Genomic DNA, 57,348 nt, shown 5'->3' with positions numbered 1-57,348 from the left:
GCGCAGCGGCTGCTGGAGCGCGGCGAGGTCGTCGGGGTGATGCCGGAGGGGTTCAAGGGGATCGGGAAGCCCTTCGCGGACCGCTACAAGCTCCAGCGCTTCGGTCGCGGCGGCTTCGTCTCCACGGCGCTGCGGGCCGGGGTGCCGATCGTGCCGTGCTCGATCGTGGGCGCGGAGGAGATCTACCCGATGATCGGGAACGCGAAGACCCTGGCGCGGGTGCTGGGCTTCCCGTACTTCCCGATCACGCCGACGTTCCCCTGGCTGGGGCCGCTGGGGGCGGTGCCGCTGCCGACCAAGTGGACGATCCAGTTCGGCGAGCCGATCCCGACGGACGGGTATCCGCCGGAGGCGGCGGACGACCCGATGCTGATGTTCAACCTGACGGACCAGGTGCGCGAAACGATTCAGCACACGCTGTACACCCTGCTGGTGCAGCGCCGGTCGGTCTTCTTCTGACGCGCCCTCGGGAACGGCCGGGTACGCCGACGGGCCGGAGGCACCTCGCCTCCGGCCCGTTTCCAACGTCCCGATCAGCTGTCTCCAACGTCCCGATCAACCGTCTCGGACGTCCCGATCAGCCGTCCGTGCTCAGGGCTTCTTCTGGCCGTCGATGCCCAGATTCGGCAGCAGCTCCGGGAACAGCGGCGGGAGCGTCACATCGGGCTGGGGCAGGGTCGGCTCGTCGCCGCCCTTGCCGTCGTCCGAGCCGGCCGGGGTGCTGTGCTCGGTCGGGGGATCGAGCAGCCCGCCCGTGCCGCCGCCGAGTAGCCCATCGTCCTGGGACGGCGACGAGCCGGACGGCCGCGGCCGGTGCGCGTCGCGGGCCGGGCCGTGGGAGGCGGGTGTGCTGCCGGCCGGGTGCGGGCGCGTCGAGCGGTCCGCCGCGCCGCGCGGTGTCGCGGCGTGTCCCGCGCCGTGGCTCGTGGCACCCTCCGGGTGCTCGGGCAGCAGGGGACGCAGCGGGTCGACCTCTTCGTCCATCGCGTCCATGACCGAGCTGACGTCGTCGCGCACGTCCGTGAGCTGCTCCGGGAGGCGGTCGCGCAGGCGCGTCCAGCTGCCGCGGTGGGACCGGGTGAAGGAGTTCAGCGCCTGGATGGGGCCGAGCGAGCCGTCCCGCTCGTACTCGTTGTGCAGCAGGCGGTGGCCCTCGGAGGCGTCCTGCTTGACGCCGGAGAGCGCCCGGCGGACCTCGGCCAGCGATTCGTGGTCGAGGTCGCCGGCGCGGGTGCGCTCCATGAGGCGGTTCGCCTCCTGGAGGCGCGTGGAGGCCTGGTCGAGCAGGAGACGGCCGCGGGCGGAGTCGTCGTCGGCCAGGTTGAGCTTGAGGTCCTCCATGCCGCGCTTGAGCCCGTACAGCGAGTCGCCGGGGAGGGCGTCCGAGCTGGCGGCGGCCACTCCGCCGAAGGCGCCGGCCGCCACGCCGACCGTCAGCCCGCCCGCGGCGAGCCCCTTGGTCAGGCGGGACCTGGGGCGGAGCCGACCGAGCGTCCGGGCGGCGCGGTGCGCGCCGCGGGCCGCGCGCTGCTGGGGGACGCGGGCGCCGCCGTCGGGGGCGCCGCCCTCGGCGAAGGCGGCCTCCATCGCGGCGAGGAGCTGAGCCCGCTGGACGGTCTTGACCTCGATGTCCAGCTCGGGCCTCGGGAGCTGTGCGAGGCCGTCGGCGACCGCCAGCATCCTCGCCCCCGCGGGCGCTTCCGCCGGTGTGCCGTCCTGGGCCTCGGCCACTTCGCCGTGGGCGTCCTGGTCCTCCAGAGCCTGGGCGAAGGCGGTGGCCCTCCGGTGCACCGATACGTTCGCGATCACGGTCGGCACCATCCTCTCGTCATCCCTCGTGACTCCCGGGACTGGCTTGACTATCCAGATGGGTCGGAAGGTTGCACGCCTCGTTCGTATCCACTCGAAGGAGTGAGATCGTGCGAGCGGGGCGTGACCACAGGGAGCCTGCATCCCGCTCAACGAGTGGCGCGGCACTTGGGTTACGCGCTCACCATGAGCACACCGGACGGCCGGTCACGGTCATGTTCGATCGTGTTCGGTCAGCGGGCATCGTCCGGGAGCAGCCGGGCCAGGGTGCGCACCGCACGATACTGGAGGGTTTTGATCGCGCCCTCGTTCTTCCCCATGACGCGCGCTGTCTCGGCGACCGACAGCCCCTGGAGGAACCGCAGCGTGACGCACTCCTGCTGTTGGGGGTTGAGCTTGCGTACCGCCTCCAGCAGCGCGGCGTTCGAGAGCGATTCCAGGACGGAGTCCTCGGGGCTGCGCTCGACCTCATTGGCGTCGAGCATCTCGCCGGTGGTGACTTCCAGGCGGAAACGGGAGGACTTGAAGTGGTCGGCGACCAGATTGCGGGCGATGGTGACGAGCCAGGCGCCGAAGTCCCGGCCCTGCCAGGTGAAGGTGCCGATGCGGCGCAGGGCACGGAGGAAGGTCTCGCTGGTGAGGTCCTCGGCCGTGGCCCGGCCGCCGACGCGGTAGTAGATGTAGCGGTAGACCGTGTCGGCGTACTGGTCGTAGAGGCGGCCGAAGGCTTCGGCCTCGCCCGACTGGGCGCGTTCGACGAGGTCCATCATGCGACGGCTGTCGCTGTCGGCGGGGCGCCGGGCGGCGGGCGCGCCGGCGCGCCGCGTTCTGCCGCCGGTCTTGCTGCCCACCGCGGCGCTCCCGTCGGCCAGGGCGTAGCAGGGGCCGGCGGGGACGGCCGCGGCGAATGCGGGGGCGGCGTGCGCCGCGGGGACAAAACCGCGCAGGTGGGCGACGAGTGCCGTACGCAGCGTAGCCAGGCCCGAGGCGTCAACCCCGACGTGTGGGTACACGGGACTCCCAGAGGCAGAGCTTTCATCACGTGCAGTGCGGGACCCATTCACTCGTCGTAGGGACGTGTGGGTACCGGTTTGCGTCTGAGGAGAATAACGCTTCGTATAGGCAGCGCTACACCCAGTTGCTCAAATCGTCGATTACTTCCGGTTAGGTATGGATTGATGTCCGATCAAGTATCGGATGGAGTGCAGGTTTTGATCGGAAAGCAGGGCGATTTGCCAGGTTGCGGGGCGTGTTGTGGCGTACTGAAAGCAACGCGACTGGCGGGGGCGAATGCGGGGTAGCCGACCGTGATCGGGCGTGGTCGTCCCAGGGGTGAACGGCCGCCGCGGCGGTGACGGAAAGTCAGCGGAGCGTTCGGCGCCGGTGGTGGGGGTGGCGGACCGCGCGCCTGTGCGTCGACGCGGTGCCGGGCGCCGGGTCGCGCGCGCGGCACGGAGGCCGGCCGCGCCGAGGCGGGCGGACGGCCGGCGGGGGTTTCGCCAGGGCGGGTGCCGCGGGCGGGCCGGACCCGATCGTGCGGGCGGGTCCGGCCGCGCGTGTCGGCGGCCCCGGTGGGCTCTGGGGCGCCCGGTTCAGCGGCGGCGGCGCTGGACGGCGACCGCCGCGGCGGCGCCGCCCGCCAGCGCCCCCACCCCGGCCGCGGCCGGGATGCCGATCCGGGCGGCCTTGCGGCCCGTCCGGTAGTCGCGCAGCCGCCAGCCCTGTTCGCGGGCGTGCTTGCGCAGGCGGCTGTCGGGGTTGATGGCGTGCGGGTGGCCGACCAGGGAGAGCATCGGGATGTCGTTGGCGGAGTCGCTGTACGCGGCGCAGCGGGACAGGTCCAGCCCCTCGGCGGCGGCCAGCGCCCGGACGGCCTCGGCCTTGGCGGGCCCGTGCAGCGGCTCGCCCACCAGCCGGCCCGTGTAGACGCCGCCCACCGATTCCGCGACGGTGCCCAGCGCGCCGGTCAGGCCCAGGCGGCGGGCGATGATCGTCGCGGTCTCGACCGGGGCCGCGGTGACCAGCCAGACCTTCTGCCCGGCGTCCAGGTGGGCCTGGGCCAGGGCGCGGGTGCCCGGCCAGACGCGCTCGGCCATGTACTCGTCGTAGATCTCCTCGCCGATGGTCATCAGCTCGGAGACGCGGTGGCCCTGCACGATGGACAGCGCGCTGTTGCGGACGTCCTGCATGTGCTCGGGGTTCTCCGAGCCCGCCAGCCGGAAGTAGATCTGCTGCCAGGCGAAGCGCAGGAGGTCGCGCTTGTGGAAGAAGTGGCGCTTGTAGAGGCCGCGGCCGAAGTGGAAGAGGGCGGCGCCCTGCATGACGGTGTTGTCGAGGTCGAAGAACGCCGCGGCGGCGACGTCGCCGATGACCGGGAACTCCGGTTCCTCGCCGGCCCGCTCCTCGGCGGGTGGCGCCTCCTGCGAGGTCTTGCGCGCGGCCTCGGCCGCGGCCTCGCCGGCCAGCACGCTGCGCGCGGTGGCGGCCCGCCGGCGGCGGGGCAACCACCCCGTCGGGACGGACCGGCTGAGGGGACTCCTGCCGGGACGGTGGTCGGGCGACGGATGGGCCATGCAGCTAGCCTAGCCAGTCCGTTCGGTGCTTCCGGTTACGGCCGTATGTCCGGGACGCCTGGAGGAGCCGACGGTTCGGTGACGGCTGTGGCGGGGCCCGGGGTGGACCGGGGAGGCGAGGGCCGGACGGGTCCGTTTCCCGGCCGGTCGGGGCCTTGAGCGGGCCGCCGGGTGGTCGTACGGACGCGGTGGATCGTCGCTGTTACGGACGCGGTGGATCGCCGCCGTCGCGGACGGGGCGGGGTCGCCGCCGTTGCGCGTGAGCGGGCAAGCGGGCGAGCGGGCCGCCGTCGACGCGAACGCTGTGGATGGCCGCCGTGAAGGACGGGCGCGCGTCCGGGGCCTCAGGCCCCCAGGGCCTTGCGCAGGCGCTGCGGATCCACGCGCCAGAAGTCGTGCTGGGCGCCGTCCACCAGGACGACCGGGATCTGTTCCCAGTACTTGTGGTGGAGTTCCGCGTCCTGGGTGATGTCCTTCTTCTCCCAGGAGGCGCCGGTCTCGGCGCAGACCTTCTCGATCACTTCCTGGGCGGTGTCGCACAGGTGGCAGCCGGGTTTGCCGATGAGGGTGACGAGGCGGTCGGCGGGGTTCTTGCGCGGGCCGCGGCCGAAGAGGGGAGCCATGCCCGCCATTGTGCATCTGGGTCTTCAGGGGGACGGGCGCCCGCCCGCTCGAACGGTACGGACGTCCGTACGATGCCGGGGCCTCGTCCATCGGAGCGGTGGGGCGGCGCCCCCGAGGGAGCTCGACCGGCCGCCGGCCCCGCGCGGCCATGATCCGGACGGCGGAAAAGGGCCTGCCCGGCCCTCAGGTGTGGCCGGGTGCGCACTGCACAAGGGTTCGGGTAAGGGGCGCGGTCGCTTACCATCGATGGGCGATTTGTAGGTGTCCGGGGGCATAACGGTGAGGAGTGAGGGCGCGTGCTCCCGTCAGCGCACCTCCGTTATCAGAGTGAAATGTGTGAACGGTGTGATGCGGGAGTTGGTTCCACGAACTGCCGCAAAAGCCGCGTGACACCGGTCACTTTGCCGGGACAAAGCGGACACCATCTTTGTGCACGCGTTCACAAAGGCATAGCCTGCGTTCGACGGGGCGGTCCTGGGACGAGGTGCCGCCCACAGCCTCGCTCTACCCGCAGGAGCACCGTGGCAACTGGCCGAACTCACCGACCGGCGACCCGAAGCCGAGGGATTCCCGAGGCCACCGTCGCCCGGCTTCCGCTGTACCTGCGCGCGCTGACCGCGCTCTCCGAGCGCTCGGTGCCCACGGTCTCCTCCGAGGAGCTGGCCGCGGCGGCGGGGGTCAACTCCGCCAAGCTGCGTAAGGACTTCTCCTACCTCGGGTCGTACGGGACCCGGGGCGTCGGCTACGACGTGGAGTACCTCGTCTACCAGATCTCCCGCGAGCTGGGCCTGACCCAGGACTGGCCGGTCGTCATCGTCGGCATCGGCAACCTCGGCGCGGCGCTCGCCAACTACGGCGGCTTCGCCTCCCGCGGCTTCCGCGTCGCGGCGCTGATAGATGCCGACCCGGCCATGGCGGGCAAGCCGGTCGCGGGGATCGCCGTCCAGCACACGGACGAGCTGGAGCAGATCATCGCCGACAACGGGGTCTCGATCGGCGTCATCGCCACCCCCGCGGGCGCGGCCCAGCAGGTCTGCGACCGCCTGGTGGCGGCCGGTGTGACCTCCATCCTGAACTTCGCGCCGACGGTGCTGACCGTCCCGGACGGCGTGGACGTGCGCAAGGTCGATCTGTCGATAGAGCTGCAGATCCTGGCCTTCCACGAGCAGCGCAAGGCCGGTGAGGACGCGGGGCACGAGGCGCCGCCGCCCGCGCCGGCCCGTTCGAGTGCGCCCGCGACCGAGCGCAAGGGACCTGACGGGGACATGCCCGCCGTGATGCCGGCATGACCGCCCAGGACCGGACCACCACCACCCGGGGGACCCACGCCGTACGGAGAGAGGTGCGCGCATGAGCCTCCTGGTCGTCGGGCTGAGCCACCGCACGGCCCCCGTGAGCGTCCTGGAGCGCGCCGCCCTCGCCCCCGAGGTGCGCGGCAAGCTGCTCCAGGAGACCGTCTCCGCGGAGCCGGCCGCCGAGGCCGCGGTGCTCTCGACCTGCAACCGGATCGAGCTGTACGCCGACGTGGACAAGTTCCACGCCGGTGTCGCCGAGCTGTCCACCCTCCTCGCCCACCACGGCGGGGCGAGTCTGGACGAGCTGACGCCCCACCTGTACGTCCACTACGAGGACCGGGCCGTCCACCACCTCTTCTCGGTGGCCTGCGGCCTGGACTCGATGGTCGTCGGCGAGGGCCAGATCCTCGGCCAGATCAAGGACGCGCTGGCGCTCGCCCAGGAGCAGCACACCGCCGGGCGGCTGCTGAACGACCTGTTCCAGCAGGCGCTGCGGGTCGGCAAGCGGGCGCACAGCGAGACCGGGATCGACAAGGCCGGTCAGTCGCTGGTCACCTTCGGGCTCGAACAGCTCGCGGGCGATCAGGACGTGGAGGCGTGGGCCGCGGGCAAGCGCGCGCTCGTCATCGGCGCCGGCTCGATGTCCTCGCTGGCCGCCACCACCCTGGTGCGCGCCGGCGTCAGCGAGCTGACCGTCGCCAACCGGACGCCGGCCCGCGCCGAGCGGCTGGTCCAGATCCTCACCGAGCCGGGCGGCCCCGGCGCGGCGAACGGGCTGCGCGCCCGGGCCGTCGCGATGGACGCCACCGACGCCGAGCTGGCGCGCGCGGACATCGTGGTGTCCTGCACGGGCGCCACCGGGCTCGTCCTGACCGGCGAGCAGGTCGCGGCGGCGATCGCGAACGGCGCGGGCGGGCTCGCGCTGCTCGACCTCGCCATGCCGCGCGACATCGACGCCGCGGTCCACGGGATCGAGGGCGCGCACTTCGTCGACATCGAGTCGCTGGCCGCCGCGTCCGCCGACGCGCCGATGGCGGCCGACGTGGACCAGGTGCGCGGCATCGTCTCCGACGAGGTCGCCGCCTTCGGCGCCGCGCAGCGCGCCGCGCACATCACGCCGACGGTCGTCGCGCTGCGCACCATGGCCGCCGACGTGGTGACCAGCGAGCTGGCCCGGCTGGACGGCCGGCTGCCGGGCCTGGACGACAAGCAGCGCGCGGAGATCACGCAGACGGTCCGCCGCGTGGTCGACAAACTCCTGCACGCGCCCACGGTGCGCGTGAAGCAGCTCGCCAGCGAGCCCGGCGGCGCCGGGTACGCCGACGCGCTGCGCGAACTGTTCGACCTCGACCCCCAGACGGTGGCCGCCGTCAGCCGGGCCGACGCGCGGACCGACCGGCAGCACGACACAGCACGGGAGCGGGCATGACCGACAGCACCTCGACGCCGCGGCACCAGGACGCCGGCGCTCTTCCGCCGCTGCGCCTGGGCACCCGGCGCAGCGCGCTCGCCATGGCGCAGTCCGGCATGGTCGCCGACGCGGTGCGCGCGGCGACCGGCCGCGCCGTGGAACTGGTGGAGATCACCACGTACGGCGACACCTCCCGCGAGCACCTCGCGCAGATCGGCGGCACCGGCGTGTTCGTCTCCGCGCTGCGCGACGCGCTGCTCGCCGGGGACATCGACTTCGCCGTGCACTCCCTGAAGGACCTGCCCACCGCGCAGCCGGAGGACCTGGCGCTGGCCGCCGTGCCCGAGCGCGAGGACCCCCGGGACGCGCTGGTCGCCCGGGACGGCCTGACCTTCGAGGAGCTGCCCGACGGCGCCCGCGTGGGCACCGGCTCGCCGCGCCGCATGGCGCAGCTCAACGCCTGGGCCAAGGCGCTGGGCAAGCGGGTGGAGACCGTTCCGATCCGCGGCAACATCGACACCCGCCTCGGCTTCGTCGAGAAGGGCGAGCTGGACGCGGTGGTGCTGGCCGCCGCCGGGCTGACCCGTCTCGGCCGCATCCAGGAGGCGACGCAGCTGCTGTCGCCCGACGTGATTTTGCCCGCCCCCGGCCAGGGGGCCCTGGCGATCGAGTGCACCGCGGACAACGCGGACCTGATCGCCCAGCTCGCCGAGCTCGACGACCCGCACACCCGGGCCGCCGTGACCGCCGAGCGTTCCCTGCTCGCCGCCCTGGAGGCCGGCTGCTCCGCACCCGTGGGTGCGCTGGCCGACCTTCAGGACGACGGACAGGCTGTCACCGAAATGCGCCTGCGTGGCGTCGTCGGCACGACCGACGGCGAAACGCTGGTGCAGCTGTCCATCACCGGTCACGTACCCGCCTCCCGGGACGACGCCGCGGTTCCCGCCTCCATGGGCCGTGAACTCGCCGCCGAGATGCTCGCCAAGGGTGCGGCCGGTCTTATGGGGGAGCGAGCACTTTGAACCCCACCGCCCCTGTCCACCCCACTGCGGGCCAGGTCACCTTCCTCGGTGCCGGGCCCGGAGACCCGGGACTGCTGACGCTGCGTGCCGTGGAAGCGCTGGCCCGTGCGGACGTGCTGATCGCCGACCCGCAGGTGCTGGACGTCGTCCGCGCCCACGCGCGGGCGAACGTGGACACGCCCATGCAGGCCATAGCTGACGACGCGTCAATCCCGGCCGACGTCCCGGCGCTTCGGGACACCGCCAATCTTGTCATGGGGGCCGCGCGCACCGGCAAGCGGGTCGTGCGTGCGGTCGCCGGCGACCCGGGCCTGGACGCCCACGTCGCCGAGGAGATGCTGGCGTGCGCCGCCGAGGGCATCGTCTTCGAGGTGGTGCCCGGCATCGCCGCGGCCGTCGGCGTGCCCGCGTACGCGGGGGTGCCGCTGCGGGACGAGCACGGCACCGACGTCCGCTTCATCGACGCGCGCAGCGCCGACGAGCGCTGCTGGTCCGAGGTCGGCGCCAGCGACGCCACCGCCGTGGTCTCCACGACCCTGGACTCGGTGGCCGCGGCGGCCGGCGAACTCGTCACCGCCGGCCGCAAGCCGGACACCCCGATGAGCGTCACGGTCGGCGGCACGACGACCCGCCAGCGCACCTGGTCGGCGACGCTCGGCACGATCGCGCAGGTCCTCAAGGCCGCCAAGGCGCTGCCCTCGCCGGACGGCGGGCAGCCCGTCATAGCCGTGGTCGGGGAGCGGTGCGCCCCGGCGCAGCGGGACCAGCTTTCGTGGTTCGAGTCCAAGCCGCTGTTCGGCTGGCGGGTGCTCGTACCGCGCACGAAGGAGCAGGCCGCCTCGCTCTCCGACCAGCTCGTCTCCTACGGAGCGGTGCCGCACGAGGTGCCGACCATCGCGGTCGAGCCGCCGCGCACCCCGCAGCAGATGGAGCGCGCGGTCAAGGGCCTGGTCACCGGCCGGTACGAGTGGATCGCCTTCACCTCCGTCAACGCCGTCAAGGCGGTGCGGGAGAAGTTCGAGGAGTACGGGCTCGACGCCCGCGCGTTCGCCGGGATCAAGGTGGCCGCGGTGGGCGAGCAGACCGCCAAGGCGCTGGTCGCCTTCGGTGTGAAGCCCGACCTCGTGCCGTCCGGCGAGCAGTCCGCCGCCGGTCTGCTGGAGGACTGGCCGCCGTACGACCCGGTCTTCGACCCCATCGACCGCGTGTTCCTGCCGCGGGCCGACATCGCGACCGAAACACTGGTCGCGGGCCTGATCGAGCTGGGCTGGGAGGTGGACGACGTGACGGCGTACCGCACCGTGCGCGCCTCGCCGCCGCCGGCCGAGACCCGGGAGGCCATCAAGGGCGGCGGTTTCGACGCGGTGCTGTTCACCTCGTCCTCCACCGTCCGCAATCTCGTCGGCATCGCCGGCAAGCCGCACAACGTGACCGTGATCGCCTGTATCGGCCCGGCCACCGCCAAGACCGCCGAGGAACACGGGCTGCGCGTGGACGTCATGTCGCCCGAGCCCTCGGTGCACAAGTTGGCCGAAGCGCTCGCGGACTTCGGCGCGGCGCGGCGACTGGCCGCGATCGAGGCCGGGGACCCGGTCACGCGCCCCAGCGAGCGGCGGCCAGGATCGCGTAGGAGGGCTCGCTCGTGAGCAGCAGTACGTACGGCAACTTCCCCGGCGCCCGGCCGCGCCGCCTGCGGACGACCCCGGCCATGCGCCGGATGGTCGCCGAGCACCGGGTGCACCCCTCGGACCTGATCCTCCCCGCCTTCGTGCGGGAGGGCGTCTCCGAGCCGGTGCCGATCGCCTCGATGCCGGGCGTCGTCCAGCACACCCGCGACACCCTGCGGAAGGCCGCCGTGGACGCGGTCGCCGCCGGGGTCTCCGGGATCATGCTCTTCGGCGTGCCCGAGGAGTCCAAGAAGGACGCGGCGGGAACGGCGGGCACCGACCCCGACGGCATCCTCCAGGTCGCCCTGCGGGACGTGCGCGCCGAGGTCGGCGACGACCTGGTGATCATGTCGGACCTGTGCCTGGACGAGTTCACCGACCACGGCCACTGCGGCGTGCTGGACGGCGACGGCCGGGTGGACAACGACGCCACGCTGGAGCGGTACGCCGAGATGGCGCAGGTCCAGGCCGACGCGGGCGCCCACGTCGTGGGCCCCTCCGGGATGATGGACGGCCAGGTCGGCGTCATCCGCGACGCGCTGGACCAGACCGGCCACGAGGACGTCTCGATCCTCGCGTACACGGCGAAGTACTCCTCCGCCTTCTACGGCCCCTTCCGCGAGGCCGTCGGCTCGTCCCTCAAGGGCGACCGCAAGACCTACCAGCAGGACTACGCGAACTCCCGCGAGTCCCTGCGCGAGCTGGCGCTCGACCTGGACGAGGGCGCCGACATGGTCATGGTCAAGCCGGCGCTCCCGTACCTGGACGTGCTCGCGAAGATCGCCGACGCGGTGGACGTGCCGGTCGCCGCGTACCAGATCTCCGGCGAGTACGCCATGGTCGAGGCCGCCGCCGAGAAGGGCTGGATCGACCGCGACGCGGCGATCCTGGAGACCCTGACGGGCATCAAGCGCGCCGGCGCGAACATGATCCTCACCTACTGGGCGACGGAGGTCGCGGGCCGGCTGTGAGGCCGGTGGCCCGGGCCGGGCTCCGCCGAGGACGGCGGGGCCCGGCCCGGGCTGTTTGTCACGTGGTGCGGGCCGTCGAGATCCGTCGGTTGTGGCGGGGCCCGGGTGGGATGTTCGCTGGGTGGCGCGGGCCCGGTACGTGTGCGGGCCCGGGTCTGACGCGGCTCGTGGCCGTTCGTGAAGGCTGACGCTCTCGTCGGCTCCGGTGGATGGTCCGGGAGTGACGGTGCGCGGCGGTGGTCCGGGGGTGAGGTGCGCGGCGGGTGCGGGGTTTCCGCGTTCACAGCTCGCGCGCGATGGCCCGGACGAAGTCGCGGGAGGCCGCGGGCGTGAGGGCCAGGGACGCGAGTCGGTCCCACAGGGCGGCGTACTGGACGCGCTCGGGTTCGGCGTCCAGGAACGCGGCGCCGTGCGGCTGGTCCAGGTGGACGGTGTCCAGCTGGGGCACCGGGCCGCGGGCGTACATGAAGGTCTGGCCGGACCCCGGGAAGGCGCCGGCGCTGAAGGGGATCACCAGGACGGTGACGTTCTCGCGTTCGCCCGCCTCCAGGAGGTGGGCCAGCTGGGCGCGGGCGATGTCGGGCCCGCCGAACCGCATCCGCAGCGCCGCCTCGTGGAGGACGGCGGTGTAATCCGGAGGTTCGTCCCGGTACAGGACCGCCTGGCGCTTGATGCGGTGCGAGACGCGGTGCTCCGTCTCGTGCGGCGGCAGCGGCGGGCACGCCTGGCCGAAGACGGCGCGGGCGTGGTCCACGGTCTGGAGCAGGCCCGGCATCGTGGAGGTCTGCGCGGTGCGGATCCCGACGGCGTGGTGCTCCAGTTCGGCGAGGTCGAGCATTCCGGCGGGCAGGACGCCCCGGTACTCCTCCCACCAGTGGCGGGCGCGCCCGCCCGTCATGGCGGCGAGGGCGTCGACGAGCGGCTCGTCCGCGCAGCCGTAGTTGGACGCGAGGGTGCGCACCCGGTCGGCGCTGACGGGCACCCGCCCGGTCTCTATGTTGCTGATCCGGGCTTGGTTGCCCCCGAGCAGGGCACCCGCTTCCCGCGCGGTCATCCCGGCCCGCTCGCGTAGTTTGCGGAGTTCTGCCCCAAGACGTTGCTGTCGGGCTGTTGGGGTGGTTCTGGGTGCCATGGCCCCTCTCTCCTCGCTCGCGATCAGTCTGGCGTTGACGCCCGGATCGCACCAGGGGTGAACAATTCCGACAGAGCGGTGGAATCCATCTAACCCGTTCCACTACCGTGTGTGGCACGTCGATCACGTACGGCGTCAAACTCCGCACCGTATCGGAGACTTGCATGACCAGTGACTGGGACTACGCACTCGAAATCCCCGACCACCCTCGTGCCCCGCGCATCGCACGCCACGTCCTGCGGCTCATCCTCGAAGAACACGGCGAGCAGCAATTCGCGGACACCGCCGAGCTGTTGACCTCCGAACTCGTCACCAACGCGCACCGCCACGCCAGAGGTTCCGCCTCCGTGCGCGTCAAGCGGATCGGGGAGCGGCTGCGCGTCAGCGTATGGGACGGCAACCCCGAACTGCCCGCGCTGGACGCGGCCCCGCCGCCGGATCTCGGCGCCGAGGACGGGCGCGGGCTCGGTCTCGTACGGCTCTGCGCCGACAGCTACGGCGGCTTCTCGCTGGGCACGGGCACGCTCGGGACGGGCGGCAAGCTGATCTGGTTCGAGCTGGGCGAGGAACGGACGCCGGCGCTCGGCGCGCCGCACGCCTGAAGGATGGTGACGCGGGCGGACATTGACGACCGGGCCACGCGAACGGATCGCGCGGGGCCGGCCGTCCCTCTTTCGGGAGCGGACCCGGTACGCCGGGCGTTCATCCCGGGAAGCGGCATCGAGCGGCCGGGGGCACCGTGCCCCCGGCCGCTTCGTGTGTCCGCTGCCCGCCGTGTAAGGCGACTGGTTACCAGCTGATGGCGTCGTCCAGGGTGCTCTGCCAGTAGGTCACCTCGGCCGAGTCGTCGATCTGCGTGTCCTTGGGGAGGGTCAGGACGACCGGCGAGCCGGAACCGCCCTGGCCGTTGCGGTCGGCGAAGAGGACCGCGAGCTTGTAGGCGGGCCGCACCTTGCCGCCCTCGCCGGAGGCGGAGCTGGTGCGGATGCCCGCGTAGGCGGACTGACCGGGCTTCAGGCTGACGACGGCCTGCGGGCGGCTGGCCTCCACGACGGGGGTGACGGCCTGGTTCTCGTCGAAGCGCAGGTACGGGTAGGCGTACGCGTCGCAGCGGGTGGAGCCCGTGTTGGTGACGGTCAGCAGCAGGTGGTTGATGGGGCGGCTGATCTTCTGGACGGTCACCTTGGTGTTCTTGGAGGTGCAGGCGACGTCCTGGGCGCGGGAGGCGGGGGCCTGGGTGGCGTGCTTCCCGGTGTCGCCCGCCTTGGTGGTGGTGCTCGCGGGGGCGGTCTCGGCGGGGGCGGTGTGGGTGTTCTGGGAGGCGGGCTGGTTGCCGGTGGTGTGCTGACCGCCCTGGGAGGCGGACGCGGACGAGGTGGGTGCGGGCTGCGCCTTGGCGTCGCCGCCCTGGCAGGCGGTCAGCGAGAGGGCGGCGGCCACGACGGCGCCGGAGGCGGCGAGGCGGACGGCGCGGGTGCGGTGACGGAACGCGTACATGGTGGTCCTCCGAAGAAGTGACGTAGGGATGTGGGGGGCTGGTTCGTGGGGGACGGTGCCGAGGGGGGCACGGGGCGGTGTGCCCCCCTCGGCGGCGCCGCGGCGGAAGGTGTGACGGCCGGGACGGCCGTGGGGCTGAGGGACGGACGCGGATCGCGTGGGCCGGATGCGGGACGCCTGGTCAGGCGCGGTGCAGCAGGATCACGACCGTCGTGACGCAGACGGCCAGTACGGCCAGGGCCACGACGTCGACCAGGTCCAGGCGGGAACGGAGACGAGTCCGCACGATGGCTCCCTGTCCGGGGTCGATCGGTGATCACAGGCTGCGGGAGGAACCGTCCCGGCGGCAACGGCCGTCCGGTCTTTCGGGACACTGGAACGGTCGAACAGGCGCTGACCTGGGGAGACGCACCTTCCCTGGAACGCGGTCCTGGGACGGGAGGAACGGTGGCTGCGGCTTCCGGGACGCAGGAATTCGCGGAAACCCTCCGCGAGCTGAAGGAGCGCTCGCGGCTCAGCTACGGCGCGCTGGCCAAGCGGCTGCACGTCAGTACGTCCACGCTGCACCGCTACTGCAACGGCGACGCGGTGCCCGTGGAATACGCCCCGGTGGAACGCCTGGCACGACTCTGCGGCGCCCGGCCGGAGGAACTGGTCGCGCTGCACCGCCGCTGGCTCCTGGCCGACGCGGAGCGGCGGCGGGGGAAGGGAGGCGGGAGCGCCACGGAGGCCACTGCGGGTGCCGCCACGGGTGCCGCCGTGGGGGCGGGCGGGCGCGCCAGGGGCGCGGGGGAGGACGAGGCCCTTCGGTCGGGTGCGCCTGGCGAGGGGGATCAGGCCGCGGTGGGGCAGTCCGAGGCGGGTCGGTCCGAGGGGGATCAGTCCAAGGCGGATCAGTCCGAGGTGGAGGGGTCCGCCACGGGGTCCGCCACGGGAACGGTTGTGGAGAAGGACGGGGACGAGGGAGGGGGCGGGGAACACTCCCCGCGCGCGGCGTTGTCCGGGCCGGGCGGTGACGGCGGCTCGTCCCCGAACGGCGCGGCCTCCGTCGCAGGCGGGGTGGCGGGTAGGAACGCCCCGGGGGGGACGGTCGGGAAGAACGCCCCGGGGGGAACAGCCGGAGAGAACGTCACCGATAGGACGCGCGGAGAGAACGCCGCCGACGGGACGCCCGGAGAGAACGCCGCCGACGGGACGCCCGGAGGGAACGTCGTCGACGGGACGCCCGGGAAGAACACCGCCGACGGGACGCCCGGTAAGGACAAGGAACGTTCCGGGAAGCCCGGCAGGAACAAGAAGCTGTGGGCCGTGCTGGCCGGTGCGGCGGTCGTGGCGCTCGTGGTTCCGCTCGCCGTCCACGGGGCGGGCACGCCGACCCGGCACGTCATCGCGGAGCCGCAGGCCCACACCTCGCTCGCGGACGGGCGCGGGCCGCAGCGCGGCAGCGGCCCTGCCCGCTCACCGCGCGCGGCCCCCAGCCCGTCCGCCACCCACGGCGAGCACGCCGCGAAAGCGGACAGCACCCCCTCCGCCACCGGGTCCCCCGCGCCTTCCACCTCTTCGAAGGCCGAGCGGGAAGCGGCGGATCGGCGAAGAAACGGCGTCGGCGGCGGTCGTCTCACCAGCACTCCAAAAGGTGTGCCGCTGACCGCCGATGTCCGGATGAACAACTGGCGTGACCCTTGTGGCCGCTGGTACCTCCTGGACAAGCCGACGTCCCAGGTCCCGCCACCGCCGCCCGGGCTGGACACCCGGGGCTGGGCGAACGCGCTCGGCGCGGTGGCCGGCGGGAACCTGCGGATCCAGGTGACCGTGCAGGGCACCGGAGAGGAGGCCGTCGTGCTGCACGCCCTCCGAGTGCGGGTGACCGGGCGCACGGCGCCGTTCGGCAGTGGCGCGTACTCGATGGGGGACGGCTGCGGCGGCGAACTCATCCCGGCGTCGTTCGGCGTCGACCTGGACGCGGCCGACCCGCTGCCCCGGCCGGTCGCGGGCAGCCAGGGCGACCGGACGATCCCGGCGACGGACTTCCCCTTCAAGGTCTCGGCGTCCGACCCCCAGGTGCTGAACATCGACGCGCACGCGCTCGCGCACAACGTGAGCTGGTACCTGGAACTGGAGTGGAGCAGCGGCGACCGGCACGGCACGCTGCGGCTGGACGACCGGGGACGGCCGTTCCGCACCAGCGCCATGAAGGGCAAGCCGACCTACTACTACCGGCCGGACATCGAGGTATGGGAGGCGCGCCAGGAGGGCTGAAGCACTTCCGACGGCTCGTGACGCCGATCGGCGGCGGTCACCGAGGGCTGTCCGGAGTCTTGTCGGCGGCGGTCACCGAGGGCTGTTCCGGAGCCTTGTCGGCGGCGGCCGACGAGAGTTGTCCCAGAGCCTTACCGAGGGTTGTCCCGGAGCCAGGCCAGAACCTGGCCGGCGTGCTCGTTCGGCGGGAAGACCGGGTAGAAGACGTGCTCGATCACGCCGTCGCGGACGATGAGGGTCAGCCGCTTGTAGAGCGTCAGCCCGCCGGCCTCGAACGTGGGCAGGCCGAGCGCCCGGCCCAGGCTCCGCGTGGGGTCGGAGAGCATGTGGAACGGCAGGTGGAGCCGTTCGACGACCTCGCGCTGGTAGTCGGTGTCCTGGCTGGAGAGCCCGAACACGCCGGTGGCGCCGGCGGCGAGCAGGTCCTGGTGGTGGTCGCGGAAGCCGCACGCCTCGGGGGTGCAGCCGCGCGCGCCGGGGATCGCGTCCCAGCCGTCGGGCAGGTCGGTGCCCGGGCGGCCGGTGAGCGGGTAGACGTAGATCACCGTGCGGCCCGCGCCGAGCGCGTCGAGGCGGACGGTCGTGCCGTCGGTGCTCCGGAGTCCGAGGGGCGGCAGGTCCGTGCCGGGCAGGTGGGCGGCGGCGCCGTCGTCCTCGGGGACGGGCAGGTCGGCGGGCAGGCTGGTGTAGTCGGTCATCGGGTCCTCTCCCTCGTCGGCCGCTGGCACGCGGCTGTTGCGGTGAGCGGCCTCCCGGAGGTGCGCGAGCAGCACCGCCCGGCGGGCGGTGAGGCCCTCGATCCGCTGCGTGAGCTCGTCGATCGCGCCCCGGTACCCGGCCAGCGAGGCCGGGCAGTCGTCGGCGTGCCGGTGCCCGGCCGTAAGGCAGTCCAGGAACGGCCGGGTGCGTTCGACGGGGATGCCGAGGCTGCCGAGCGCCCGGATCTCCTGGGTCAGCCGGACGTCGTGCTCGTCGTAGTCCCGGTAGCCGTTGGGCAGCCGCTCGGGCCTGAGCAGCCCCAGCGATTCGTAGTACCGCACCGCTTTGGTCGTCACGCCCGCCCGACGGGCCAGTTCGCCGATCCGCATGCCTCTCACCTCGCAGAACGCTAAACCTTGCCCTTGGGGGCAAGGTCAAGCCGAGTGCGGGACCCGTAGGGGGAACGCCGCCCCCCGCCACCGATCGCTGCCTCCCGAACGCGGGCCCCCGCCCCAGAAACCGGTATCCGGTATGGCAAAGCCCCGCCGACCACCTCACGGCGGACGACGGGGCCCCTGTCGGCCATGGGCCCGCCCGTGGGACGGACGGACCCCGCGATCAGAGCCGCTCGGGCGTGCGGATGCCCAGCAGCGCCATGCCCTGCCGCAGCGTGCGCGCCGTCAGGTCGCACAGGAAGAGGCGGTTCTCCACCTGATCCGCGCCGCCCTCGGCCTTCAGGACCGGGCACTGGTCGAAGAAGGTCGTGTACAGGGAGGCGAGCTGGTAGAGGTACGCGGTCAGCTTGTGCGGCTCGTAGGTCTCGGCGACGTCGGCCAGCGTCTGCGCGAACTCGTCCAGGTGCAGGCCCAGCGCCCGCTCGGCCTCGGCCAGCGGCAGCTCCGGGTGCGCGACCGGCCGCGCGTCGCCCGCCTTGCGCAGGATCGAGCGGTTACGGGCGTACGCGTACTGGAGGTAGACCGAGGTGTCGCCGTTCAGGGACACCATCTGGTCGAGGTCGAACTTGTAGTCCCGCGAGGCGGAGGTGGACAGGTCCGCGTACTTCACGGCACCGATGCCGACGTACGCGCCGTTGTCCTCGATCTCCTGCTCGGACAGGCCGATCTTCTCGCTCTTCTCCCGGACGACGGAGGTGGCGCGCTCCACCGCCTCGTCCAGCAGGTCCACCAGCCGGACCGTCTCGCCCTCACGGGTCTTGAACGGCTTGCCGTCCTTGCCGAGGACCGTGCCGAAGGCGAGCTGGACGGCCTTGACGCCGTCGTGCAGCCAGCCGGCCCGGCGGGCGGTCTCGAAGACCATCCGGAAGTGCAGGGACTGGCGGGCGTCCACGACGTAGAGCAGCGTGTCGGCGCCCAGCTCCTGAACCCGGTTGCGGATCGCCGAAAGGTCGGTGGCCGCGTAGCCGTAACCGCCGTTGGACTTCTTGACGATCAGGGGGACGAGGTTGCCGTCCGGGCCCTTGACGTCGTCGAAGAAGACGCAGAGCGCGCCCTCGGAGCGGACCGCGACGCCGGACTCCTCCAGCAGCCGGCAGGTCTCCTCCAGCATGGCGTTGTAGCCGGACTCGCCGACCACGTCCTCGTCCCGGATCTCCATGTCGAGCTTGCCGAAGACCGAGTAGAAGTAGATCTTCGACTCGTCCACGAACCGCTGCCACAGGGCGAGCGTCTGCTCGTCCCCGGCCTGGAGGTCCACCACCCGGCGGCGGGCGCGCTCCTTGAACTCCTCGTCGGAGTCGAACAGGGCGCGGGAGGCCTTGTAGAGGCGGTTCAGGTTGGACATCGCCTCCTCGCCGGAGACGGTGCCCTCGTCCTGGTGGTCGAGCTCGTGCGGGTGCTCGATGAGGTACTGGATGAGCATGCCGAACTGGGTGCCCCAGTCGCCGATGTGGTGGCGGCGGATCACCTTCTCGCCGGTGAACTCCAGGATCTCCGTCATCGCCGCGCCGATCACCGCCGAGCGCAGGTGGCCGACGTGCATCTCCTTGGCCACGTTGGGCTGGGCGTAGTCGATGACGGTGGTGCCGGGCTTCTCCGCGTAGGGCACACCGAGCCGCTCGTCGGCGGCGCGGGCGGCGAGGTTCCGCACGATGGCCTCGTCGGAAACCGTGATGTTCAGGAAGCCGGGGCCGGAGACCTCGACGTCCTTGATCACGTCGCCCGTGCCGATGCCGTCGACGACCTTGGCGGCCAGCTCACGCGGGTTGCCCTTGAGCTTCTTGGCGAGCGCCAGCAGGCCGTTGGCCTGGAAGTCGGCCCGGTCGCTGCGTCGCAGCAGCGGGTCGGCGGCGCCGGCCTCCGGCAGGGCTGCCGTGAGGGCGTCCGCGACGCGCTGGTTGACCGTGGCTGCGAGGGAAGGGACCGAGGCTGCTTCTGGCATGGGCTGGGTGCCGTTCCTGGAGAGTGGTTTAAAGGGCACTGACGATTCTCCCACGCGAGCGCCAGACGTTTTTTCGGCTGTGGACAAGCGGGGGACGGACGCCGACGGCTCCGTGGACGATCTTCACCGGTGTGAGTGGCCGGGGTGGCGGGGGCGATGGCCGGGCGGCTGTGGACAGCGAGCGCGCCGGCGGCGTCCGGCGGTACCGTCGCGGGCCGAGGACGGGATGGGGAGCGGATCGCGGGCCGGGGACGAAATCCGGGTGCGCGGGACGGGCCACGGACCAGGGACGGATTCCGGGCACGTGGGCCGGATCGCGGGCCGGGGCGGGATTCCGGGCGCGTGGGCCGGGCCACGCACCGGAGCCGGATTTCCCGGTGCGCCGGACGGACCCGCCGGGGCACCCTGGTGGGCCCGGAGCGCGCGGGGCCCACGGGCCCGGTGCGCCGCCGTGCGCGCGGGGCGCTCCCCGCCCGTCTGGGACAATGGCAGTCGCCAGCCTTACGAGAAAGAAGGACGTGCCGATCGTGGCTCAGAGCACTGAGACCGACTGGGTCTCCAGGTTCGCGGACGAGGTCATTGCCGAGGCGGAGCGCCGCGCCCCCGGCAAACCGATCGTCTGCGCCTCGGGCCTGAGCCCCTCCGGTCCGATCCACCTGGGCAACCTCCGCGAGGTCATGACCCCGCACCTGGTCGCCGACGAGATCCGCCGCCGCGGTTACGAGTGCGTGCACATCCTGTCCTGGGACGACTACGACCGTTACCGCAAGGTCCCGGCCGGCATCGACCCGTCCTGGGCGGAGCACATCGGCAAGCCGCTGACCTCGGTCCCGGCGCCGCCCGGCAGCTCGTACGCGAACTGGGCCGAGCACTTCAAGGCCGCCATGGAAGAGGCGCTGGCCGAGCTGGGCGTCGAGTACCGCGGCATCAGCCAGACCGCCCAGTACACCTCGGGCGCGTACCGCGAGCAGATCCTGCACGCGATGCGCCACCGCGGCGAGATCGACGCCGTCCTGGACCGCTACCGCACCAAGGACAAGGCCACCGGCGCCGCCAAGAAGCCCAACCAGAAGCCGCAGAAGCCGGTGGACGAGGCCGAGCTGGAGGCCGCCGAGGGCTCCGGCGCGGCGAGCGAGGACGACGGCAGCGCGGGCGGCGCGGGCTACTTCCCGTACAAGCCCTACTGCACCGTCTGCGAGAAGGACCTGACCACGGTCACCTCGTACGACGACGAGAGCACCGAGATGTCCTACCTGTGCACCGCGTGCGGGCACGAGGAGACGGTGCTGCTGCGCGAGTTCGACCACGGCAAGCTGGTCTGGAAGGTCGACTGGCCGATGCGCTGGGCCTACGAGGGCGTGGTCTTCGAGCCGTCCGGCGTGGACCACTCCTCGCCGGGTTCGTCGTTCGTGGTCGGCGGGCAGATCGTGCGCGAGGTCTTCGACGGCGCGCAGCCGATCGGGCCGATGTACGCGTTCGTCGGCATCAGCGGCATGGCGAAGATGTCGTCCTCCAAGGGCGGCGTGCCGACGCCGGGCGACGCGCTGAAGATCATGGAGGCGCCGCTGCTGCGCTGGCTGTACGCCCGCCGCAAGCCGAACCAGTCCTTCAAGATCGCCTTCGACCAGGAGATCCAGCGGCTCTACGACGAGTGGGACGCGCTGGAGCGCAAGATCGCGGACGGCACGGCGCAGCCGGCCGACCTCGCCGCGTACAACCGGGCGACCACCACCGCCGCGGGCGAGCTGCCCCGCACGGCGCGCCCGCTGCCGTACCGCACGCTCGCCTCCGTCGTGGACATCACCGGCGGCCACGACGAGCAGACCCTGCGCATCCTGAGCGAGCTGGACCCGCAGAACCCGGTCACCTCCCTGGACGAGACCCGGCCCCGCCTGGACAAGGCCGCCTACTGGGTCACCACGCAGGTCCCCGCCGACCAGCGCACGATCGTCCGCGACGAGCCGGACGCGGAGCTGCTCTCCTCCCTGGACGAGCAGGGCCGCGAGTCGCTGCGGCTGCTGCTGGACGGCCTGGACGAGCACTGGTCGCTGGACGGGCTGACCGCGCTCGTCTACGGCGTCCCGAAGGTCCAGGCGGGCCTGACGCCGGACGCCAAGCCGACGCCGGAGCTGAAGGTGGCCCAGCGCACGTTCTTCGCGCTGCTGTACCGCCTGCTGGTCGGGCGCGACACCGGCCCGCGGCTGCCCACGCTGCTGCTGGCGGTGGGCGCCGAGCGGGTGCGCAAGCTGCTGGGGGCGTGAGCCCCCGCGCGGAGCCGTCCCGGCGGTGAGCCCTCGCGCGGAGCCGTCCCGGCGCGGGATACGCGCCGGGGCGCGCGTCCGGCGCGCGTCGGTGACCTGAGCCGTCGCCGTCACTGCGACTTTCGTGGGACGCGCCGCGCCACCCATGTCGGCCCCGGGGAGGACGATCCCCGGGGCCGCACGCGTCATGGTGGAGCCATGAGGGGTGTCATCGGATTCATCGTGGCGCTCCAGGGGGCACTGGGTTTCCTGGGGCAGGTATTCACCGACGGCAACGGCTGGGGCGTGCTCCCGAACTGGGTGGATCTCTCACCGGCGGTCTATCTGGCGATCGCCGCGCTCGGCCTGGCGCTGCTGGGCTGGGACGAGGCGGATCGCCGGAAGAAGCGGGCGGCGTCGGCCGGGAAAGGGAACTGAGGCTCCAGGGGGCGCGCAGGCGAAGGGCCTGACGGCTCCCGGGGCGCGTAGGCAAAGGGCCTGACGGCTCCCGGGGCGCGTAGACGAAGGGCCTGACGCGCAAGCGAAGGATGGCCCAGCAGCGGGCGCGCAAGCGAAGGACAGCCGCAGCGGGCGCGCAAGCGAAGGACAGCCGCAGCGGGCGCGCAAGCGAAGGACGGCGGCAGCGGGCACGCAGCAAAGGCAAAGGCCGGCAGGAGAAGGGCCGGGCCAGAGCGGTTTCTACGCCGCCCGGCCCGGCCCTCGGCGTCCGCCCAGTTGCGCGGCCGACCGGCCTGAGCGCACAAGGGCCGGACCGAAGCGGCTTCCCGCCCGGCCCGGCCCTCGGCGTCAGCGCCGGTGTCCGCCCTACTTGGCGACCGCCGCCACCGCTTCCTTGATCGCGTCCTGCGCCTTCTTCGCGAGGTCGTCCCCGTCCGGGGTGTCGGCGCCGGCCAGGCCCGCGCCGTTGTAGTTCAGGGTCACCACGACGTTGGCGGTGCGGGTCACCACCGTCTGGTTCTTGAAGTCGCTGCCGTCCTTCTTCAGGTCGTACGTGATCAGGGTCGCCTCGTCGCCGATGCCGCTCACCGGCTTGGCCTTGACGTCCTTGGCTCCCGGGACCGCCTTGGCGCCGTCGATCTGCGTGGTGAGGAACTCCTTGGCGCGCTCGTCGCCGGTGCCCACCCCGGGGGTGGAGTCGTAGCGCTGGAAACCGATGTCCAGCCAGCGGTACTGGGTGCCGTCCACGCCCTTGGACTCGGAGCTGTCCCAGGCGCAGTACCCGCGGGCCTTGGTGTTCGAGGACTTGCCCGGCTCGCCCTTCTCGTCATTCACCTTGGGCAGCAGCTCCTTGATGGTGTCCTTGGACACCGCCGCGCACGGGTCGGGCAGCTTCTGGAAGCGGGCGGGCGGCAGGGTGGGCGCGGAGCTGGGCTGCGCGCTGGGCGCGGAGGAGGCGGACCCGGACCCGGATCCTGACGCGGACGGGGAGGCGCTGCCGGCGTCCTTGTCACCGCCGGAGCTGGAGCAGCCGGCGACGAGCATCACCGGTACGGCCGCGCAGGTCAGGAGGGTGGCGAGTCGCTTGGCTGAACGGGGCATGGTTCCTTCGCTGTTCTTCGTCGGGTGGGGCCGGACGGGGGCCGGGCCCCAGGGGGCGGAGCGGTGCGTGCCGGTCGGGGGCACGGTACGCGGCCGGTGGGGGACGGTGTCCGACGCGTCCTGATACGCGCCGGGCGATCAGCTCACCGGACCAGGGCGTTACTCGCTGATCCGGTCGACCAGCTCCTGGGCCAGTTCCTGGGCCTTCTCCTGGAGCTCCCGGCTCGCGGGGAGGTTCCTCTTGTCCGCGGACCACTGGTCGTACGTGATCGTCACGATGACGTTGGAGGACCGCAGGACGACGGTGATGTCCCGGTGCACCCCGGAGTCCGTGGTGACCAGCTCGTCGTCGAGGTAGGCGGCGTTGCCGAGGTCCTCCAGGACGCGTGGGCCGGTGGGGGCGTCCGGTGTGCTGCTCGCGCCGGGTTGCGCGCCGGTGGAGGCGCTCGGCGACGGCTTGTCGTCACCCTTGCCCGCCGTGGCGTCGTCGTCCGTGCCGTCCGTGCCGGGCTTTTGGGTGGCGGCATCGGCGCCGCCCTGCGGCTTGGCCCCGCCGTCCCCGTCCTCGTCCTTCTTGCCGCCCTTGTCCTCGTCCGGAGACGCGGTGGGGGAGGGGGGAGCGGCCGAGCCGGACGGGATGCCGGCGGCCAGTTCCTTCTTGCTGTAGACCTCCTGCGCCTTGGCCTCGTCGCTGACGGAGGGGTCGTACGAGACGACGCGGTGGAAGTCGACGGTCAGGTGCCGGGTGCCCTGCGAGGTCTCGCGCGTCCAGCGGCAGCCGACCCGGCGGTCGGTGTCGTAGGTGACGTCGGCCTTGCCCTCGTAGACCTTCTCGGTCTCGGGGGCGGCGCTCTGGTCCGCGCTGGGCGAGGGGTCGGGGGTGTCCCCGGGCAGCATGGCGCGCAGCGTGCCTTGGTCGGGCAGCCCGCAGGGCTCGGGGAGCGACTGGTACCTGCCGGGCGCGGCGGTCTGGGCGGGGGCGCCGGCCTCACCGCTCTTGTGGTCCGCGTCGGCGCCCTCGGAGCCGGAGCCGCTGGTACAGGCGGTGAGCGCCACGGCGAGCGCGGCGGTCACCAGGGCGGCACGGGGGACGAACGACCTTCGCTGCACCGTACCGGGCTCCTTCCGTAGGAAATCTGGTTGCCGCCGTGAGGCAGCCGGTGGACACAATGTCTACCGCACGTACTGCCGCACACGCTGGTCCGATGTCCCGGATCGGGCGTATTGCCGCATTTTTTCTTTTCTTATTCTTTTCGGGGGAACGAGATAGCTATGTCGTACACCGAGGTACCGGGCGCCCAGGTCCCGATCCGGATGTGGACGGACCCGGCCACGGTCGAGGGCGTCGCCATGCAGCAGCTCCGCAACGTCGCCACGCTGCCGTGGATCAAGGGCCTGGCCGTCATGCCCGACGTCCACTACGGCAAGGGCGCGACGGTCGGCTCGGTGATCGCCATGCAAGGCGCGGTGTGCCCGGCGGCGGTCGGCGTCGACATCGGCTGTGGCATGAGCGCCGTCAAGACCTCCCTGACCGCCAACGACCTCCCCGGCGACCTCTCGCGCCTGCGCTCCCGGATCGAGGCGGCGATCCCGGTGGGCCGCGCGATGCACGAGGAGATGGTCAGCCCTGGCGCGCTGCACGGCTTCCCCACCAAGGGGTGGGACGACCTGTGGACGCGCTTCGACGGGGTCGCCGAAGCGGTCAAGTTCCGCCACGACCGGGCCACCAAGCAGATGGGTTCGCTCGGCGGCGGCAACCACTTCATCGAATTCTGTCTGGACGAGTCCGGCTCGGTCTGGCTGATGCTGCACTCCGGCTCCCGCAACATCGGCAAGGAACTGGCCGAACACCACATCGGCCAGGCCCAGAAGCTGCCCCACAACCAGAACCTGGTCGACCGCGACCTGGCCGTCTTCATCGCGGACACCCCGCAGATGGAGGCGTACCGGCACGACCTGTTCTGGGCGCAGGAATACGCCAAGTACAACCGCGCCATCATGATGGCCCTCTTCCAGGACGTCGTCCGCAAGGAATTCAAGAAGGCCCGCCCCACCTTCGAGCAGGTCATCTCCTGCCACCACAACTACGTGGCCGAGGAGCGGTACGACGGCATGGACCTGCTCGTCACCCGCAAGGGCGCGATCCGCGCCGGCGCCGGCGACTACGGCATCATCCCCGGCTCCATGGGCACCGGCTCCTACATCGTCCAGGGCCTCGGCAACGAGGCGTCCTTCAACTCCGCCTCCCACGGCGCCGGCCGCAAGATGAGCCGCAACGCGGCGAAGAAGCGGTTCTCCACACGCGACCTGGAAGAGCAGACCCGTGGCGTGGAATGCCGCAAGGACGCGGGCGTGGTGGACGAGATCCCCGGCGCCTACAAGCCGATCGAGCAGGTCATCGACCAGCAGCGGGATCTGGTCCGCGTGGTGGCGAAGCTGAAGCAGGTGGTGTGTGTGAAGGGGTGAGCGTTCGGGGCCCTCACCTGGTGTGGGGCGGGTGCGGATGGCGGGTGCCGTCGCCCCGCTCAGGCCAGATGATCGAACCGGCCGTCCTTCACGCCGATGACGAGCGCTTTCAGTGCGCCCGGAGCCAAAGTGACGACCTCCGTCGGCTGGTCGCTTTCCCGCATCTGAAGCTTGTCCCCGTCGCGGCGCACGCCGACGCAGGAATTGCCGACCTGGCACGCGGACGAGATCTGCCAATGGTTCTGCGACATCTGTGGTTCCTCACAATTGCTTGGCGATGGAATGAATGTACGCGCGGGATTCGCTGACCGGCAGGGCCTTGGCCTTCATGCGGTCCAGCAGGTTTCCGTAGTTCCTGAGCTGTGTCGGTGAGTCGAGGAAAACGTGAGGTAACGGGGTGGGTTTCGCGCACCTGCCACGCGCGTCGATCGCGGGGGATCGCCCCTCAGCCCCGGCCGGTGGAACACTCCCTCACCGCACCACCTTCTCGATGGCTTCGAAAATGTCGGAGTCCGTCTCCTGCTGCCACTCCGGCAGGTCCGGCCAGTCCGCTACGTACGCGGGCTTCGGATCGGTGAAATGCAGGAACATCTGGGCTGACCAGCAGGTCGCTACGAAGCGGCCTTTCTGCTCACGCGTCAGCCGTGACGCGTGTCCGCCGCTGAGTTCCAGAAAGTGACGCACCTGCTCGTACACGGAGCCGGCGGCCTGACGTTCCCACTCCGGGGTGACGTCCCAAGGGGCCACATAACCGGCTTTCGGTTCACCGGGGAAATGGGCCCGGACACCGCTGATCCAAGCTTCCCGGAAGAATCGGGCGCCTTCGGTGTGTGGCATGTCCACTCCTTCATGTCGTCTTGCCCAGCGCGTCGATGTCTCTCGCCAGTTCTGCCACGCCGCCATGCGGGGGCAAAGGGCCGAATGCGGCGCGGAGCGCCCAGAGCTTGCGTGCGACATACCCGGAAGAAGACTCGCGAGCGAGCGAAAGGGCCTGCCGTCCGTATGCGATGACCTGCTCGGAATCGCGGCGGCCGACTCCGATGGCGGCGAGGTCCGTGAGAACGGCGCCCTGACGGCGATACGACTGAGAAGTGGCGAGTTTTCCGCTGTTCCGGTTCATCGCCGTGTGCAGAGCCTCCTCGGCAGGTCCCAAGTGCCCAAGCTTCACGTAACAGGCTCCTCTTTCCTCGGGCAGGCGGGAACCGTCGAAGCGGAGCCAGTCATCGCGGTGGTTGGGCTCTGGCAGTTGTGACACGTTCTCTGCCGCCTCAAGAGCGCGCTCGCACGCCGGAACGTCACCAGCGCCGGCGTGGGCCTGGGCCTGCACGGAGGCGATCCAGAAGCGCGTCGGAAGTGAGCGGTCTCCTCGGTTGGCGATCCTTTCGGCGGCTGACAAGAGGTCGGTGGCCCTGCCGAATCGCCGCTCGTGCAGATCGACGTACGCGTAACGAACCAGAGCGCATGCCCACAGATCGAATGCCCTCGCCTCCTTGCTTGCCGATGCGGCCAAAGCGTACGACGCGGCGGCATCGGCGTAGCGGTTGCTGTCAAAAGCCAATTCCCCCGCGAGCTGGAAGAGATCGCCCGCAGCGCCGCAGAGTACGGGCACGTCACTGCCGGAGCGGTGGTGCACAGCATGGGTCAGTGCGTTCAGCTGTTCGCACACGACCGGCCGTACCGCTGTCTTCGTGCGAGCCCGGCGATAGACGTGCCAGAGGTGGATGTTCATGCACAGGAAATCGGCGGCAGAGCCGCGGGCACCGGTCGCGTCGAACATTTCGGCTGTATCGGAGGATGGGCTGGGTAGCGCTCCGCTCACCGCTATGGCGCGCAGGAATTCCCGGCGGATCATGTCATCGCTGTCCAATGGGGTGTGGCTGACGAGGGACGAAGTGGCCGGGGGAGCCTGGCGAGAGCCCCGAGCCTGGACGACGAGAGCGTCCAGTTCATGCAGGTCGACTTGTAGAACGGCGGCCAGTTTCTGTCGTAGCGGCGGCTGAGGCTCATACTTCCCGCTCTCCCAGCGGGCCACCGTCGTTCGGTTGACGCCCACTGCCTCGGCGAACGTCTCCTGACTGAACCCCAAGAACTTTCGTCGCCGGGCAAGGCCCACCGTCAGCCCCTCTCTTGCTCCGCCGCACCAGTGGGCAATTCAGCCCGTGCACCGGCTATGCCACAAGACTGCCGCAAGGATGCCGTGGAGTCTTCGAACTCGCCCCTGTTTCCTTGACGTTGCCGAGGCCATCGAAACGAGAAGGCGCGGCGGCGGTCCGAAATCGGGTGTGCGTACGAAAACGGAGCCCGTCATCGCATCGACACGCACAGGAAAAGGAGAACGCTCATGGGATGGGGAACCGGCAAGGGCGGCAGTGGGGACGACGGGAAGCACTCCGGCGGCAAGGACCCCGGGACATCGAAGCCGTCCTCGGACACCGCGCAGCCCAAGCAGCCCCCGAAGCACGGGAAGTAGGTCGGCTCGGTCGATGACGAGCACCATGGGAGGTGTCGAGCGGGCCGCCATGCGCGGCCTGCTCGGCAGGCTCGGTGAAGGGGTGGCACCGGCTCCGGAGTGGGAGGAAGCCTTCTGGGCGGTGCCCCGGCACGTTTTTCTGCCGGACACGGTGTGGGTCGGGGACGACCTCGTGGTCTGCGAACGGGGTGCGGATCCGGAGGGCTGGTTGCGTGCCGCCTATGCGGACGGGCCGGTCGTCACGCAGGTCAACGACGGTCGGGAGCCGGGCGGTGAGCTGTGGCCGTCCTCGTCGGCGTCGGCGCCGTCGATCGTCTTCCGGATGCTGGCGATGCTGGACGTGGCGGACGGCGACCGGGTGCTGGAGGTGGGCACCGGGACCGGGTGGAACGCGGGGCTCCTGGCCCATCGGCTGGGGAGCGAGCGGGTCACCACGATCGAGGTGGATTCCGCCCTGGCCCTGCGGGCGGCGATCGGTCTCAAGGGCGTGGGGCTGGCGCCGCGCGTGGTCAACGGTGACGGAGCGGCCGGGTACGCGGCGGACGCGCCGTACGACCGGATCGCCGCCACGTGCTCGGTACGGGAGGTGCCGGGTGCCTGGGTGGAGCAGACGCGGCCGGGTGGCGTGATCCTCGTTCCGTGGGAGAGCCCGTGGTGCTGTTACGGGCTGCTGAGGCTGACCGTCGGCACCCGGGGGACGGCGATCGGCCGGTTCGCGCCGCATTCGGCGTTCATGCTGATGCGAAATCAGCGCACCGACCTGCGGATCTACCGGGACGTGGTGCGCGACGCGCAGGTCCCCGACGAGTCCGGCACCCGGCTGTCCCCGTGGACGGTGGCGGGGAAGGACTGGGCCGCCCGGTTCGCCCTGGGGCTGCTGCTGCGGGACGTCTGGCACGCGTGGCACGAGGGCCCGGACGTGGACGGGGTCGCCTCCCGGCTCTGGCTGGCGACCACGGACGCCACGGCCTGGGCCGCCGTCGACCGCGCGGGAGAGGGCGCCGAACGGTTCACCGTCTGGCAGCACGGCCCCCGCCGCCTGTGGGACGAAGTCGAGGCGGCCTGGCGGTGGTGGTGCGCCGGAGGCAGGCCCGGCCCGGAGCGCTTCGGCGTGACGGTGGCGTCCGACGGGCGGCAGAGCGTGTGGCTGGACTCTCCGCACCGGCCGGTGCCCGTCTTCCGGGGCGGTCGCTGACGCGTCCCCATACATGGTGGGCGGCCCCGTCTGGCGCCGCCCACCGCCTCACCCCGCGCTCGCCAGCGACAACTTCGCCGCGAACCCCAGGAACGCCGCGCCGGCCCCCGCCGACAGCCCCGCCGTGAGGCGCTTGCGCTTGCGGAAGGTGGCGGCCAGGTAGGTGCCGGAGAAGATCAGGACGGAGAGGTAGGTGAAGCTGAAGAGCTGCGCCCAGGCGCCGAGGGTGACGAAGGACAGGACGGGGTGGGCGTAGGACGGGTCGACGAACTGGACGAAGAAGGAGATGAAGAAAAGGATCGCCTTCGGGTTCAGAAGGCTGATGACCAGGGCGCGGCGGTAGGGGCGCTCGGCCTTGGGCGCGGGCGGAGCGGAAGCGAGAGACGCGTCCGCAGGGTCTGATGCCTCGGCCGCGCGGGCCGCCTTCCGGGCGCCGTGGGAGCGCCACAGGGACCAGGCGCCGCGCAGCATGCCGATCGCCAGCCAGGTCAGGTAGCCCGCGCCGGCGAACTTCACGATCGTGAAGAGGACGGGGCTGGTCTGGAGCAGGGAGGCCACGCCGCCCGCCGAGAGGGTCATCAGGATGGTGTCGCCGCACAGCACGCCGGCCGCCGCCCGGTACGCGATCCTGGGCCCGCGGCGGGCCGCGACCGAGACGACGTACAGCGAGTTCGGGCCCGGCAGCAGGACGATCAGGGCGACGCCCACGAGATAGGTCGAGAGATCAGTTATCCCCAGCATGGGCGCAGGATGCCACTCCCGCCTCATCCGCCTCATCTGCTTTCCGCGGTGTGGACTTGCACCTCACGCGGCGTGAGGTCCGAAGGTGGGGAGCGGGACGACGACGGGTCGACCGCAGGACCGGACGGAAGGAGGTGCGGGACGTGGGATACGCCGTGGGACGGGTCGCGGACCTGGCCGGTATCACCGTGCGGACGCTGCACCATTACGACGAGATCGGCCTGCTCAGGCCCAGTGAGCGCACGCACGCCGGCCACCGGCGCTACAGCGACGCCGACCTCGACCGGTTGCAGCGCATCCTCTTCTACCGGGAGCTCGGCTTCCCGCTCGACGAGGTCGCGGTCCTCTTGAACGACCCCGACGCGGACCCGCACGAACACCTACGGCGCCGGCACGAGCTGCTGCTCGCACGGATCACCCGGCTGCGGGAGATGGCCGCCGCCGTTCGACGCGCGATGGAGGCGAACAGGATGGGAATCAATCTCACGCCGGAGGAGAAGTTCGAGGTCTTCGGTGACTTCGACCCGGACGCGTACACGGAGGAGGTCGAGCGCCGCTGGGGCGGCACGGAGGCGTACGCGGAGTCGCAGCGGCACGCCGCCTCGTACACGAAGGAAGACTGGCTGCGCCTCCGGGAGGAGATGGACGCGCTGAACGAGGCGTTCGCCACCGCAATGGGAGCCGGTGCGGCGCCGGACTCCGAGGCGGTGATGGACCTCGCCGAGCGGCACCGGCAGTGGATCAACGGCCACCACTTCACCTGCACGTACGAGGCGCACACCGGTCTGGCCGAGATGTACGTCGCGGACCCGCGGTTCACGGCCACGTACGACGCGGTCAAGCCGGGGCTGGCGGCGTACATCAGGGACGCGATCCTCGCGAACGCCGTTCGGAACGTGTGAGGCGCGGCGTTTGTCCCGAACGGGTGAGGCGCACCGCTCGTCCGGTTGGCGAGGTGCGGTTTCCCGGGCGAGAGGGGGCGACGGGGCCCGTTGCGCGGCGGAGGCCTGGTGACGGGCGCGGGTCCCGTCCGTCGCTCCGGCCCCGCGCGACCCGGGTGGGCGGTGGGCCGGAGCGCGGCTGGAACCCGGGGGCTTCATCGGGCGTTGATAGCTTTGGGCCGCATACCGCGCCTGTCCCGTCGCCCCCCGCACGATCCGGCGCCCTCGACCCAGGAGCCTTCACCCCGTGAATACTCTCGCGCTCGGCCCCCAGTGGCTGGACCCGGACTACTTGATCGCGACTTTCGGCCTGATCGGCGTGCTGGTCATCGTCTTCGCGGAGTCCGGCCTGCTCATCGGCTTCTTCCTGCCGGGCGACGCACTGCTGTTCACCACCGGCCTGCTGGTGACCACGAACAAGATCGACAAGCCGCTGGCGCTGGTGTGCACGTTGATCGTGGTCGCCGCGATCCTCGGTGACCAGACCGGTTACCTCTTCGGCCGCAAGGTCGGACCGGCGCTGTTCAAACGCCCGGACTCCAAGCTGTTCAAGCAGGAGAACGTGGAGAAGGCCCACGACTTCTTCGAGAAATACGGGCCGAAGTCGCTGATCCTCGCCCGCTTCGTCCCGATCGTGCGGACCTTCACGCCCATCATCGCGGGCGTGAGCCGGATGAACTACCGGTCCTTCCTGATCTTCAACGTCGTCGGCGGCGTGATCTGGGGCGCGGGCGTCACCCTGCTGGGCGCCTCGCTCGGCAAGGTCGAGTTCGTCCACAAGAACATCGAGGCGATCCTGATCGGGATCGTACTGATTTCGGTCGTTCCGATCGTTATCGAGTTCCTGCGCGCGCGCGGCAAGGCCAAGCGGGCCGCGGCGGCGGAGCAGCCGTGGGGCCCGGTCGACGGCCGGCAGCCGCCGCGGCAGCAGAACGGCGGGCGCGGGCGGCACGCCAAGCGCTGAGCAGGCCGAGTGCCGGGCGGGGCGGGCGCGGCGGCGTTCGCCGGGCGCCCGCACGGCCCGCCCCGGCTGCCCTTACCGCCCGCCAAGCCCGCACCGGCCGCCGGGGGCCGCCACCCCCGCCCGGCTGCGCCGCCGTGACCCCCGGCACCCGCTTCCCGCGGCATTGCCGCTGGTGAAGAGTGCACAAACCCTCGGCGTCCCATTGGTCACCCCTGCCCCGCGCGCCCGTTGCGTCCATCAGGCATCGTGTCTGTGACGGTCGGCAGAACGGGTACGAGGAGCGATGACGTGGCGTCGGACCCTGAGGGTGACCAGCACCGGACCAACGGCACGAGCGGTATGAACGGCAGCAGCGGCAACAACGGCAGTGGTGGCAAGGGCAGTGGCGACAACGACGGTGGCGACAACGGCGGTGGCAAAAACGGCGGTGGCAGAAACGGGCGCGTGAACGGCGGGCGCCGGGTGAACGGCGGCGGCGGTGCGTCCGGTGCCCCCCACGCCCGGCCGCGCGATGGCAGCGCGAGAAGCGCCAGAAACGTCAGAAACGCCAGGAATGGTGTCGAAAGCGCCAGAAATGGCAACGGCGGCACCAAGAACGGCAGCGGTGCCGTCAGAAACGGCAACGGCGCCTCCCGTAACGGCAACGGTCAGTCGTCCAGAAACGGAAACGGCCAGGCCCAGCCCCGGAACGGAAACGGCCAGTCCAAGGCCCAGCCCCGGAACGGAAACGGCCAGGCCCAGCCCAAGAACGGCACCGCCAAGAACGGCAACGGCGACCCCGGCGGCAGCGTCCCCGAGGACCGCAAGCCGTTGCAGGACGAGGCCCGCAGCGCCTTCACCCCGCCCCTGGGCGTGCCGCTGCCGCCGGTCCCGGAGGACGACAGCCCCACGTCCGAGTTCGCGCTCCCGCCGGGGATGCGCGCCGAGACGCAGTCCACCGAGCCGGAGGGGTCGGCGTTCGTGCCGCCGGGCAGCACCACGGGCCAGCACCCGCTGCCGCCCGCGCCGGTCCCGTACGACTTCCCGGCGATCACGCCGCCCCAGGGCATCCCCGTCATCAGCCTCACCAAGGAGGCGCCCTGGCAGGACCGGATGCGCACGATGCTGCGGATGCCCGTCAGCGAGCGGCCGGTGCCGGAGCGGGTGGAGCGGACCGAGGACGCCGGGCCGGCGGTGCCGCGCGTCCTGGACATCACGCTGCGGATCGGCGAGATCCTGCTCGCGGGCGGGGAGAACGCCGAGGACGTCGAGGCGGCGATGTTCGGCGTGGCGCACGCGTTCGGGCTGGAGCGGGTGGAGCCGACGGTCACGTTCACGCTGCTGTCCATCTCCTACCAGCCGTCGCTGACCGACGACCCGGTGATGGCCAGCCGCACGGTGCGCCGCCGGGGCGTGGACTACACCCGGCTGGCCGCCGTCTTCCGGCTCGTCGACCGGATCACCTCGGACGGCAACATCACCCTGGAGGAGGTCTACCGCGGGCTCGCGGAGATCCGCCGCAACCGGCACCCCTACCCGAGCTGGGCGCTGACGCTGGCCTCCGGGCTGCTGTCCGGCGCGGCGAGCATGCTGGTGGGCGGTGGCCTGGTGGTCTTCCTGGCGGCGGCGGTGGGCTCGATGCTCGGCGACCGGCTGGCGTGGCTGGCGTCGGCGCGCGGGCTGCCGGAGTTCTACCAGTTCGTGGTCGCGGCGATGCCGCCGGCCGCCATGGGCGTGGCGCTCAGCTCCACGCACGCGCACGTGCAGGCGTCCGCGGTGATCACCGGTGGGCTGTTCGCGCTGATCCCGGGGCGGGCGCTGGTGGCCGGGGTGCAGGACGGCCTGACGGGCTACTACATCACCGCGGCGGCCAGACTCCTGGAAGTCGTCTACCTGATCGTCGGCATCGTGATCGGCGTCCTGTCGGTGCTCTACTTCGGGCTCCGGCTGAACCCGCAGTACCTCAACCCGGAGCAGGCCCCGGCGCGCTTCAACGAGCCGGTGGTGCAGATCATCGCCTCGATGCTGCTCGCCCTGGCGTTCTGCGTACTGCTCCAGCAGGAACGTCACACCGTGCTGTACGCGACGGTCAACGCCGGGGTCGCCTGGGTCGTCTACGGCGTGCTCGCCTACACCGCCGAGGTCCACCCGGTGCCCGCGACCGCCATCGCGGCCGGGGTGGTGGGCCTGTTCGGCCAGCTGCTGTCCCGGTACCGGTACGCCTCGGCGCTCCCGTACGTCACCGCCGCCATCGGCCCGCTGCTCCCCGGCAGCGCCACGTACTTCGGCCTGCTGAACTTCGCGCAGGGCAACATGGACGCCGGCATCGCGGCGATCATCCGCGCCGCCTCCCTGGCGCTGGCGATCGCCGTCGGCGTGAACCTCGGTGGCGAGGTGGCCCGGCTGTTCATGCGGGCCCCGACGGGAGGCTCGGTCTTCTTCTTCCGGAAGGCGGCGAAGCGGACGCGGGGGTTCTGAGGGCGGGCCGACCGACGCGCGCGTTCTGAGCCCCGCGAACGCCGACGAGCACGGCGGACCCTGCGAACGCCGACGAGCACGGCGGCCTCTGCGAACGCCGACGAGCGCGACGGCCCCGCGAACGCCGACGGGCGGCACCCCCTTTCCCAGGGGTGCCGCCCGTCGCCGCGTGCCAGGTGCGCTGCGGACGCTCGTACGGCCGTACGAGGCCCGCTGACGCGCTACCGGCCGCATCCCGCCCTACGGGAGCGGCGCGGCCGTGAGCGCGTCGCTCAGTGGGCGCCGCCCTGCGCCTCCAGGCGCTTGAAGGAGGCCTCGATCTCGGCCTCGGCCTCGGCGCGGCCGACCCAGTCGGCGCCCTCGACCGACTTGCCGGGCTCCAGGTCCTTGTAGACCTCGAAGAAGTGCTGGATCTCCAGGCGGTCGAACTCGGACACGTGGTGGATGTCCCGCAGGTGCTCCACGCGCGGGTCGGAGGCGGGGACGCACAGCAGCTTGTCGTCGCCGCCGGCCTCGTCCGTCATGCGGAACATGCCGATGGCGCGGCACTTGATGAGGCAGCCGGGGAACGTCGGCTCGTCCAGGATGACCAGCGCGTCCAGCGGGTCGCCGTCCTCGCCGAGGGTGTTCTCGACGAAGCCGTAGTCGGCCGGGTAGCTGGTCGAGGTGAACAGGCGGCGGTCCAGACGGATACGACCGGTCTCGTGGTCGACCTCGTACTTGTTCCGCGACCCCTTCGGAATCTCGATAGTGACGTCGAACTCCACCGGTGGCTCCTTCATGATCAACACATACGTCTGGTGATTAAGTGTCCCCCACGCAGGTGTGTGGTGGCGAAAGGGGCTGGTCCTAGGTGCCGGAGACCAGGTCGTGGCAGGTCAGATGGCAGTCGGCGCAACGTGCGGCACGGGCGGCGGCCCGGTCGGCGGGGGACGCGGCGCGCGGGGCCGGTCATTCCGTTGGCCAGGCCACCCGGAACGCGGCCGGAGCCACGCGGAAGGCCGTCGGAGCCACCCGGAACGCGGCCGGCGCGGCCCGGACCGCCGCGGGCGGCGCCCGGACCGCCTGGCGGGACGCCCCGGCGGAGCGGCGGCAGACCTGGCGGCTGACGGCCGGGTCCGCCGCGGTGGGGCTGGCGGTCGCGGCCGGCGCGGTGGTGACGGCCGGCCCCTGGGAGGGCGGGCAGCGGGCGGCCGAACGGATGACCGCCGCGACCGAAGGGCGCCCGGGTGACGGGGGACCGGCCCGGGATCAGGGCCCGCCCGCCGCACCCCCCGTCCTGGCCGCCCTCGGCGCGCCCGAGCACGCCGGGGACGGGCAGCGGACGGCGCCCACCGGGCCGGGGCTGTCGGCCGTCCTGGAGCCGCTGCTGCGGGACCGGGCGCTGGGCGACGTGCGGACCGCGTCCGTGGTGGACGTGGCCACCGGCCGGGAGGTCTTCGGCGCGGCGCGCGGCACCGCGGCCGTCCCGGCCTCGACCATAAAGATCGCCACGGCGGTCGCCGCGCTCTCCCGGCTGGGCGCCGACCACCGGATCGAGACGACCGCGGTGACGGGTCCGGAGAAGGACGGCACGCCCGGCGTCGTCCTGGTCGGCGGCGGAGACCCTACGTTGACCGCCCGCGCGCCCGGGAAACCCGCCGACCCCATGGACACCGCCGTCAACGAGGCCGGGGAACGCCCCGCCAGCCTCCAGGCGCTCGCGGACCAGACCGCTCGCTCCCTCAAGCGGCGCGGCACCGACCGCGTCACGCTCTCCTACGACACGTCCGCGTACACGGGCCCCCGCCTCCACCCCATCAGCCCCAACGAGAACATCACCCCCGTCACCGCCCTCATGACCGACGAGGGACGGCTGGACGGCAGCGACCGCGGCCCCGCCCCGCGCGACACCGACCCCGAGGTCACCGCCACCCGCGCCTTCGCCGACCTGCTGCGCGACCGGGGCGTACGGGTGGACGGCGATCCGCGCCCCGCCAAGGCCCCCAAGGACGCCGAACGGCTCGGCACCGTCCGGTCGCTGCCGCTCTCCTCCCTGGTCGAGCGGATGCTGACGCACAGCGACAACGACCTCGGCGAGGCGCTCGTCCGGCAGACCGCGATCGCCGCCGGCATCCCGGCGGACTTCAAGGGCGGCCAGGAAGCCGTCCGGCAGACCCTCGCCTCCCTGGGGCTGCCGCTGGAAGGCGCCGTCTTCGAGGACGGCAGCGGACTCGACCGCGACGACCGGGCCTCGGCCGAACTCCTCACCCGCCTCCTCGCCCTCGCCGCCTCTCCGCGCCACCCCGAGTTGCGGTCGGTGATCAGCGGCCTGCCGGTCGCCGGGTTCACCGGCACGCTGCGCGGACGGTACGCGGGGACGGAACCGGGCGCCGGGTCCGTACGCGCCAAGACCGGCACCCTGACCGGCGTGAACACCGTCGCAGGCACCGTCGTCGACGCGGACGGACGCCTGCTGGCCTTCGCCTTCCTGACAAACGGGACGACCGATGCGCAGGGCGCCGAGGCGGCGCTGGACCGGATGACCAAGGCGGTTTCGCGCTGCGGGTGCCGTGGGTAGGGGGCGCGCCCGCCACCATCCAGCCCGTCCGGCGTTTGAGGACAACGCTTCCGGCGTTTACCGGGTCCGCGAATTCTCCCGCCGCCCGCCCGTGGGGATGGTGGCCCGGCAAATCAAGCCCGTCCGGCGCTTGAGGACAACGCCTCCGGCGTTCGCCGGGCCCGAAAGTTCTCCCGCCGCCCGCCCGTGAGCCCGTACCCGGGCTCTGCGAGGTGTCCTCAAGCACCGGACGGGCTGGAATTGGCGGGCCTGTCCCGCATCGAGCCCTTGAGGCAAGGAGAGGGCGGACCCGCCGCGCATCAGGCCCGTCCGGCAAAGAGAGGGCGGACCCGCCGCGCATCAGGCCTGTCCAGCGAGGAGGGGGTGGACCCGCCACGAATCAGGCCCGTCCGGCAAGGAGAGGGCGGATCCGCCGCGCATCAGGCCCGTCCGGCGAGGAGAGGGCGGACCCCGGCAAAACAAGCCCGTCCGGCGTTTGAGGACAACGCCCCCGGCGTTCGCCGGGCCCGTCCCCGTCCTTTCGTCCCCCTCGTCCCGGCTTTCCGCGCCGTCCCCGGGGAACGCCGCATCGGCTACCCCACCGCCGACGGGCCACGTACCGTGAAGCCATGACGAGCATCGGTGGTGCGGAGATGGTCGACTGGAACCTCGCGGTGTCGACCGCGACCCGGTTCGTGAAACCGGGACCAGAGGTGAGCCGGGAAGAGGCACGGGCGATCGTCGCCGAGCTGCGTCGGCACGCCAAGTCGTCGGAGGAGCACGTCCGCGCGTTCACGCGGATGGCGCAGCCCGTGGAGGCGCCGGACGGGCGGGAGTCCGCGCCGCCGGACACGCCCGTCCTGGTGGTGGACCGGCCGGGCTGGATCAGGGCGAACGTCGCGGGCTTCCGGGCGGTGCTCAAACCGCTGCTGGAGAAGATGGAGGAACGTCGCTCCTCCGTCCCCGGCGGGGCGGTGCTGGGCGCGGTCGGCGGCAAGGTGACCGGCGTGGAGCTGGGGATGCTGCTGTCCTTCCTGGCGTCCCGGGTGCTCGGCCAGTACGAGACCTTCGCGCCCGCCTCCCGCGACCTGCCCGCCGGGGCGAAGGGCGGGCGGCTGCTGCTCGTCGCGCCCAACATCGTGCACGTCGAGCGGGAGCTTGAGGTCGACCCGCACGACTTCCGGCTGTGGGTGTGCCTGCACGAGGAGACGCACCGCACGCAGTTCACGGCCGTCCCGTGGCTGCGCGACCACATCGAGGGCGAGATCCAGTCCTTCCTGGGCGAGACCGAGATCGACCCGGGCACGCTGCTGGAGCGGCTGCGCGAGGCCGTCCAGTCGCTGACCGGCGGCCGGTCGGACGCGGACGCGGAGCAGGACGGCGGCGGGCGCAGCATCGTCGACCTCGTGCAGACCCCGGCGCAGCGGGAGATCCTCGGCCGGCTGACCGCCGTGATGTCCCTGCTGGAGGGCCACGCGGACTACGTCATGGACGGGGTGGGCCCGCAGGTCGTGCCGTCGGTCGCGGAGATCCGCGAGAAGTTCCAAAAGCGCCGGGCGACCGGCGCGGGCCGCCTGGACCAGGCGCTGCGCAAGCTGCTGGGCCTGGACGCGAAGCTGCGGCAGTACCGGGACGGCGAGCGGTTCGTGCGGGCCGTGGTGGACGAGGTCGGCATGGACGGTTTCAACCGCGTGTGGACATCGCCGAACACGCTGCCGACGAAGCAGGAGATCGCCAAACCGGCGGACTGGGTCGCGCGGGTGCACCGCAAGGCCGACGGGGCACCGTAAGGCGGCGTCGCAGGCCGGGCACCCCGTTCGACCGGAAAAAGCACCCTCAATCACTCTTCTGAGGGACCGTGACCGAGGGATAGGCGTGCGATGCTCAGGGAACCGCTCGTCTCTGTCACCATTTAGGCACTCTCCGTGACGGAATTGCCGTCTCCGGCCCGAGGCACTCCCCAGTTGAACGATTGGAAACGGACATGGGTCCCCATCCCGCGGTCGCCGCGATACGTCTGGCGGTCCGCCGCGTCCTGCACGACGTCCTGAACCACCACCCCGCCCCGCTCGCGCACCTGGCCGCGGCCGGTGGCGCGCCGGGCCCGGACACCCCTCCGTCCCCGCCCGGCGCGCCCCCCTCGGCCGGCGCCGCCGCCCGCGCGGGCGCTCCGGCGCCCGGCCCCGAGGGGCCGCCGCTGGTCCTCGTCGCCTGTTCCGGCGGCGCGGACTCCATGGCGCTCGCCTCCGCCCTGGCCTTCGAGGCCCCCAAGCTCGGGGTGCGGGCCGGGGGCATCACGGTGGACCACGGCCTCCAGGACGGCTCCGACCTCAGGGCCGCCGAGGTCGCGCTGCGGTTGCGCGCGCTGCGGCTGGATCCCGTGGAGGCGGTGCGGGTCGAGGTCGGCAAGGAGGGCGGGCCGGAGGCCGCCGCCCGCGAGGCGCGGTACGCCGCGCTGGACGCCGCCGCCGACCGCCTCGGCGCCGCCGCGATCCTCCTCGGCCACACCCGTGACGACCAGGCTGAAACGGTGCTGCTGGGGCTGGCCCGCGGCTCCGGCACCCGTTCGCTCTCCGGCATGGCCGCGGTCGCCGGCCGCGAGGGCCGATACCGCCGCCCCTTCCTGGAACTGGACCGCCAGACCGCCCGCAAGGCGTGCCTGATCCAGTCGCTGCCCGTGTGGGACGACCCGCACAACGCCGACCCCGTCTACACCCGGTCCCGGCTGCGCCACGAGGGCCTGCCCGCGCTGGAGAAGGCGCTCGGCAAGGGCGTGGTGGCCGCGCTGGCCCGCACCGCCCAGCTCTCCCGCGACGACGCCGACGCCCTGGACGCCTGGGCGGACGCCGCGGAGCCCACGGTCTTCGACGACCGCGGCGCCCTGGACGTCACGGCCCTGTACGCGCTGCCCCGTGCGGTGCGCCGCCGGGTGCTGCGCCGGGCCGTCATCCGGGCCGGCGCACCGGCCGGTTCGCTGTTCGCCCGGCACATCGAGGAGGTGGACCGGCTGATCACCGCGTGGCGCGGGCAGCGGGCCATCAACCTCCCCGGGCGCGTGGGTGTGCGACGGCAGGGTGGCAAACTGGTGATTCGGCAGGGCTGAGTCCGTACCCGATCGCCCTGCCTCGTGAGTCTCATGACACCGAACCGAGCGAGAGTGGCACGGGTGGACGACAAGGACATGGGCGCCGACCTTCAGTCGGTGCTCATCACCAAAGAAGAGATCGACGCGAAGCTGGCGGAGCTGGCCGCGAAGATCGACGCGGAGTACGCGGGCAAGGACCTGCTCATCGTCGGTGTCCTCAAGGGCGCGGTGATGGTGATGGCGGACCTCGCGCGCGCGCTGTCCAACCCCGTCACGATGGACTGGATGGCCGTGTCCTCGTACGGCGCGGGCACCCAGTCCTCCGGTGTGGTCCGCATCCTCAAGGACCTGGACACGGACATCAAGGGCAAGCACGTCCTGATCGTCGAGGACATCATCGACTCCGGTCTGACGCTGTCCTGGCTGCTGTCCAACCTCGGCTCGCGCGAGCCGGCCTCGCTGGAGGTCTGCACGCTGCTGCGCAAGCCGGAGGCGGCCAAGGTGGCCATCGACGTGAAGTGGATCGGCTTCGACATCCCCAACGAGTTCGTCGTCGGGTACGGCCTGGACTTCGCGGAGAAGTACCGCAACCTGCCCTTCGTCGGCACGCTGGCGCCGCACGTCTACGGCGGCTGAGGCGCGTACGGGGCGCCTCCCGGCGCCCCTGTCAGGCGCCTGGTAGGGCGCCGACCGGCGGCCTTCGGGCGGCCGGGGCTGGGCCCGGCACCGCTCCGCGGCGGGAACCTCTTGCGGTTTCCCGCCGTTGGAGCAGGGGAAGGCGGGATTGTTAACCGTGGGCGGCGGCGTCGGGCGACAATGCTGGGGTACCGTCCGAAGGTCAGTCTTTTTTCGGGCCAGTAATACACCGTACGCACGACCAGCCCTCCGCAGGGCTGTTGTGCCTCACTGTGGCAGGAGGGACGGGGCCCAAAGGCTCCGTATGGATGGACGTGAAGCGATACTTCCGTGGGCCGGTCATGTGGATCGTGCTGGCCGTCCTCGCCGTGGTCGTGTTGATGCAGGTCGTCGGCTCGTCCGGCGGCTACAAAACGGTGGACACCGGTCAGGTCGTCAAGGCGATCAGTGACAACAAGGTGAAGTCCGCCGAGCTGACGACCGGGGACGAGAACAAGATCAAGGTTGAGCTCTCGGGCGACAACAAGATCGATGGCTCCAACAAGATCCAGGCGAGCTACATCGGCGACCAGGGCACCGCGCTGGCCAAGGACCTCCAGTCCAAGTACCAGACCGGCCAGATCAAGGACGGCTACACCGTCTCGCCCTCGAAGCAGAACCCCTTCGTCGGGGTGCTGCTCTCGCTGCTGCCCTTCGTGCTCATCGTCGTCGTCTTCCTGTTCCTGATGAACCAGATGCAGGGCGGCGGCTCCCGGGTGATGAACTTCGGGAAGTCGAAGGCGAAGCTGATCACCAAGGACACCCCGAAGACGACGTTCGCGGACGTCGCCGGGTCGGACGAGGCGGTCGAGGAGCTCCAGGAGATCAAGGAGTTCCTCCAGGAGCCCGCGAAGTTCCAGGCCGTCGGCGCCAAGATCCCCAAGGGCGTGCTGCTGTACGGCCCGCCCGGAACGGGCAAGACGCTGCTCGCGCGCGCCGTCGCGGGCGAGGCGGGCGTGCCGTTCTACTCCATCTCCGGCTCGGACTTCGTCGAGATGTTCGTCGGTGTCGGCGCCTCCCGTGTCCGCGACCTCTTCGAGCAGGCCAAGGCGAACGCTCCGGCCATCGTCTTCGTCGACGAGATCGACGCGGTCGGCCGGCACCGCGGCGCGGGCCTGGGCGGCGGCCACGACGAGCGCGAGCAGACGCTGAACCAGCTCCTGGTCGAGATGGACGGCTTCGACGTCAAGGGCGGCGTCATCCTGATCGCCGCCACCAACCGCCCGGACATCCTGGACCCGGCGCTGCTGCGCCCCGGCCGCTTCGACCGGCAGATCGCCGTGGACCGCCCGGACATGCAGGGCCGCCTGGAGATCCTCAAGGTCCACCAGAAGGGCAAGCCGGTCGCCCCGGACGTCGACCTGACGGCCGTCGCCAAGCGGACCCCCGGGTTCACCGGTGCCGACCTCTCCAACGTCCTGAACGAGGCCGCGCTGCTCACGGCCCGCAGCGACAAGAAGCTGATCGACAACAAGTTCCTGGACGAGGCGATCGACCGCGTGGTCGCCGGTCCGCAGAAGCGGACCCGGATCATGTCGGACAAGGAGAAGAAGATCACCGCGTACCACGAGGGCGGACACGCCCTGGTCGCGGCGGCCTCCCCGAACTCCGACCCGGTCCACAAGATCACGATCCTGTCCCGAGGCCGGGCCCTGGGCTACACCATGGTCCTCCCCGACGAGGACAAGTACTCCACCACGCGCAACGAGATGCTCGACCAGCTCGCCTACATGCTGGGCGGCCGGGCGGCCGAGGAACTGGTCTTCCACGACCCGACCACGGGCGCCGCGAACGACATCGAGAAGGCCACCGCCACCGCGCGCGCCATGGTCACGCAGTACGGCATGACCGAGCGGCTGGGCGCGATCAAGTTCGGTTCGGACAACTCCGAGCCGTTCCTCGGCCGTGAGATGGGCCACCAGCGCGACTACTCCGAAGAGGTCGCGGCCCTGGTCGACGAAGAGGTCAAGAAGCTCATCGAGACCGCGCACAACGAGGCGTGGGAGATCCTCGTCGAGAACCGCGACGTGCTGGACAACCTCGTGCTGGCGCTCCTGGAGAAGGAGACGCTGAACAAGGAGGAGATCGCCGAGATCTTCAAGCACATCGTGAAGCGCCCGGCCCGCCCGGCGTGGACCGGCTCCTCGCGCCGCACGCCCTCCACCCGCCCGCCGGTGCTCTCCCCCAAGGAGCTGACCCCGGCCAACGGCTCGGGCCCCGTCTCCGGCGCCTCCGCGGACCGCGCCGAGTCGTCCGCCCCGGAGGACACCCGCCCGGAGAGCTGATCCCCGCGGCAGGGCCTCGCTTGCGAGGGCTCCTGTGACGGACGGGCCCCGATGGACCCGGAATGAATACCGCGCCCCCCAGGTTTTAGCCTGGGGGGCGCGGTTTTTCGATTTCCGCGTGGGTGCGGCGCGACAGGAACGAGGCACGAGATGACCGACCCGGTGACGCTGACCGGCGACAGCACGATCGGCGAGTTCGACGAGAAGCGTGCCGCGGACGCCGTGCGCGAGCTGCTTCTCGCCGTGGGCGAGGACCCGGACCGCGAGGGCCTGCTGGAGACCCCGGCGCGGGTCGCCCGCGCGTACAAGGAGATATTCGCGGGGCTGCGCCAGCGCCCCGAGGACGTCCTGACCACCACGTTCGACCTGGGCCACGACGAAATGGTGCTGGTGCGGGACATCGAGGTGTTCAGCACCTGTGAGCACCATCTTGTGCCCTTCCACGGCGTGGCGCACGTCGGGTACATCCCGTCGGCGGACGGCAAGATCACCGGCCTGTCCAAGCTGGCCCGGCTGGTGGACGTCTACGCCCGCCGCCCGCAGGTGCAGGAACGTCTGACCACGCAGATAGCGGACTCCCTGATGGAGATCCTGGAGCCGCGCGGCGTGATCGTGGTGATCGAGTGCGAGCACATGTGCATGTCCATGCGCGGCATCCGCAAGCCCGGCGCCAAGACCACGACCTCCGCCGTTCGCGGCCAGCTCCGCGACGTGGCGACGCGGGCCGAGGCGATGAGCCTGATTCTGGCGCGGTAGGGGTCGTTTTCCGGGGCTGTGCCCGTGTGTGGAGGGCCTGGCCCGATAGCTGTCTGCCATCGGGCCGGGCCCGCAAAACCCAGCCCGTCCGGCGTTTGAGGACAACGCCTCCGGCGTTCGCCGGGCCCCGAGATCACCCGCCGTCCGCCCCCGAGCCCGTACTCGCGCTCGCCGGGGTGTCCTCAAGCGCCGGACGGGCTGGGGATGGCGGGTTCGGACCGAGATGTGCGGGTCGTTTGCCTGCGTCCTCGGCCGCGAGACCGCGGCTTGTCGCCGCTCCCGTCACTGTGTCCTCAAACGCCGGACGGGCTGGAAATGGCGGGCTCGGCCCCGAAAGCATCGACGCGCGCCGGTGGTGGGCCGCAACCCGGCACATTCAAGCCCGTCCGGCGTTTGAGGACAACGCCTCCGGCGTTCACCGGGTCCCAAGATCACCCGCCGTCGGCCCCAGCACTCACGCCTTCAGATGCTCGCTGAGCCACGCCAGCGCCGCCGGTATCTCCCGCCGCCACGTGTTGAAGTTGTGCCCACCACTGTCGAGGATGATCGACGAGATACGCGTGGGCGACTTCGTGTGGCGAATGAACCGCAGCGTGTCGTTGTAGTTCGACTCGCCCTGCTTGCTGCTGGTGACGAGCAGGTTCACGCGGGGCGCGGGCAGGTGCTTCTGCCGCCACATGAGGTTGTTCTCGCGCTCGCGCTGCGCGCTGCCGCCGAAGAGGTCGCCGGTGGTGGGGTCGATCGGCGCTTTGTAGTAGCCGGAGAGGGCCACGGCGGTGGAGAAGGCGTGGGGCTGCCGCATGGTGAGCTTCAGGGCGCAGTAGCCGCCGGTGGAGTCGCCGACGATGCCCCAGTTCTCGGGGCGCTCCCCGATCCGGTAGTGGCCGGCGAGGTCCTTGCGCAGGTCCTGCGTGAAGAACGTCTCGGTCTGCGGGCCGCCGGGGATGTCCATGCACTCGGTGTCGCGCGGGGGCGCGACGGTCGGCCGCATCATCACCAGTATGGTCGGCTTCATCTTGCCGTCCCGCAGCAGGTCGTGCTGGGTCTGGGGGAAGTGCAGCTTCTTGTAGAGGGCCTCGGCGGTGCCCGGGTAGCCGGTCAGCACCACCGCGGCCGGGAACTTCTTCCCCGCGTAGGCGGGCTGGAAGTACTGGGGCGGCAGGTACACGTAGGCCGGGCTCGCGATCTTGGATCGTTCGCCGCTGACCAGCACCTTGTCGATCCGGCCGCCGACGTGCGGTCTGGAGCCGCCGGGGACGCTGACGTGCTGGGTGCCCAGCATCTTCAGTTTGGTGCCGTCCGGACCCGTCTCGTAGTTCGTCACCACGCCCGGCTCCTGTTCCTGGCCGAACAGGTCGGCCCAGGAGGCGTAGAAACCGAAGGCGTTGTTGGCGAGCAGGCCGACGGAGGCGAACAGGGAGAGCTGGGTGGCCAGCAGCAGGCCGATCCGGCCGAGGATGGGGCGCCAGCCCTGGCGGGAGAGCCGTGGCCAGAGCCAGATCGTCAAGCCGAACAGTGCCACGGCCACGATGACGGCCAGGAGCAGCACCTTATTGCTGGTGAGACCCATGACGTGCTTTCTTCCGGGCGGCCGGTCCATCCGTGCCGCGACTGGAACCCGGGGCCCTGTTACGCCGTCATACAGGGCGCTAAATGTCCAGATGCCGCGACGTTGGTCGCACGTTCTCTCGACTGGGGCGACGGGAAGGTAATGTCTGACAGGCTAGATGGCGAAAAGTCCGCAAAGGTTGCGTGGGGTCGGCCACGGTGGCTGCGCGGTCCGCGCCCGGAATCCGTCCCGCCGCTGGTCGGCACCGCGGGCGTGCTCGTGGGCCTGCTGAACCTCGCGGCGGGCGTCTTCCCTCGTTTCCGGCACAGCCGGATGCACGCCCTGGCGGAGGTGCTGCCCGGGGCGGTGAGCCCGCTGGCAGCCGCCGCCTCCATTGTCGTCGGCATCCTGCTCCTGCTGCTCGCCCACGGCCTCAAACGGCGTAAGCGCCGCGCCTGGGTCGCGGCCGTGGCCCTGCTGCCCGTGGGCATGGCCGCGCACCTGGTGTACCGGCATTCCGTGGTCGGCGCGGCGTTCTCCTTGGCGCTGCTGGTCTTCCTGGTGTGGCACCGGAAGCAGTTCTCCGCGCTGCCCGACCCGCGCAGCCGCTGGAAGGCGCTGGCGAACTTCGTCGTGCTGGGCGGCGTCAGCTTCGGCCTGGGCCTGGTGATCGTCAACTCGCACCCGCACAAGATCGTCGGAGACCCGGCGTTCTGGGCGCGGACCAAGCACGTCCTGTGGGGCCTCTTCGGCTTCGAAGGTCCCCTGCGCTATACCCACAACGTCGACTACACCGTCGGCTACTCGCTCGGCGCCCTCGGCCTGCTGACCGTCTGCACCACCGCCTACCTGGCCTTCCGGCCCGAGCGCCCGGCCTCCCGGCTCACCGGGGACGACGAGGCGCGCCTGCGCGAACTGCTCGCCAAGCACGGCGGCCGGGACTCCCTCGGGTACTTCGCGCTCCGCCGCGACAAGGGCGTGGTGTTCTCCCCGTCCGGCAAGGCCGCCGTCTGCTACCGGGTGATATCCGGCGTCATGCTCGCCAGCGGCGACCCGATCGGCGACGTGGAGGCGTGGCCGGGCGCCATCGAGCGCTTCATGGAGGAGGCGCGGGCGCACTCCTGGACGCCGGCCGTCACCGGGTGCAGCGAGACGGGCGGCCAGGTGTGGACCCGCGAGACCGGCATGGACGCGCTGGAGCTCGGCGACGAGGCCGTGGTGGACGTCCCCGGCTTCACGCTCGGCGGACGCGCCATGCGCAACGTCCGGCAGATGGTCAAGCGCATCGAGCGCAACGGCTACCACACCAAGGTCCGCCGGGTGCGCGACCTGGACCCGGAGGAGCTGGCGCGCGTCCAGAAGGCCGCGAACGCCTGGCGGGACACCGAGACCGAGCGCGGCTTCTCCATGGCCCTGGGCCGCATCGACGCCGTCACCGACGGGGACGCGGTCATCGCCACCGCCCACCAGGAGCCCGCCGAGGGCCAGGAGGCGGGCCCGTTCGGCGACCTCAAGGCCATGCAGCACTTCGTCCCCTGGGGCACCGACGGCATCTCCCTGGAACTGATGCGCCGCGACCGCTCCGCCGACCCCGGCATGAACGAGCTGCTGATCGTCGCCACCCTCCAGGCCGCCCCGGACCTGCGGATCGAGCGGGTCTCGCTGAACTTCGCGGTCTTCCGCTCCTCCCTGGCCCGCGGCGAGAAGCTGGGCGCCGGGCCGATCACCCGCGTCTGGCGCGGCCTGCTGCTGTTCCTGTCGCGCTGGTACCAGATCGAGTCGCTGTACAAGTTCAACGACAAGTTCCAGCCGCGCTGGGAGCCGCGCTACGTGGTCTTCCGCAACACCCGCGACATCCCGCGCATCGGCCTGGCGGCGCTCCAGGCCGAGGGCTACCTGGAACTGCGGCTGCCGCGCCTGCTGCGCCGCCGCCGTCCCGCCGAGCCGCAGCCGTGCGCGCACACGCCGGAGGCGGCGCCCGTGGGGCGGGAGACGGTGGAGCGGGTGGCGTAAGGGCGGCTCGGCGGGATGGGCCGGGGTGCCGTGCGTACGACGGGCCGGGGACCTACTCGTCCGTGCGGACCGGGGAACTCGTCCATACCGACCGGGCCGGGGGACTCGTCCGCAGGCCCCCGGCCCGCGCGCGTCCCACGCACCCGTGATCCCCGGGACCGGACCCGGCGCCGCGCGCGGCGTCCCTCCTGGGGGCGCCTAGTCTGGGCGTATGAGTACGTTGCGCGGCCGGGTGGCCGGACTTCCGGACTGGGACCGCTGCGCGGTGATGGGCGTGGTCAACGTGACGCCCGATTCCTTCTCGGACGGCGGGCGGTGGTTCGACACCGAGCTCGCCGTCAAGCACGGCCTCGACCTGGTCGCGCAGGGCGCGGACCTGGTGGACGTGGGAGGCGAGTCGACCCGCCCGGGGGCCGCGCGGGTGGACGAGGACGAGGAACTGCGCCGGGTGATCCCCGTCGTGCGCGAGCTGGCCGCGGCCGGGGTCGTGGTCTCCGTCGACACCATGCGGGCCTCGGTCGCCGAGCGGGCGGTGGCGGCCGGCGCGCGGCTGGTCAACGACGTGAGCGCGGGCGCCGCCGACCCGGCGATGGTGCCGGTGGTGGCCGCGGCCGGCGTCCCGTTCGTGGTGATGCACTGGCGCGGCCAGTCCATCGACATGAACAACCGCGCCGTCTACCAGGACGTGGTCGCGGAGGTCGTCGACGAACTGGCCCGGAGCATGGACCACGCGGTGGCCGGGGGCATCGACGCCGAGCGGATCGTGATCGACCCGGGGCTGGGGTTCGCCAAGGCCGCCGAGCACGACCTGGCCCTGCTGGCGCGGCTGGACCGGCTGCGGGCGCTGGGCCGTCCGCTGCTGGTGGCCGCTTCGCGGAAACGGTTCCTGGGAAGGGTGCTGGCGGGCGGCGAGGGGAACACCCCGCCGCCGGCCCGCGAGCGGGACGCCGCCACGGCGGCGGTGTCGGCGCTGGCGGCCCGGGACGGTGCCTGGGCGGTGCGGGTCCATGAGGTCCGGGCGAGTGCGGACGCGGTGCGGGTGGCCCGCGCCGTAGAGGGAGCGGTGTGAGTCCACGTACCGACGTCGAACTGGTCGAGCAGGCGAACACCGCCTTGTACGAGGCCATGGAGCGCGGCGATCACGAGGCGATGTCCGCCCTGTGGCTGGACGGCCAGGTGAGCGTGGTGCATCCGGGGTGGCCGGTGCTGCGCGGGCGCGGGGAGGTCCTGCGCTCGTACGCCCTGATCATGGCGAACACCGAGTACATCCAGTTCTTCCTGACGGACGTGGAGATCGACGTCATGGGGGACACGGCGCTGGTGACCTGCACCGAGAACATCCTCAGCGGCGGCCCGGCCGAGGAGGACGGCTCGGTGGGGCCGCTGATCGGCCAGATGGTCGTCGCCACCAACGTCTTCCGGCGCACGGAGGAGGGCTGGCGGGTGTGGTCACACCACGGCTCCCCGGTGCTGGCCGAGCGGGACGAGGACGGCGTGGACGGCGTGGATGGCTTGGACGGCTTGGACGGCTTGGACGGCGGGCCGGACGGTGACGAGGACGGCGGGACAGGAGCGGGCGGGCCGGTCGCCGGGTGAGGGGCGCGCCGCGGGCCGGTGTCGGCGCGCGGTGGGCCGGGGTGGCGGGGTGCCGCGGCCGGGCGCCGGGGCGTGGGTGCCGAGCGCCGGGGCAGGGGTGCCGAGCGCCGGGGCGGTGGTCGGCGCGCTGTCCGGACGTGGTGCGCCGGAGCCGGGTGCCGGGGCGGCGCGGGCCCGGGTGAACGGCTTCACGTTGCGCCAAACCCACCCGTTCGAGCCAAGTGGTCACCGGGTAGGGGTGGGGGAAGCGAGCGCGGGGAAGAAGCCGCGCGGACGCCGCCCCGTGCGCTTCTAGCAGCCGTACGACGCCCTGTCCATAGCCCCCGTGAGCGAGTGCTGTCAGTGCTCGCAGGTAGATTCGATGATGGGACGGTGTGCCGGACGATATCCGGTGCTTGCCCGGAATGCCGAGGATCAGTGGTACCAGAGGTGCCAATGGGATCAGTGGGAGTGTGATTCGCGTGGATCGTGTCGCGCTGCGTGGGCTGAAGGCCCGTGGGCACCACGGGGTCTTCCCCCGGGAACGCGAGGAGGGCCAGACCTTCATCGTGGACCTGGTGCTGGGTCTGGACACCCGCCCGGCGGCGGCGACGGACGATCTCGCGAAGACCGTCCACTACGGCGTCGTGGCGGAGGAGGTCGTCGCCGTCGTCGAGGGCGAGCCGGTGGACCTCATCGAGACGCTCGCGGAGCGGATCGCCCATCAGTGTCTCAAGCACGAGGGGGTGCAGGAGGTCGAGGTGGTGGTCCACAAGCCGGACGCCCCGATCACCGTCCCCTTTGACGACGTGACCATCACCATCACCCGGAGCCGAGTATGACCAGCAGTGACCCGACCGTGCAGCCGGTGCCCGCCTCCGTGGTGGCGCGGGTCGACGCCGCGGATGTGACGCTCTCCAACCCCAAACAGGCGGTGATCTCGCTCGGCAGCAACCTCGGCAACCGCCTGGAGACCCTCCAAGGCGCCGTCGACGCGCTGGAGGACACCCCCGGCCTGCGGGTGAAGGCCGTCTCCCCGGTGTACGAGACCGAGCCGTGGGGCGTCGAGCCCGGCACCCAGCCCACGTACTACAACGCGGTGGTGCTGATCAAGACGACGCTGCCGCCGGACTCCCTGCTGGAGCGCGGGCACGCCATCGAGGAGGCCTTCGAGCGGGTGCGCGACGAGCGGTGGGGCCCGCGCACGCTCGACGTGGACATCGTCGCCTACCAGGACGTCGTCTCCGAGGATCCGACGCTGACGCTGCCCCACCCGCGGGCGCACGAGCGCGCGTTCGTGCTGGTGCCCTGGCACGACGTGGACCCGGAGGCCGAGGTTCCGGGACGCGGCGCGGTCGCCGGGCTGCTGGCCGGCGTCGACCGGGCCGGCGTGGTCCCGCGCGTGGACCTGGAACTGCGGCTGCCGGAGTAGTCGTTGGGCACTGCGGGTGCCGCCGGCGCCGGTCGGTGATACGACCGTCAGGGGCGGTACGCCCCGGTGCGCACGGCGCGGGCCGTGGGAGTGAGTGGGCGAGATGAGGGGCGAGGCGAGCGCTCGGTGAAGCAGCTACGCATCAAGGTGCTGGTCGGGCTGTTCGTGGTGGCCGGCGTACTGGCGTGGGCGGGCGCCCGGTTGTGGGACGCCTTCGGCACGCTGCCCGGCGTGCCGGTGGCCGCGCCCATCGTCCTCGCGCTGATCGCCGCGGTGCTCGCGGCCACCGCGCTCTCGCTGCGGTCCCGGCTGCGCGCGCAGCGCGAGCGCCGGGCGGGCGCCAAGGGCGTCGACCCGCTGGTCGCCGCCCGCGCCGTGGTCTTCGGCCAGGCCAGCGCCCTGGTGGCGGCGCTGGTGTCCGGCCTCTACGGCGGGGTCGGCGTCTTCCTGCTGACGGCGGGCCTGGACGTGAACGCCCGCCGGGACCAGGCGATCTACGCGGGGCTGTCGGTGGTCGCCGGGGCGGCCGTGGTCGCGGCGGCCCTCTTCCTGGAACGCGTCTGCAAGCTTCCCGAGGACGACGACGAGGCAGGGGCGAGGGCGTAGCCGGGGCGGGGGGCTTCCCGGGCGGCGTGTCGGCGTCGCCCTGTCCGTCTACAGGCGCCCGGTCGGCGGGCCCGTGTCGTGCCGTTCGCGTGGACGGGCCCGGCCCGTCGGGCCCGCTGGTCGCGGGCCCGCGTGGCGCCGTCCGTCCCCCGTGGCCCTCAGGCGTTGCGGATCGTCTCCAGCTCCACCTCCGCGCGCGTGATGCGCCCGGCGTCGGCGGCCGTGGAGCGGCGCAGCGCCTCGTGCAGGCGCGTGGGGGTGAGGACGCCGAGGAAGCGGTCGCCGTCCAGCACGGCGATCCACCCGGCGTCGTACTGGAGCATCGTGCTGAACGCCTGCTTCAGGGGCGCGCCCAGGGGCAGCCACGCGTCCATGCGGCGGGCGTGCTCGCGGACGGTGCCCTGAGTCCCCGTCCGGTCCAGGCCCGACAGCGTCGCCGCCGAGACCCAGCCGTGGAGCTGGTCCTCGGCGTCCAGGACGACGGCCCAGGGGGAGTCGTCGGCGGCCATCCGGGCGGTGGCCCGGCCCACGGTGTCGTCGAGGTGGACGACCGGCGGAAGTTCGAGGTCGCCGCGCTCGATCGGGGTGACCGACAGCCGCTTGAGCCCGCGGTCCGTGCCGACGAACTCGGCGACGTACGGGGTGGCCGGCGCGCCCAGCACCGTCGCCGGAGTGTCGAACTGCTCGACGCGCCCCTCCCCGTACACGGCGATGCGGTCGCCGAGGCGGACGGCCTCCTCGATGTCGTGGGTGACGAACAGGACGGTCTTGTGCAGCGCGGACTGGAGCCGCAGGAACTCCGTCTGGAGGTGTTCGCGGACGACCGGGTCCACCGCGCCGAACGGCTCGTCCATGAGGAGGACCGGCGGGTCGGCGGCGAGCGCGCGGGCCACGCCGACGCGCTGCCGCTGGCCGCCGGAGAGCTGGTCGGGGTACCGGTCGCCGTACTGGGACGGGTCCAGCCCGACCAGTTCCAGCAGCTCGGCGGCCCGGTCGCGGGCCTTCTTGCGGGGCCAGCCGAGGAGGTGCGGGACGGTGGCGGTGTTGTCCAGCACGGTCTTGTGCGGGAAGAGACCGACCTGCTGGATGACGTAACCGATCCGGCGGCGCAGTTCGACCGGATCGATCGTGGATATGTCCGTACCGTCGAGATATATGTGGCCGCTGGTCGGTTCGATGAGCCGGTTGACCATCTTCATGGTGGTCGTCTTGCCGCAGCCCGACGGCCCGACGAGCGTGACGAGTTCGCCCGCCGCCACCTCGAAGGAGAGGTCGTCGACGGCGACGGTGCCGTCCGCGTAGCTCTTGGTGACGTGCTCGAAACGGATCATGGCTCCCCCATACGGGACGGGCACCCGGGCGTCATCCGCGCGTCACCCGCCCTCTTCCTTCGTGCGGGAGCTTCGTCGGACGGGGCGTGCTTCCGTCGGACGGGGCTCACGGCGCGGGGCGCCGGCCGCGGGAGGGCTTCCGGGTGCGGGAGGACTTCCGGTGCGGGACGCGCGGCGGGGCTCCGGCCCGGGGGCCGTCCGGAGTCCCGGGCGGCTCGTGGGCCGGGTGGTCCGGGTGCTCCGGATCCTGGCGGTCCGGGGCCGGACGGTCCGTCGGTCCGTCGGTCCGTCGGGATGTTCCGTGGACGAGGTCCCGGGACGGGCGGGCGGCGGGGCCGAACGGGGCCGGCACCGGGTTCGGCATCGTTCCTGTACCGGTCCTGTCACGGGTCCGCCGGTGGGTCCCGTCGCGGTCCTGCTGGGGGAAGGCTCCCTTTCCGGAGGAGCGGGTGTCGGTGAACGGCGGGTCGGGTCGATTGTCAGTGCTGGGAGATAGGGTCGCAGACAGTCACCGAATTGGTGAGCGACAGGTCGGGGGAGGTGACCGCGGATGGCGGCGCAGAGCTGTCTCCAGGCGAACGACTGGATCTGCGGCGAGTACGTCCGTACACGCGGCCATGAGCTGCTGGACGCCACCGTCCAGCACGTGGGGATCACGGCCGCCTCGGTGGTCATCGGCCTGCTGGTCGCCTTTCCGCTGGCGCTGATCGCCCGGCGCCGGCGGAGCGCCGCGGGGCCGGTCCTGGGGCTGACGACGATCCTCTACACCGTGCCGTCGCTGGCGATGTTCGCCCTGCTCACGCCGGTGTTCGGGGTGTCGGCGTCGGTGGTGGTCACGGGCCTGGTGCTGTATTCGCTGACCATCCTGGTGCGGAACATCCTCGCCGGGCTGGAAGCCGTCCCCGAGGACGTCCGCGAGGCGGCGCGCGGCATGGGGTACGGCCCCGCCAAGCTCCTGTTCGGGGTGGAGCTGCCGCTCGCCCTGCCCGCGGTGATGGCCGGGCTGCGCATCGCCACGGTCTCGACGGTCGCCATGACGACGATCGGCACCGTCGTCGGGTACGGCGGCCTGGGGAACCTCATATCCAGCGGCCTGGAGTCGTTCTTCAAGGCGGAGGTGCTCACGGCGTCGGTGCTGTGTGTGCTGCTGGCGGTGGTCGCGGACCTGCTGCTGACGGGCTTGCAGCGGCTGCTGACCCCCTGGGTACGCGCGCAGGCGCGGGCGAAGTCCCGTGCACGGCGCGGGCAGCGGGCGAGGAAGGCGGTGGCCTGACGCGATGGACGCGATCACGGGTGCGTGGCAGTGGCTCACGACATCGGCCAACTGGGCGGGTGAGAAAGGGGTCGGACACCGGCTCACCGAGCACCTCTACCTCAGCGGCCTGTGTCTGCTGATCTCCTGCCTGATAGCGCTGCCCCTCGCCCTGTACCTGGGCCACATCGGCAAGGGCGGGGCGCTGGCGGTCAACATCTCCAACGTCGGGCGGGCGGTGCCCACCTTCGCCGTCCTGGTCCTGCTGACGATCAGTCCGCTGGGGACGGCGGGCGACTGGCCGACGATCATCGCTCTGGTGCTGTTCGCGGTGCCGCCCCTGCTCACCAACGCCTACGTCGGGATGCGCGAGGCCGACCGCGATGTGGTGGAGGCCGCCCGCGGCATGGGCATGTCGGGCCGTCAGCTCCTCCTGCGCGTGGAACTGCCGCTCGCCTACCCCCTGATCATGACGGGCCTGCGCTCGGCGACGGTCCAGGTGGTGGCCACGACCACACTCGCCGCACTGGCCGGCGGCGGGGGCCTGGGCCGGATCATCACCGCCGGGTTCGGCAACTACGACACCGCGCAAGTGGTGGCCGGCGCGGTGCTGGTGGCGGTGCTGGCGCTGGTCGTGGAGGGCCTGCTGGTGGTGGTGGACCGGTTGTGCGACCCGATGCGCGGCCACCGCCGGAACCGGGCGCGCCGCCGCGGCGACGACTCCCGGCCGGGCCCTGGGCGCCCCGCCGAGGCGGGCGCCGACGTGGCCGCGGTGGGGAAGCTCGCCTGACCGGGGCGGCTGCCGTGTCCGGGCCGCCCGACGGGGGAAGTAGCACGGGTGGCCGAGGCGGCGTGCGGGGGAGAGGCGCCCGCGCTGGTGGCCGGGGCGGCTCCCGGCCGCGACCGGTTCCGGGACCTCCTCGGGTGCGTCCGGCCCGGTTCGTCCGTCCCGGTGCCGGCCGCCGCACGCGGCTGCCGCCCGGCCGCCTTCCCCGTGCCGTCTCCACCAGCGCCGCACCACCACGTACGTCATAAGGCTGAACGATCCCTCTCCCTCCCTCTTCCCTGGACGGTGAATCCGATGATCAAGCATCCGATGATCAAGAAAACGCGTACGGCGCGCACCGCGGTCGTGGCCGGCACGGTGCTCGCGCTGGCGACCGGCCTGACGGCCTGCGGCGGCGAAAGCCTGGAAAGCAAGGGCGGTGACAAGAGCGGTGCCTCGGGAGGCAAAGGCGAGATCGTCATAGGCTCGGCGGGGTTCACCGAGTCCAAGGTGCTGGCCGAGATGTATTCCAAGATCCTTTCGGATGCGGGATACAAGACGTCCGTACAGACGCTGGCCAATCGCGAGCTGTACGAACCGGCGCTGGAGAAGGGCCAGATCGACGTGGTCCCGGAATACGCCTCCACTCTCGCCGAATTCCTGAACGCGAAGAAGAACGGTCCCAACCCGAAGCCGGTCGCTTCCAGTGACGCCGACACGACGGTCGCGGCATTGAAGAAGCTGGCCGAACCGCGCGGGCTGAAGGTGTTGCCGGCGGGCGCGGCCACGGACCAGAACGCCTTCGCGGTGACGAAGGAATTCGCCGAGCGGTACAAGCTCAAAACGCTCTCCGACCTCGGCCGGTCCCGGCAGAAGGTCAGGCTCGCGGCCGGCGAGGAGTGCGAGACCCGGGTCTTCTGCAAGCCGGGCCTGGAGAAGACCTACGGGATCGACGTCACGGCCATCGATCCCAAGGGCGTGGGCACCACGCAGGCCAAGCAGGCCGTCAAGGACGGCACCGACCAACTGGTGCTCACCACGACCACCGACGCCACGCTCGACAACTTCGGACTGGTGCTGCTGGCCGACGACAAGAAGCTCCAGAACGCCGACAATGTGCTGCCCGTGGTGAATGCCAAGAGCGCCGGCGACAAGGAGATAGCGACGGCGCTCGGCAAGCTCACGAGTGTGCTCACCACCGATGATCTGATCAACGTGAACCGCGAGGTCGACGCGGAGCGGAAGAAGCCGGTGGATGTGGCGACCGCCTATTTGGAGTCCAAGGGACTGACGAAGAAGTAACCGCCTCGAAACGGATCGGCGTGCGAGGCCCCATGTGCCTCGAACGCACGGTAAGTTTCAGGCCATGCCACGAGGACGCCACCGCCAATCACCACCCCTGCACCGGCTTCTTCCTCCCGTCTCGATCGCCGGTGCGTCCCTTGCCTGCGCCGCCGGTGCCTGGTTCGTCGGCGACGACCTGGTGCAGCGGGTCCTCGCCGGCGGCGCGGCAGCCGCCGCGACCGGCGGTGCCGTCCTGCTGCGCGCCTGGGACCGGTCGGCCGGCAAGCGCGTGGCCGAGCTGACGAAGGCACGCAGCCGCGAGGAGTGGAAGACCGAGGAGCGTATAGCGGATCTGGAATCGGACGTGGAGGAGTCCCGCGAGATCCGCGCCGCTCTGGACACCAAGCTACGCGCCAAGCGGGCCGAGCTGGCGCGCCTGCGCAGCGAGCACGCCGAACTGCTCCGCCGCTACGCCACCGCCGAGACCGAGCGCGCCAGTGCCCTGGAGGGCCGCCGCCTGCTCGCCCTGGAGGCCGCGGCCCCGGCCGAGGACGGTGCGGACGTTGCGGAGGCCGAGCGGCCGACGGCATCCGACGCGCCCACGCCCGCGGCGTACGCCCGGGCCGCCGACGCGTTGCGGCGCCTGGCCCGCAACGCCGCCCGGCAGGAGCGGGGGGAGGGCGGTGCGGCCGAGGCCGGTACGTCCAAGGCCGGTACCTCCGCGCCGGAGGCCCCCAAGGTGAAGGCCCCCAAGACGGAGACGGCCGAGGTCGGCACGGTCGAGGCCGGGGCCGCGGGCAGCGGTGAGGTGCGGGCCGGGGCTTCCGGTACCGGGGCCGCGGGCTCGGCGGAGGAGCTTCCCGAGGCGGCGGGAGAAGCCGCCGTGGCCGCGCGCGAAGGCGGAACGTCGCAGGGCGGGGCGAAGGCCCCGGCCGCCGCGGCGAGTGGGGCGGCGGCCGATCGGCCGGGTGCCAAGAACACGGCGGGCGTCCGCGGCGGCAAGCGGCGTCCCGCGACGGCCGGCGGCTCCGCTTCGGACGCGGCGGACCGGCCGGAGCCGGGCGCGGTTCCGGGATCGGGCGCGGTCCCCGGGGCGGGCGCGGTTCCGGGGCCGAGGAGGATCCCGGTCGCTCCCGATGCCATCGCACCGCGCAACCCCGGGCGGTTCCCCGCGTCCCGCGTCACGGGCGGCTTCGACTTCTTCGGGACGGGGAACGCGGGGCCGAAGGCGGCCGAGGGCGGCGACGCGCGGCGCGCCCTGTCCGGTGGTGCGCCGGTGCCTCCCACGGGCCCCGGTGTCGCCGGGCCCCGCCGCCCGGTGGCAGCGGAGCCTCCCGCCCCGCTGGAGGAGGACCTCGCGGACGTGGTCGGCGACGAAGCGGTCGCCGAACAGTCGGCCCGCGGCGCGCGGACGGCCCCGGTGCCGTCCGGCCTGCCGAAGGCGACCCCCCAGCCGACGGCGGCGGCCAAGAAGCCGACGGCAGCGGCCCCCTCGTCCAAGAAGGGCGACCAGGTGCCGGCCCAGGGCACCGCCCGCACGGCGGCCGACGGCACCTCTCCGCAGCCCGCCGCCGAAGAAGCGGCCGACGCCGCTCCCGAGGACGGTGACGGCGTGAGCGAGGTCATCGACCTCACGGCGCACGACGAGACCGAGCAGTTCGACGTCGCCGATCTGCGCAGCGCTGTCTCTTCGTAAGGCACGCGGTGGCGTGTCCGCTTGAGGCGCGCGGCCGACGGCAGCGTCTCGTGCCGTGACAAGCAACTGTCGGGCGGCGAACGGCTGGTGCGCTGGCACCGGCGCGGGGGCGGG

49 protein-coding genes (1 of these 49 only partly in view) are annotated in these 57,348 nt (G+C 72.0%); 32 read left to right on the top strand and 17 right to left on the bottom strand.

The genetic code is table 11. The features are described from left to right. Window positions 1-459: the 3' portion of a lysophospholipid acyltransferase family protein gene (locus tag ABZX96_RS28285; RefSeq protein ID WP_355549815.1), read on the top strand. 531 nt of this gene lie to the left of the window's left edge; only the last 459 of its 990 coding nucleotides appear in the window; its start codon lies off the left edge, out of view; its stop codon occupies window positions 457-459. A gap of 132 nt (window positions 460-591) precedes the next feature. On the opposite strand, the gene ABZX96_RS28280 is transcribed toward ABZX96_RS28285, so the two are convergent. The 4 genes from ABZX96_RS28280 to ABZX96_RS28265 form a co-directional block, all read right to left on the bottom strand. Continuing rightward, window positions 592-1,809 (bottom strand): DUF5667 domain-containing protein, encoded by a 1,218-nt coding sequence (locus tag ABZX96_RS28280; protein ID WP_355549813.1) that lies wholly within the window; start codon window positions 1,807-1,809, stop codon window positions 592-594. 233 nt (window positions 1,810-2,042) lie between these two features. Further along, window positions 2,043-2,822: an ECF subfamily RNA polymerase sigma factor, BldN family gene (locus tag ABZX96_RS28275; protein ID WP_355549811.1), complete on the bottom strand. Its 780-nt coding sequence runs from the start codon at window positions 2,820-2,822 to the stop codon at window positions 2,043-2,045. Between the two features lie 579 nt (window positions 2,823-3,401). Continuing rightward, window positions 3,402-4,382, bottom strand: coding sequence for an HAD-IB family hydrolase (locus ABZX96_RS28270; RefSeq protein WP_355549809.1), 981 nt, complete (start codon window positions 4,380-4,382; stop codon window positions 3,402-3,404). Between the two features lie 344 nt (window positions 4,383-4,726). Further along, window positions 4,727-5,005, bottom strand: a complete 279-nt coding sequence (locus tag ABZX96_RS28265) for a glutaredoxin family protein (RefSeq protein WP_355549807.1) — start codon at window positions 5,003-5,005, stop codon at window positions 4,727-4,729. Between the two features lie 522 nt (window positions 5,006-5,527). Between ABZX96_RS28265 and ABZX96_RS28260 the strand changes: the two genes are divergently transcribed. From ABZX96_RS28260 to hemB, 5 genes are all read left to right on the top strand, one after another. Beyond that, on the top strand, window positions 5,528-6,295 hold the full coding sequence (locus tag ABZX96_RS28260; protein WP_355549805.1) for a redox-sensing transcriptional repressor Rex: 768 nt from the start codon (window positions 5,528-5,530) through the stop codon (window positions 6,293-6,295). Window positions 6,296-6,356: 61 nt separating this feature from the next. Further along, on the top strand, window positions 6,357-7,730 hold the full coding sequence (locus tag ABZX96_RS28255) for a glutamyl-tRNA reductase (RefSeq protein WP_355549803.1): 1,374 nt from the start codon (window positions 6,357-6,359) through the stop codon (window positions 7,728-7,730). Further along, window positions 7,727-8,734: a hydroxymethylbilane synthase gene (hemC, locus tag ABZX96_RS28250; protein WP_355549801.1), complete on the top strand. Its 1,008-nt coding sequence runs from the start codon at window positions 7,727-7,729 to the stop codon at window positions 8,732-8,734. The genes ABZX96_RS28255 and hemC overlap by 4 nt, the downstream gene beginning before the upstream one ends. Continuing rightward, window positions 8,731-10,380, top strand: coding sequence for a bifunctional uroporphyrinogen-III C-methyltransferase/uroporphyrinogen-III synthase (locus tag ABZX96_RS28245; RefSeq protein WP_355549800.1), 1,650 nt, complete (start codon window positions 8,731-8,733; stop codon window positions 10,378-10,380). The genes hemC and ABZX96_RS28245 overlap by 4 nt, the downstream gene beginning before the upstream one ends. Further along, a complete protein-coding gene (hemB, locus tag ABZX96_RS28240; RefSeq protein ID WP_355549799.1) occupies window positions 10,377-11,372 on the top strand; it encodes a porphobilinogen synthase in 996 nt (331 codons plus the stop codon). The genes ABZX96_RS28245 and hemB overlap by 4 nt, the downstream gene beginning before the upstream one ends. A 280-nt stretch (window positions 11,373-11,652) precedes the next feature. Here the strand turns inward: hemB and ABZX96_RS28235 are convergent, their stop codons facing one another. Next, window positions 11,653-12,504 carry a helix-turn-helix transcriptional regulator gene (locus ABZX96_RS28235; RefSeq protein ID WP_355549798.1) on the bottom strand — a complete coding sequence of 284 codons (852 nt, stop codon included), beginning with the start codon at window positions 12,502-12,504 and terminating at the stop codon, window positions 11,653-11,655. A 164-nt stretch (window positions 12,505-12,668) separates the two neighbouring features. Here ABZX96_RS28235 and ABZX96_RS28230 point away from each other — a divergent pair, with 164 nt between their 5' ends. After that, the gene (locus ABZX96_RS28230; RefSeq protein ID WP_355549797.1) at window positions 12,669-13,106 is read left to right on the top strand and encodes an ATP-binding protein; all 438 of its coding nucleotides are present in this window, start codon (window positions 12,669-12,671) and stop codon (window positions 13,104-13,106) included. Window positions 13,107-13,293: 187 nt separating this feature from the next. Here ABZX96_RS28230 and ABZX96_RS28225 read toward each other — a convergent pair whose 3' ends face one another. Then, the gene (locus ABZX96_RS28225; protein ID WP_355549795.1) at window positions 13,294-14,001 is read right to left on the bottom strand and encodes a DUF4232 domain-containing protein; all 708 of its coding nucleotides are present in this window, start codon (window positions 13,999-14,001) and stop codon (window positions 13,294-13,296) included. 447 nt (window positions 14,002-14,448) lie between these two features. On the opposite strand from ABZX96_RS28225, the gene ABZX96_RS28220 reads away from it, so the two are divergent. Continuing rightward, a complete protein-coding gene (locus tag ABZX96_RS28220) occupies window positions 14,449-16,260 on the top strand; it encodes a helix-turn-helix domain-containing protein (protein WP_355549794.1) in 1,812 nt (603 codons plus the stop codon). A gap of 131 nt (window positions 16,261-16,391) precedes the next feature. On the opposite strand, the gene ABZX96_RS28215 is transcribed toward ABZX96_RS28220, so the two are convergent. Both ABZX96_RS28215 and argS read right to left on the bottom strand, forming a co-directional pair. Further along, window positions 16,392-17,348 carry a redoxin family protein gene (locus tag ABZX96_RS28215; RefSeq protein WP_355549792.1) on the bottom strand — a complete coding sequence of 319 codons (957 nt, stop codon included), beginning with the start codon at window positions 17,346-17,348 and terminating at the stop codon, window positions 16,392-16,394. Between the two features lie 229 nt (window positions 17,349-17,577). Beyond that, the gene (gene argS / locus ABZX96_RS28210; RefSeq protein WP_355549790.1) at window positions 17,578-19,356 is read right to left on the bottom strand and encodes an arginine--tRNA ligase; all 1,779 of its coding nucleotides are present in this window, start codon (window positions 19,354-19,356) and stop codon (window positions 17,578-17,580) included. Between the two features lie 524 nt (window positions 19,357-19,880). Between argS and lysS the strand changes: the two genes are divergently transcribed. Together lysS and ABZX96_RS28200 are read left to right on the top strand one after the other, a co-directional pair. Next, window positions 19,881-21,617 (top strand): lysine--tRNA ligase, encoded by a 1,737-nt coding sequence (lysS, locus tag ABZX96_RS28205; protein WP_355549827.1) that lies wholly within the window; start codon window positions 19,881-19,883, stop codon window positions 21,615-21,617. 198 nt (window positions 21,618-21,815) lie between these two features. Then, window positions 21,816-22,034 (top strand): hypothetical protein, encoded by a 219-nt coding sequence (locus ABZX96_RS28200; RefSeq protein ID WP_355549789.1) that lies wholly within the window; start codon window positions 21,816-21,818, stop codon window positions 22,032-22,034. 387 nt (window positions 22,035-22,421) lie between these two features. Here the strand turns inward: ABZX96_RS28200 and ABZX96_RS28195 are convergent, their stop codons facing one another. After that, window positions 22,422-23,156 carry a DUF3558 family protein gene (locus ABZX96_RS28195; protein WP_355549788.1) on the bottom strand — a complete coding sequence of 245 codons (735 nt, stop codon included), beginning with the start codon at window positions 23,154-23,156 and terminating at the stop codon, window positions 22,422-22,424. 159 nt (window positions 23,157-23,315) lie between these two features. Then, complete coding sequence (locus ABZX96_RS28190; RefSeq protein WP_355549786.1) at window positions 23,316-24,266, bottom strand: hypothetical protein; 951 nt, start codon at window positions 24,264-24,266, stop codon at window positions 23,316-23,318. A 162-nt stretch (window positions 24,267-24,428) separates the two neighbouring features. On the opposite strand from ABZX96_RS28190, the gene ABZX96_RS28185 reads away from it, so the two are divergent. Beyond that, window positions 24,429-25,622 (top strand): RtcB family protein, encoded by a 1,194-nt coding sequence (locus ABZX96_RS28185; RefSeq protein ID WP_355549784.1) that lies wholly within the window; start codon window positions 24,429-24,431, stop codon window positions 25,620-25,622. Between the two features lie 59 nt (window positions 25,623-25,681). On the opposite strand, the gene ABZX96_RS28180 is transcribed toward ABZX96_RS28185, so the two are convergent. The 3 genes from ABZX96_RS28180 to ABZX96_RS28170 all read right to left on the bottom strand — a co-directional run bounded on the left by ABZX96_RS28180 (window position 25,682) and on the right by ABZX96_RS28170 (window position 27,735). Further along, on the bottom strand, window positions 25,682-25,873 hold the full coding sequence (locus tag ABZX96_RS28180) for a DUF397 domain-containing protein (RefSeq protein ID WP_355549783.1): 192 nt from the start codon (window positions 25,871-25,873) through the stop codon (window positions 25,682-25,684). A gap of 220 nt (window positions 25,874-26,093) precedes the next feature. After that, complete coding sequence (locus ABZX96_RS28175) at window positions 26,094-26,459, bottom strand: hypothetical protein (RefSeq protein ID WP_355549781.1); 366 nt, start codon at window positions 26,457-26,459, stop codon at window positions 26,094-26,096. Window positions 26,460-26,469: 10 nt separating this feature from the next. Further along, entirely contained in the window at window positions 26,470-27,735 is a 1,266-nt protein-coding gene (locus ABZX96_RS28170; RefSeq protein ID WP_355549780.1) for a helix-turn-helix domain-containing protein, read from the bottom strand. 228 nt (window positions 27,736-27,963) lie between these two features. Here ABZX96_RS28170 and ABZX96_RS28165 point away from each other — a divergent pair, with 228 nt between their 5' ends. Both ABZX96_RS28165 and ABZX96_RS28160 read left to right on the top strand, forming a co-directional pair. Beyond that, complete coding sequence (locus tag ABZX96_RS28165) at window positions 27,964-28,092, top strand: hypothetical protein (protein WP_355549778.1); 129 nt, start codon at window positions 27,964-27,966, stop codon at window positions 28,090-28,092. Between the two features lie 13 nt (window positions 28,093-28,105). After that, window positions 28,106-29,287: a methyltransferase gene (locus ABZX96_RS28160; RefSeq protein WP_355549777.1), complete on the top strand. Its 1,182-nt coding sequence runs from the start codon at window positions 28,106-28,108 to the stop codon at window positions 29,285-29,287. A gap of 48 nt (window positions 29,288-29,335) precedes the next feature. Here the strand turns inward: ABZX96_RS28160 and leuE are convergent, their stop codons facing one another. Next, entirely contained in the window at window positions 29,336-30,028 is a 693-nt protein-coding gene (gene leuE, locus ABZX96_RS28155; protein ID WP_355549775.1) for a leucine efflux protein LeuE, read from the bottom strand. Between the two features lie 143 nt (window positions 30,029-30,171). Between leuE and ABZX96_RS28150 the strand changes: the two genes are divergently transcribed. From ABZX96_RS28150 to ABZX96_RS28140, 3 genes are all read left to right on the top strand, one after another. After that, window positions 30,172-30,930 (top strand): MerR family transcriptional regulator, encoded by a 759-nt coding sequence (locus ABZX96_RS28150; protein ID WP_355549774.1) that lies wholly within the window; start codon window positions 30,172-30,174, stop codon window positions 30,928-30,930. Window positions 30,931-31,216: 286 nt separating this feature from the next. Then, window positions 31,217-31,933, top strand: coding sequence for a VTT domain-containing protein (locus ABZX96_RS28145; RefSeq protein WP_355549773.1), 717 nt, complete (start codon window positions 31,217-31,219; stop codon window positions 31,931-31,933). Between the two features lie 810 nt (window positions 31,934-32,743). Continuing rightward, complete coding sequence (locus tag ABZX96_RS28140) at window positions 32,744-34,390, top strand: threonine/serine exporter family protein (RefSeq protein ID WP_355549825.1); 1,647 nt, start codon at window positions 32,744-32,746, stop codon at window positions 34,388-34,390. A gap of 272 nt (window positions 34,391-34,662) precedes the next feature. Here the strand turns inward: ABZX96_RS28140 and ABZX96_RS28135 are convergent, their stop codons facing one another. Then, window positions 34,663-35,157 (bottom strand): inorganic diphosphatase, encoded by a 495-nt coding sequence (locus ABZX96_RS28135; protein WP_005314187.1) that lies wholly within the window; start codon window positions 35,155-35,157, stop codon window positions 34,663-34,665. 86 nt (window positions 35,158-35,243) lie between these two features. Between ABZX96_RS28135 and dacB the strand changes: the two genes are divergently transcribed. From dacB to folE, 6 genes are all read left to right on the top strand, one after another. Next, window positions 35,244-36,950 (top strand): D-alanyl-D-alanine carboxypeptidase/D-alanyl-D-alanine-endopeptidase, encoded by a 1,707-nt coding sequence (gene dacB, locus ABZX96_RS28130; protein ID WP_355549771.1) that lies wholly within the window; start codon window positions 35,244-35,246, stop codon window positions 36,948-36,950. A gap of 608 nt (window positions 36,951-37,558) precedes the next feature. Then, window positions 37,559-38,719 carry a zinc-dependent metalloprotease gene (locus ABZX96_RS28125; protein WP_355549769.1) on the top strand — a complete coding sequence of 387 codons (1,161 nt, stop codon included), beginning with the start codon at window positions 37,559-37,561 and terminating at the stop codon, window positions 38,717-38,719. 194 nt (window positions 38,720-38,913) lie between these two features. Further along, window positions 38,914-40,032: a tRNA lysidine(34) synthetase TilS gene (tilS, locus tag ABZX96_RS28120; protein ID WP_355549768.1), complete on the top strand. Its 1,119-nt coding sequence runs from the start codon at window positions 38,914-38,916 to the stop codon at window positions 40,030-40,032. A gap of 78 nt (window positions 40,033-40,110) precedes the next feature. Continuing rightward, window positions 40,111-40,650 carry a hypoxanthine phosphoribosyltransferase gene (gene hpt, locus ABZX96_RS28115; RefSeq protein ID WP_355549823.1) on the top strand — a complete coding sequence of 180 codons (540 nt, stop codon included), beginning with the start codon at window positions 40,111-40,113 and terminating at the stop codon, window positions 40,648-40,650. Between the two features lie 308 nt (window positions 40,651-40,958). After that, the gene (gene ftsH / locus ABZX96_RS28110; RefSeq protein ID WP_355549766.1) at window positions 40,959-42,974 is read left to right on the top strand and encodes an ATP-dependent zinc metalloprotease FtsH; all 2,016 of its coding nucleotides are present in this window, start codon (window positions 40,959-40,961) and stop codon (window positions 42,972-42,974) included. A 150-nt stretch (window positions 42,975-43,124) separates the two neighbouring features. Then, on the top strand, window positions 43,125-43,730 hold the full coding sequence (gene folE / locus ABZX96_RS28105) for a GTP cyclohydrolase I FolE (protein ID WP_355549764.1): 606 nt from the start codon (window positions 43,125-43,127) through the stop codon (window positions 43,728-43,730). A 454-nt stretch (window positions 43,731-44,184) separates the two neighbouring features. Here the strand turns inward: folE and ABZX96_RS28100 are convergent, their stop codons facing one another. Beyond that, window positions 44,185-45,300, bottom strand: a complete 1,116-nt coding sequence (locus ABZX96_RS28100; RefSeq protein WP_355549762.1) for an alpha/beta hydrolase-fold protein — start codon at window positions 45,298-45,300, stop codon at window positions 44,185-44,187. Window positions 45,301-45,441: 141 nt separating this feature from the next. Between ABZX96_RS28100 and ABZX96_RS28095 the strand changes: the two genes are divergently transcribed. From ABZX96_RS28095 to ABZX96_RS28070, 6 genes are all read left to right on the top strand, one after another. Further along, window positions 45,442-47,292: a phosphatidylglycerol lysyltransferase domain-containing protein gene (locus ABZX96_RS28095; RefSeq protein ID WP_355549760.1), complete on the top strand. Its 1,851-nt coding sequence runs from the start codon at window positions 45,442-45,444 to the stop codon at window positions 47,290-47,292. Window positions 47,293-47,503: 211 nt separating this feature from the next. Continuing rightward, a complete protein-coding gene (folP, locus tag ABZX96_RS28090) occupies window positions 47,504-48,361 on the top strand; it encodes a dihydropteroate synthase (protein ID WP_355549758.1) in 858 nt (285 codons plus the stop codon). Continuing rightward, window positions 48,358-48,888: a nuclear transport factor 2 family protein gene (locus ABZX96_RS28085; protein WP_355549756.1), complete on the top strand. Its 531-nt coding sequence runs from the start codon at window positions 48,358-48,360 to the stop codon at window positions 48,886-48,888. Before folP ends, ABZX96_RS28085 begins: the two co-directional genes overlap by 4 nt. A gap of 461 nt (window positions 48,889-49,349) precedes the next feature. Continuing rightward, entirely contained in the window at window positions 49,350-49,709 is a 360-nt protein-coding gene (gene folB, locus ABZX96_RS28080; protein WP_355549754.1) for a dihydroneopterin aldolase, read from the top strand. Then, a complete protein-coding gene (folK, locus tag ABZX96_RS28075) occupies window positions 49,706-50,299 on the top strand; it encodes a 2-amino-4-hydroxy-6-hydroxymethyldihydropteridine diphosphokinase (protein WP_355549753.1) in 594 nt (197 codons plus the stop codon). Before folB ends, folK begins: the two co-directional genes overlap by 4 nt. A gap of 126 nt (window positions 50,300-50,425) precedes the next feature. Continuing rightward, window positions 50,426-50,905, top strand: coding sequence for a DUF3180 domain-containing protein (locus tag ABZX96_RS28070; RefSeq protein ID WP_355549751.1), 480 nt, complete (start codon window positions 50,426-50,428; stop codon window positions 50,903-50,905). A 158-nt stretch (window positions 50,906-51,063) separates the two neighbouring features. Here the strand turns inward: ABZX96_RS28070 and ABZX96_RS28065 are convergent, their stop codons facing one another. Beyond that, window positions 51,064-52,236 carry a betaine/proline/choline family ABC transporter ATP-binding protein gene (locus tag ABZX96_RS28065; protein WP_355549749.1) on the bottom strand — a complete coding sequence of 391 codons (1,173 nt, stop codon included), beginning with the start codon at window positions 52,234-52,236 and terminating at the stop codon, window positions 51,064-51,066. 550 nt (window positions 52,237-52,786) lie between these two features. Between ABZX96_RS28065 and ABZX96_RS28060 the strand changes: the two genes are divergently transcribed. From ABZX96_RS28060 to ABZX96_RS28045, 4 genes are all read left to right on the top strand, one after another. After that, complete coding sequence (locus ABZX96_RS28060; RefSeq protein WP_355549748.1) at window positions 52,787-53,509, top strand: ABC transporter permease; 723 nt, start codon at window positions 52,787-52,789, stop codon at window positions 53,507-53,509. 4 nt (window positions 53,510-53,513) lie between these two features. After that, a complete protein-coding gene (locus tag ABZX96_RS28055) occupies window positions 53,514-54,278 on the top strand; it encodes an ABC transporter permease (protein WP_355549746.1) in 765 nt (254 codons plus the stop codon). 306 nt (window positions 54,279-54,584) lie between these two features. After that, window positions 54,585-55,556: an ABC transporter substrate-binding protein gene (locus ABZX96_RS28050; protein WP_355549821.1), complete on the top strand. Its 972-nt coding sequence runs from the start codon at window positions 54,585-54,587 to the stop codon at window positions 55,554-55,556. A 64-nt stretch (window positions 55,557-55,620) separates the two neighbouring features. Next, on the top strand, window positions 55,621-57,234 hold the full coding sequence (locus ABZX96_RS28045; protein WP_355549744.1) for a hypothetical protein: 1,614 nt from the start codon (window positions 55,621-55,623) through the stop codon (window positions 57,232-57,234). Window positions 57,235-57,348 lie beyond the last annotated feature (114 nt).

The sequence above is a fragment of the Streptomyces sp. NPDC003077 genome, assembly GCF_040611095.1.
GTDB lineage: Bacteria > Actinomycetota > Actinomycetes > Streptomycetales > Streptomycetaceae > Streptomyces.
The sequence above is the reverse complement of the archived record's forward strand: the minus strand, read 5'-3'. Positions and strand labels throughout refer to the sequence as shown.

Coding starts and splice junctions, on each gene's coding strand:
- ABZX96_RS28270 (WP_355549809.1), bottom strand. CDS start 4,382: ATGGCCCATCCGTCGCCCGACCACCGTCCCGGCAGGAGTCCCCTCAGC.
- ABZX96_RS28265 (WP_355549807.1), bottom strand. CDS start 5,005: ATGGCTCCCCTCTTCGGCCGCGGCCCGCGCAAGAACCCCGCCGACCGC.
- ABZX96_RS28255 (WP_355549803.1), top strand. CDS start 6,357: ATGAGCCTCCTGGTCGTCGGGCTGAGCCACCGCACGGCCCCCGTGAGC.
- hemC (WP_355549801.1), top strand. CDS start 7,727: ATGACCGACAGCACCTCGACGCCGCGGCACCAGGACGCCGGCGCTCTT.
- ABZX96_RS28235 (WP_355549798.1), bottom strand. CDS start 12,504: ATGGCACCCAGAACCACCCCAACAGCCCGACAGCAACGTCTTGGGGCA.
- ABZX96_RS28230 (WP_355549797.1), top strand. CDS start 12,669: ATGACCAGTGACTGGGACTACGCACTCGAAATCCCCGACCACCCTCGT.
- ABZX96_RS28225 (WP_355549795.1), bottom strand. CDS start 14,001: ATGTACGCGTTCCGTCACCGCACCCGCGCCGTCCGCCTCGCCGCCTCC.
- ABZX96_RS28215 (WP_355549792.1), bottom strand. CDS start 17,348: ATGCGGATCGGCGAACTGGCCCGTCGGGCGGGCGTGACGACCAAAGCG.
- argS (WP_355549790.1), bottom strand. CDS start 19,356: ATGCCAGAAGCAGCCTCGGTCCCTTCCCTCGCAGCCACGGTCAACCAG.
- ABZX96_RS28200 (WP_355549789.1), top strand. CDS start 21,816: ATGAGGGGTGTCATCGGATTCATCGTGGCGCTCCAGGGGGCACTGGGT.
- ABZX96_RS28195 (WP_355549788.1), bottom strand. CDS start 23,156: ATGCCCCGTTCAGCCAAGCGACTCGCCACCCTCCTGACCTGCGCGGCC.
- ABZX96_RS28185 (WP_355549784.1), top strand. CDS start 24,429: ATGTCGTACACCGAGGTACCGGGCGCCCAGGTCCCGATCCGGATGTGG.
- ABZX96_RS28180 (WP_355549783.1), bottom strand. CDS start 25,873: ATGTCGCAGAACCATTGGCAGATCTCGTCCGCGTGCCAGGTCGGCAAT.
- ABZX96_RS28175 (WP_355549781.1), bottom strand. CDS start 26,459: ATGCCACACACCGAAGGCGCCCGATTCTTCCGGGAAGCTTGGATCAGC.
- ABZX96_RS28165 (WP_355549778.1), top strand. CDS start 27,964: ATGGGATGGGGAACCGGCAAGGGCGGCAGTGGGGACGACGGGAAGCAC.
- ABZX96_RS28160 (WP_355549777.1), top strand. CDS start 28,106: ATGACGAGCACCATGGGAGGTGTCGAGCGGGCCGCCATGCGCGGCCTG.
- leuE (WP_355549775.1), bottom strand. CDS start 30,028: ATGCTGGGGATAACTGATCTCTCGACCTATCTCGTGGGCGTCGCCCTG.
- ABZX96_RS28125 (WP_355549769.1), top strand. CDS start 37,559: ATGACGAGCATCGGTGGTGCGGAGATGGTCGACTGGAACCTCGCGGTG.
- tilS (WP_355549768.1), top strand. CDS start 38,914: ATGGGTCCCCATCCCGCGGTCGCCGCGATACGTCTGGCGGTCCGCCGC.
- hpt (WP_355549823.1), top strand. CDS start 40,111: ATGGGCGCCGACCTTCAGTCGGTGCTCATCACCAAAGAAGAGATCGAC.
- ftsH (WP_355549766.1), top strand. CDS start 40,959: ATGGACGTGAAGCGATACTTCCGTGGGCCGGTCATGTGGATCGTGCTG.
- folE (WP_355549764.1), top strand. CDS start 43,125: ATGACCGACCCGGTGACGCTGACCGGCGACAGCACGATCGGCGAGTTC.
- ABZX96_RS28100 (WP_355549762.1), bottom strand. CDS start 45,300: ATGGGTCTCACCAGCAATAAGGTGCTGCTCCTGGCCGTCATCGTGGCC.
- ABZX96_RS28095 (WP_355549760.1), top strand. CDS start 45,442: ATGTCTGACAGGCTAGATGGCGAAAAGTCCGCAAAGGTTGCGTGGGGT.
- folP (WP_355549758.1), top strand. CDS start 47,504: ATGAGTACGTTGCGCGGCCGGGTGGCCGGACTTCCGGACTGGGACCGC.
- folK (WP_355549753.1), top strand. CDS start 49,706: ATGACCAGCAGTGACCCGACCGTGCAGCCGGTGCCCGCCTCCGTGGTG.
- ABZX96_RS28065 (WP_355549749.1), bottom strand. CDS start 52,236: ATGATCCGTTTCGAGCACGTCACCAAGAGCTACGCGGACGGCACCGTC.
- ABZX96_RS28060 (WP_355549748.1), top strand. CDS start 52,787: ATGGCGGCGCAGAGCTGTCTCCAGGCGAACGACTGGATCTGCGGCGAG.
- ABZX96_RS28055 (WP_355549746.1), top strand. CDS start 53,514: ATGGACGCGATCACGGGTGCGTGGCAGTGGCTCACGACATCGGCCAAC.
- ABZX96_RS28050 (WP_355549821.1), top strand. CDS start 54,585: ATGATCAAGAAAACGCGTACGGCGCGCACCGCGGTCGTGGCCGGCACG.
- ABZX96_RS28045 (WP_355549744.1), top strand. CDS start 55,621: ATGCCACGAGGACGCCACCGCCAATCACCACCCCTGCACCGGCTTCTT.